The 57,671-nt window shown below is 32.1% G+C and carries 47 protein-coding genes and 1 tRNA gene (2 of these 48 cut by a window edge); 35 read left to right on the top strand and 13 right to left on the bottom strand.

The features are described from left to right. The 14 genes from OLM51_RS11380 to OLM51_RS11445 all read left to right on the top strand — a co-directional run. Positions 1 to 383: the final stretch of an alpha/beta hydrolase gene (locus tag OLM51_RS11380; protein WP_264550739.1), read on the top strand. Its footprint begins 553 nt before the window's first position; the window shows 383 of its 936 coding nt (coding positions 554-936); the start codon falls outside the window, past its left edge; its stop codon occupies positions 381 to 383. 11 nt (positions 384 to 394) lie between these two features. Beyond that, complete coding sequence (locus OLM51_RS11385) at positions 395 to 1,360, top strand: DUF4861 domain-containing protein (RefSeq protein ID WP_264550740.1); 966 nt, start codon at positions 395 to 397, stop codon at positions 1,358 to 1,360. Between the two features lie 4 nt (positions 1,361 to 1,364). Further along, on the top strand, positions 1,365 to 2,588 hold the full coding sequence (locus OLM51_RS11390) for a glycoside hydrolase family 105 protein (RefSeq protein ID WP_264550741.1): 1,224 nt from the start codon (positions 1,365 to 1,367) through the stop codon (positions 2,586 to 2,588). 33 nt (positions 2,589 to 2,621) lie between these two features. Beyond that, positions 2,622 to 3,842: a glycoside hydrolase family 105 protein gene (locus OLM51_RS11395; RefSeq protein ID WP_264550742.1), complete on the top strand. Its 1,221-nt coding sequence runs from the start codon at positions 2,622 to 2,624 to the stop codon at positions 3,840 to 3,842. A gap of 156 nt (positions 3,843 to 3,998) precedes the next feature. Next, complete coding sequence (locus tag OLM51_RS11400) at positions 3,999 to 5,597, top strand: glycoside hydrolase 43 family protein (protein ID WP_264550743.1); 1,599 nt, start codon at positions 3,999 to 4,001, stop codon at positions 5,595 to 5,597. Between the two features lie 219 nt (positions 5,598 to 5,816). Further along, positions 5,817 to 7,817 (top strand): pectate lyase, encoded by a 2,001-nt coding sequence (pelA, locus tag OLM51_RS11405; protein ID WP_264550744.1) that lies wholly within the window; start codon positions 5,817 to 5,819, stop codon positions 7,815 to 7,817. A gap of 11 nt (positions 7,818 to 7,828) precedes the next feature. Next, entirely contained in the window at positions 7,829 to 9,184 is a 1,356-nt protein-coding gene (locus tag OLM51_RS11410; protein ID WP_264550745.1) for a glycoside hydrolase family 28 protein, read from the top strand. 360 nt (positions 9,185 to 9,544) lie between these two features. Beyond that, positions 9,545 to 10,288, top strand: coding sequence for a rhamnogalacturonan acetylesterase (locus tag OLM51_RS11415; RefSeq protein WP_264550746.1), 744 nt, complete (start codon positions 9,545 to 9,547; stop codon positions 10,286 to 10,288). Between the two features lie 667 nt (positions 10,289 to 10,955). Beyond that, the gene (locus OLM51_RS11420) at positions 10,956 to 13,355 is read left to right on the top strand and encodes a hypothetical protein (RefSeq protein ID WP_264550747.1); all 2,400 of its coding nucleotides are present in this window, start codon (positions 10,956 to 10,958) and stop codon (positions 13,353 to 13,355) included. Positions 13,356 to 13,737: 382 nt separating this feature from the next. After that, a complete protein-coding gene (locus OLM51_RS11425; protein ID WP_264550748.1) occupies positions 13,738 to 17,652 on the top strand; it encodes a beta strand repeat-containing protein in 3,915 nt (1,304 codons plus the stop codon). A 69-nt stretch (positions 17,653 to 17,721) separates the two neighbouring features. Further along, entirely contained in the window at positions 17,722 to 20,124 is a 2,403-nt protein-coding gene (locus OLM51_RS11430; RefSeq protein WP_264550749.1) for a hypothetical protein, read from the top strand. A 143-nt stretch (positions 20,125 to 20,267) separates the two neighbouring features. Continuing rightward, complete coding sequence (locus OLM51_RS11435) at positions 20,268 to 21,488, top strand: gliding motility-associated C-terminal domain-containing protein (protein ID WP_264550750.1); 1,221 nt, start codon at positions 20,268 to 20,270, stop codon at positions 21,486 to 21,488. A gap of 15 nt (positions 21,489 to 21,503) precedes the next feature. After that, on the top strand, positions 21,504 to 22,421 hold the full coding sequence (locus tag OLM51_RS11440; protein WP_264550751.1) for a type IX secretion system membrane protein PorP/SprF: 918 nt from the start codon (positions 21,504 to 21,506) through the stop codon (positions 22,419 to 22,421). A gap of 25 nt (positions 22,422 to 22,446) precedes the next feature. Further along, complete coding sequence (locus tag OLM51_RS11445) at positions 22,447 to 24,420, top strand: OmpA family protein (RefSeq protein ID WP_264550752.1); 1,974 nt, start codon at positions 22,447 to 22,449, stop codon at positions 24,418 to 24,420. A gap of 301 nt (positions 24,421 to 24,721) precedes the next feature. On the opposite strand, the gene OLM51_RS11450 is transcribed toward OLM51_RS11445, so the two are convergent. The 4 genes from OLM51_RS11450 to OLM51_RS11465 all read right to left on the bottom strand — a co-directional run bounded on the left by OLM51_RS11450 (position 24,722) and on the right by OLM51_RS11465 (position 29,583). Beyond that, complete coding sequence (locus tag OLM51_RS11450; protein ID WP_264550753.1) at positions 24,722 to 25,714, bottom strand: helix-turn-helix domain-containing protein; 993 nt, start codon at positions 25,712 to 25,714, stop codon at positions 24,722 to 24,724. Between the two features lie 39 nt (positions 25,715 to 25,753). Next, complete coding sequence (locus OLM51_RS11455) at positions 25,754 to 26,734, bottom strand: helix-turn-helix domain-containing protein (RefSeq protein ID WP_264550754.1); 981 nt, start codon at positions 26,732 to 26,734, stop codon at positions 25,754 to 25,756. 432 nt (positions 26,735 to 27,166) lie between these two features. Next, a complete protein-coding gene (locus tag OLM51_RS11460) occupies positions 27,167 to 28,483 on the bottom strand; it encodes a sigma-54-dependent transcriptional regulator (RefSeq protein WP_264550755.1) in 1,317 nt (438 codons plus the stop codon). A gap of 8 nt (positions 28,484 to 28,491) precedes the next feature. Further along, positions 28,492 to 29,583, bottom strand: coding sequence for a sensor histidine kinase (locus OLM51_RS11465; protein WP_264550756.1), 1,092 nt, complete (start codon positions 29,581 to 29,583; stop codon positions 28,492 to 28,494). Positions 29,584 to 29,980: 397 nt separating this feature from the next. Here OLM51_RS11465 and OLM51_RS11470 point away from each other — a divergent pair, with 397 nt between their 5' ends. The 4 genes from OLM51_RS11470 (at position 29,981) to OLM51_RS11485 (ending at position 32,626) form a co-directional block, all read left to right on the top strand. After that, positions 29,981 to 30,514: a YcxB family protein gene (locus OLM51_RS11470; protein ID WP_264550757.1), complete on the top strand. Its 534-nt coding sequence runs from the start codon at positions 29,981 to 29,983 to the stop codon at positions 30,512 to 30,514. 188 nt (positions 30,515 to 30,702) lie between these two features. Beyond that, positions 30,703 to 31,119 carry a hypothetical protein gene (locus OLM51_RS11475; protein WP_264550758.1) on the top strand — a complete coding sequence of 139 codons (417 nt, stop codon included), beginning with the start codon at positions 30,703 to 30,705 and terminating at the stop codon, positions 31,117 to 31,119. A gap of 542 nt (positions 31,120 to 31,661) precedes the next feature. Next, positions 31,662 to 31,838 carry a histone H1 gene (locus tag OLM51_RS11480; protein ID WP_213257703.1) on the top strand — a complete coding sequence of 59 codons (177 nt, stop codon included), beginning with the start codon at positions 31,662 to 31,664 and terminating at the stop codon, positions 31,836 to 31,838. 236 nt (positions 31,839 to 32,074) lie between these two features. Beyond that, positions 32,075 to 32,626 (top strand): DUF4494 domain-containing protein, encoded by a 552-nt coding sequence (locus tag OLM51_RS11485; protein ID WP_264550759.1) that lies wholly within the window; start codon positions 32,075 to 32,077, stop codon positions 32,624 to 32,626. Positions 32,627 to 32,709: 83 nt separating this feature from the next. Here OLM51_RS11485 and OLM51_RS11490 read toward each other — a convergent pair whose 3' ends face one another. Next, positions 32,710 to 33,129 (bottom strand): hypothetical protein, encoded by a 420-nt coding sequence (locus OLM51_RS11490; protein ID WP_264550760.1) that lies wholly within the window; start codon positions 33,127 to 33,129, stop codon positions 32,710 to 32,712. 232 nt (positions 33,130 to 33,361) lie between these two features. On the opposite strand from OLM51_RS11490, the gene OLM51_RS11495 reads away from it, so the two are divergent. From OLM51_RS11495 to OLM51_RS11520, 6 genes are all read left to right on the top strand, one after another. Beyond that, positions 33,362 to 34,888, top strand: coding sequence for an ArnT family glycosyltransferase (locus OLM51_RS11495; RefSeq protein ID WP_264550761.1), 1,527 nt, complete (start codon positions 33,362 to 33,364; stop codon positions 34,886 to 34,888). Position 34,889: 1 nt separating this feature from the next. Continuing rightward, entirely contained in the window at positions 34,890 to 35,414 is a 525-nt protein-coding gene (locus OLM51_RS11500; RefSeq protein WP_264550762.1) for a DUF4269 domain-containing protein, read from the top strand. A gap of 128 nt (positions 35,415 to 35,542) precedes the next feature. Further along, a tRNA-Met gene (locus OLM51_RS11505) sits at positions 35,543 to 35,615 on the top strand. A gap of 58 nt (positions 35,616 to 35,673) precedes the next feature. Further along, positions 35,674 to 35,928: a GIY-YIG nuclease family protein gene (locus OLM51_RS11510; protein ID WP_264550763.1), complete on the top strand. Its 255-nt coding sequence runs from the start codon at positions 35,674 to 35,676 to the stop codon at positions 35,926 to 35,928. A gap of 117 nt (positions 35,929 to 36,045) precedes the next feature. Beyond that, entirely contained in the window at positions 36,046 to 36,300 is a 255-nt protein-coding gene (locus OLM51_RS11515; protein WP_264550763.1) for a GIY-YIG nuclease family protein, read from the top strand. 117 nt (positions 36,301 to 36,417) lie between these two features. Then, positions 36,418 to 36,672 carry a GIY-YIG nuclease family protein gene (locus OLM51_RS11520; RefSeq protein WP_264550764.1) on the top strand — a complete coding sequence of 85 codons (255 nt, stop codon included), beginning with the start codon at positions 36,418 to 36,420 and terminating at the stop codon, positions 36,670 to 36,672. Between the two features lie 217 nt (positions 36,673 to 36,889). Here OLM51_RS11520 and OLM51_RS11525 read toward each other — a convergent pair whose 3' ends face one another. The 3 genes from OLM51_RS11525 to OLM51_RS11535 form a co-directional block, all read right to left on the bottom strand. Continuing rightward, entirely contained in the window at positions 36,890 to 37,645 is a 756-nt protein-coding gene (locus OLM51_RS11525) for an alpha/beta hydrolase family protein (protein ID WP_264550765.1), read from the bottom strand. Between the two features lie 174 nt (positions 37,646 to 37,819). Next, entirely contained in the window at positions 37,820 to 38,719 is a 900-nt protein-coding gene (locus tag OLM51_RS11530; RefSeq protein ID WP_264550766.1) for a DUF6985 domain-containing protein, read from the bottom strand. Positions 38,720 to 38,922: 203 nt separating this feature from the next. Continuing rightward, positions 38,923 to 39,474, bottom strand: a complete 552-nt coding sequence (locus OLM51_RS11535) for a hypothetical protein (RefSeq protein ID WP_264550767.1) — start codon at positions 39,472 to 39,474, stop codon at positions 38,923 to 38,925. A gap of 366 nt (positions 39,475 to 39,840) precedes the next feature. Between OLM51_RS11535 and OLM51_RS11540 the strand changes: the two genes are divergently transcribed. Then, a protein-coding gene (locus OLM51_RS11540) for an IS3 family transposase (RefSeq protein ID WP_413614521.1) occupies positions 39,841 to 41,066 on the top strand; the annotation gives its coding sequence in 2 pieces (ribosomal slippage) (positions 39,841 to 40,180 and positions 40,180 to 41,066; 1,227 coding nt in all). Between the two features lie 104 nt (positions 41,067 to 41,170). Here the strand turns inward: OLM51_RS11540 and OLM51_RS11545 are convergent. Then, positions 41,171 to 41,725, bottom strand: a complete 555-nt coding sequence (locus tag OLM51_RS11545; protein ID WP_264550769.1) for a cysteine hydrolase family protein — start codon at positions 41,723 to 41,725, stop codon at positions 41,171 to 41,173. Positions 41,726 to 41,957: 232 nt separating this feature from the next. On the opposite strand from OLM51_RS11545, the gene OLM51_RS11550 reads away from it, so the two are divergent. Then, positions 41,958 to 42,536 (top strand): Crp/Fnr family transcriptional regulator, encoded by a 579-nt coding sequence (locus tag OLM51_RS11550; RefSeq protein ID WP_264550770.1) that lies wholly within the window; start codon positions 41,958 to 41,960, stop codon positions 42,534 to 42,536. Positions 42,537 to 42,880: 344 nt separating this feature from the next. Here OLM51_RS11550 and OLM51_RS11555 read toward each other — a convergent pair whose 3' ends face one another. From OLM51_RS11555 to OLM51_RS11565, 3 genes are read right to left on the bottom strand one after another with little or no spacing between them, the layout of a single operon-like run. Continuing rightward, a complete protein-coding gene (locus tag OLM51_RS11555; RefSeq protein WP_264550771.1) occupies positions 42,881 to 43,582 on the bottom strand; it encodes a hypothetical protein in 702 nt (233 codons plus the stop codon). A gap of 50 nt (positions 43,583 to 43,632) precedes the next feature. Next, positions 43,633 to 45,345, bottom strand: a complete 1,713-nt coding sequence (locus OLM51_RS11560; RefSeq protein WP_264550772.1) for a UvrD-helicase domain-containing protein — start codon at positions 45,343 to 45,345, stop codon at positions 43,633 to 43,635. After that, positions 45,333 to 47,405 carry an ATP-dependent nuclease gene (locus OLM51_RS11565; RefSeq protein ID WP_264550773.1) on the bottom strand — a complete coding sequence of 691 codons (2,073 nt, stop codon included), beginning with the start codon at positions 47,403 to 47,405 and terminating at the stop codon, positions 45,333 to 45,335. Before OLM51_RS11565 ends, OLM51_RS11560 begins: the two co-directional genes overlap by 13 nt. A gap of 476 nt (positions 47,406 to 47,881) precedes the next feature. Between OLM51_RS11565 and OLM51_RS11570 the strand changes: the two genes are divergently transcribed. After that, positions 47,882 to 48,523, top strand: a complete 642-nt coding sequence (locus OLM51_RS11570; protein WP_264550774.1) for a hypothetical protein — start codon at positions 47,882 to 47,884, stop codon at positions 48,521 to 48,523. Further along, entirely contained in the window at positions 48,492 to 49,547 is a 1,056-nt protein-coding gene (locus OLM51_RS11575; RefSeq protein WP_264550775.1) for a hypothetical protein, read from the top strand. Before OLM51_RS11570 ends, OLM51_RS11575 begins: the two co-directional genes overlap by 32 nt. A gap of 56 nt (positions 49,548 to 49,603) precedes the next feature. Here OLM51_RS11575 and OLM51_RS11580 read toward each other — a convergent pair whose 3' ends face one another. Then, positions 49,604 to 49,909, bottom strand: a complete 306-nt coding sequence (locus tag OLM51_RS11580) for a helix-turn-helix domain-containing protein (protein ID WP_264550776.1) — start codon at positions 49,907 to 49,909, stop codon at positions 49,604 to 49,606. 793 nt (positions 49,910 to 50,702) lie between these two features. Here OLM51_RS11580 and OLM51_RS11585 point away from each other — a divergent pair. The 7 genes from OLM51_RS11585 to OLM51_RS11615 all read left to right on the top strand — a co-directional run. Continuing rightward, entirely contained in the window at positions 50,703 to 52,601 is a 1,899-nt protein-coding gene (locus tag OLM51_RS11585; protein WP_264550777.1) for a KAP family NTPase, read from the top strand. 2 nt (positions 52,602 to 52,603) lie between these two features. Further along, complete coding sequence (locus tag OLM51_RS11590) at positions 52,604 to 53,344, top strand: hypothetical protein (protein WP_264550778.1); 741 nt, start codon at positions 52,604 to 52,606, stop codon at positions 53,342 to 53,344. A gap of 2 nt (positions 53,345 to 53,346) precedes the next feature. Then, positions 53,347 to 54,705 carry a Qat anti-phage system QueC-like protein QatC gene (gene qatC / locus OLM51_RS11595; protein ID WP_264550779.1) on the top strand — a complete coding sequence of 453 codons (1,359 nt, stop codon included), beginning with the start codon at positions 53,347 to 53,349 and terminating at the stop codon, positions 54,703 to 54,705. After that, positions 54,702 to 55,433, top strand: a complete 732-nt coding sequence (qatD, locus tag OLM51_RS11600) for a Qat anti-phage system TatD family nuclease QatD (RefSeq protein ID WP_264550780.1) — start codon at positions 54,702 to 54,704, stop codon at positions 55,431 to 55,433. Before qatC ends, qatD begins: the two co-directional genes overlap by 4 nt. A 60-nt stretch (positions 55,434 to 55,493) precedes the next feature. Continuing rightward, positions 55,494 to 55,709 (top strand): hypothetical protein, encoded by a 216-nt coding sequence (locus OLM51_RS11605; protein WP_264550781.1) that lies wholly within the window; start codon positions 55,494 to 55,496, stop codon positions 55,707 to 55,709. 217 nt (positions 55,710 to 55,926) lie between these two features. Further along, the gene (locus OLM51_RS11610) at positions 55,927 to 57,159 is read left to right on the top strand and encodes a hypothetical protein (protein WP_264550782.1); all 1,233 of its coding nucleotides are present in this window, start codon (positions 55,927 to 55,929) and stop codon (positions 57,157 to 57,159) included. A gap of 46 nt (positions 57,160 to 57,205) precedes the next feature. Then, positions 57,206 to 57,671: the beginning of a DUF1837 domain-containing protein gene (locus OLM51_RS11615; protein WP_264550783.1), read on the top strand. Its footprint extends 473 nt past the window's final position; 466 of the gene's 939 nt are visible here — the first part of the coding sequence; its start codon is at positions 57,206 to 57,208; the stop codon falls past the right edge of the window.

Genomic DNA, 57,671 nt, shown 5'->3' on the forward strand with positions numbered 1-57,671 from the left:
TTTTTAAAAGTAAATCTTCTTCAAAAGTACATGCAATTATTGATGTAGATGGAATTCTGGCTTTTAAACATCCTGAATCGAAAGAAGGAGAAATGGCCTCTTTTTGGTTGAAAGGCTCTTACGAAGAAAATCCTGAAAATTGGAAAAATGCATCGGCCTTAAGTCATACCGATAAAAATACACCTCCAATATTGTTTATCAACAGTAGTTTTGAGAGGTTTCACGCCGGGAGAGATAATATGATTGCAATTTTGAATCAGAATAAAATATACAATGAAGTACAAACCATCCAGAATTCACCGCATTCATTTTGGTTTTTTCAGCCCTGGTTTGATGAAATGAATAAATACATAATACATTTTTTGGATAAAATATTTAAATAATAATAAAACGAATGAAAGCAAAAATCACCGCAGCAGTCTTATTTTTAGCTGGGATTACAGCAGTAAATGCCCAAAAATACGACATCAAAAAGAATAAAACATATGCTGAAATATCAGCAAAAACAGATGGAAAATGGGAAGCGCGAAAATATATTGGTGGTACAGTTTTTAAAAATGTTGACAGACTAAAACTGGCACCGGAACATACAGATCATTCTTTTGATATTCGTTATGAAGGTCCAGGTTGGGAAAACAACCGTATTGGATACCGTTTATATTTAGACTGGAGAAATGCGATTGATATTTTTGGAAAGAAAACCTCAGAGAATATTCTGCCAAAGGTAGGACAGGATAATTTTGATTCTTATCATGAAATGAGCGATTGGGGAGCTGATATTCTAAAAGCTGGAAAAGGAATCGGAATTGGATCAATTGATCGTTATTTAAACAATGAAAAACTGCACTTTAGAGAAGTAGATTCTACGATTGCAACTGTATTTAACAAAGAGAAAGAATCTATAGTAAAAGTAAATTATTATGGATGGAAAACAGCTTCAGATAAAATCGATTTTACTTCGGTTTTAACGATTAAGCCAGACGATCTTTATACCAAACATACCATTCAGGCTTCAAAAGAAATTAAAGGAATTTGTACCGGAATCGTAAAACAAAAGAATACAGAATTGCTTAAAAAAGAAAGTAAGAACAAAAAATGGGCCTACCTGGCGACTTATGGCGAACAATCTTTGGTTCCGGATAAATTAGGAATGGCTATTTTTTATGAAGTAAATACAATCGAAAGTACTCAGAATACAGATCTGGATTATCTGTTAGTATTTAAACCTACGACCAAATCAACTTCGTTTTATCTATTAGGAGCCTGGGAACAAGAGGTAAACGGAATTAAATCTAAGGCAGATTTTGTAAAGTATTTAGATGAAAAATTAGAAATTTTGAATAAAAAAGGTAAAATGTAATTTTATGTACAAATCAGTTTCTGCTAAGATCACTTTTATAAATTATGCGATTGTTTTACTGCTCTTTTTAAGTAGTAAAACAATAGCCCAAAATCAAAACGTTTCAGATACAGCTACTATTTCTTACCAGCTAAAATGGTCAGAAAGAACAGCGCTTTCCATCTTAAGCAAATACCCAAATGCCTGGCAGCTTGATGGAAATGAGAAACCAAAATGGGATTATAAAATGGGTTTTGTATTGTCTGGTTTTGAGAAATTGTATCAAAAAACAAACGACAAAAAATACCTGAATTATATCAAAGATTATGTTGATATAATGATCGACAGCACGGGACATATTAAAAAATACGAACAAAAAGAATACAACATCGATTGCTTAAATCCTGGAAAACTGTTGTTTAATTTATATGATGTAACAAAAGATTCACGCTATTATAAACTTATCGGGGAATTAAGAAATCAGTTGGAAACCCAGCCAAGAACACCAAGTGGAGGATTTTGGCACAAACAAATTTATCCCAACCAAATGTGGATTGATGGTTTGTATATGGCTGAGCCTTTCTACACTCAATTTACAATTAAATATGAAAAAGGCAGAAGTTTAGATGATATTGCCAAACAGTTTGAACTGGCACAAAATCATCTAACAGATCCAAAAACAGGTTTAGTTTATCAATGTTGGGATGAAAGCAAAGAGATCGCCTGGGCAAACAAACAAACCGGAACTTCGCCAACGATTTGGGGCAGAGGTATTGGTTGGTATATGATGGCTTTGGTTGAGACTTTAGATTATTTTCCAAAATCGCATCCAAAATATAAAATTCTGGTTAGCTATCTGAATCAGATTTCAAAGAATGTAAATCAATACAAAAGCGAGTCAGGATTATGGTATCAGGTTGCAGATAAACCGGAATTGTACGCAAATTATGTCGAGCCATCTGCATCTGCAATGATTATTTATGCTTTTGCAAAAGGAGCAGACAAAGGATATTTAGCATCAAGTTACAAATCGACCGCAAAAAAATCATTTGACAGTTTTATCAAAGAATTTGTAAAAATTGATAAAAAAGGTGAAGTAAATATTCTAAATGTTTCGCCAAATGTAGGTTTGGGAGGAAAACCTTTTCGTGATGGTACAAATGATTATTACCTGAACGGAAGAACAAAAGAAAATGGTGCAATTGCTTATGGAGCATTTTTGCTAAGTGCAATTGAATTGAATAAATAAGGATTAACAAAGAAAAATTTTAAAATAGCAAAAATGAAAAATAATAGAAGACACAATTATTTTACAGCTGCAGCTTTAGTTTGTGTAATGGCGTTTACCAGTTGTAAAGTAATTTCTCAGGAAACTGTAAATAAAGATATTATTATTTCTAAGGACTTAAAATGGTCAGATAAAATGGCTTTAACGTTAATGAAACGTCATCCTGAAGCCTATATGATTGACGACTCAAAAACACCAAAATGGGATTATGTTCATGGTTTGGTATTACATGGTTTTGAAGAATTGTATAAAAAGAATCCCGATTCAAGATATCCGGTTTATATAAAAGGATATGTAGATGCTCTTGTACAGAATGACGGTACAATTAAAACGTATGAGCTCGACAAGTATAATATTGATATGGTGGTATCCGGTCGTTTGCTTTTTAATATTTATGAAACGAGTAAAGAAGAAAAGTACTTAAAAGCAATGCAATTATTGCGCAAACAAATAGCAGAACAGCCAAGAACACAAAGTGGCGGTTTCTGGCATAAAAATATTTACCCAAACCAAATGTGGTTAGACGGGTTATACATGGGAGAACCGTTTTATGCACAATATACCGTTACGTTTGAAAATGGACAAAATCTGGATGACGTAGCAAAACAATTTGAGCAAATTCAGTTGCATGCTACAGATCCAAAAACGGGATTATTATATCATGGCTGGGACGAAAGTAAAAAAATGCCATGGGCAAATAAAGAAACCGGAAACTCACCTAATTTTTGGTCAAGAGCTTTAGGCTGGTATGTTATGGCTTTGGTTGATGTTTTAGATTATATGCCAAAAGATCATCCAAAACAGAAAGAATTAGTTCAGTATTTAAACAGCGCTTGTGCAGCTGTAGCTAAATACCAGGATAAATCAGGATTGTGGTATCAGGTAACAGATAAGGGCGGTAAAGAAGGAAATTATCTTGAAGCTTCTGGTTCTTCGATGTTTGCATATGCTTTTGCAAAAGGAGCAAATAAAGGATACTTGCCTGCAAAATATAAAAAACTGGCTAACAAAGCATTTGACGGTTTAACTACAAAATTAATTAAAGTTGATGCTGATGGCGGAATTACTTTAACTCAGGCGTGTCAGGTTGCTGGTTTGGGCGGAACTCCATACAGAGACGGTTCATATGAATACTATGTGAAGGAAAAAAAGAAAGATAATGATCCAAAAGCAACAGGACCCTTTATTTTGGCTGCTGTAGAATTGAATAGGTAATTTTTTAATTTGTCTTTAGTAAATAGTCATTAGTAAATAGTTGGAATGTTGGCAATGTTTGTCATTTCTCATAATGACAAAAAAAGACGGTAGAGTGTGAACCTGACAGGTTTTCAAAACCTGTCAGGTTTAATAAAACAAGAAATTGTGGTTTAAATGAAAAGCATAAAAATTATCATATTGTTCTTCTGTATTTTTTCTTTTCAAAAGAATACAGCACAAGTATGGATACCCGATAACGGAGACGGAACTTACACCAATCCAATTATTCATGCCGATTATTCAGATCCCGATGTTGTCAGGGCCGGAGATGATTTTTATATGACTGCTTCGTCCTTTAATTGCATTCCGGGTTTACCGATTTTGCATTCAAAAGATTTGGTGAACTGGAAGATTATTGGTCATGCCTTAACAAAACAAACACCGGTAGAAATATTTGATAAAGTGCAGCATGGAAACGGAGTCTGGGCACCAAGTATCAACTTCCATAACAATGAATTTTATATCTATTATCCTGATCCGGATTTTGGAATTTACATGATTAAAGCCCAAAAGGCAGAAGGTCCGTGGTCAGAGCCTGTTTTGGTTAAAGCCGGAAGCGGACTTATAGATCCTAGTCCGTTGTGGGATACAGATGGAAAAGTTTATTTGGTTCATGCGTTTGCGGGGAGCCGTGCCAAAATCAAGAGCTTATTGGTGGTTTGTAGTATGAATCCGGAAGGGACAGCAACAAACAATGATGAAGTCATGGTGATTGATGGTCACGATGGGGAAGGAACAATCGAAGGACCAAAATTTTATAAAAGAAACAACTATTATTACATTTTTGCTCCGGCGGGAGGAGTCTCAACAGGCTGGCAAACGGTTTTAAGATCCAAAAATGTATTTGGCCCTTACGAAAAGAAAAAAGTTTTGGAGCAGGGAAAAACAAACATCAATGGTCCGCATCAGGGTGCGTGGGTACAAACACAAACGGGTGAAGACTGGTTTATACATTTTCAGGATAAAGGCGCTTACGGACGAATTATGCATTTACAGCCAATGAAATGGGTAAATGACTGGCCAGTTATGGGAGAGGATTTTGACAAAAACGGGATCGGCGAGCCGGTAACAACTTTTAGAAAACCAAATGTTGGAAAGAAATATCCAATTGAAACTCCGGCAGAATCAGATGAGTTTACTATACCAAAATTAGGATTGCAATGGCAGTGGCAGGCAAATACCCAAAACAATTGGGGATTTCCAACGAGTTTAGGATATCTAAATTTATATTGTTTGCCAACTATCAAAGACAATAAGAGAATTTTTGAAGCACCTAATTTACTTCTTCAAAAATTTCCTGCTGAAGAATTTACCGTAACTACAAAATTGACGTTTAATGCAAGATTAAATGGAGAAAGTACCGGTTTAATTATTATGGGATTAGATTACAGTTATTTATCGCTCAAAAATGATAATGGCAAATTATATCTGAATCAGAAAACAGGAAGTTTTGATAAAAAAAATGAAGAGACAGAAACAAGTCCGATTTTGATATCTAACAACACAATTTATTTAAGAGTTAAAATTCAAAAAGGAGGAATTTGTAGTTTCTATTATAGTTTAGAGGATAAAAAATATCAATCAATTGGAAATAATTTTATTTCAAAAGAGGGAAAATGGATTGGCGCCAAAGTTGGCCTTTTTGCTTTGAGCGAAAAAATTACTAACGATTCCGGAAGTGTAGCAGTCGATTGGTTTAGAGTGACAAAATAAAGCAGTAAAAAGGTTTTTTCGGGATTCTGAAAAAAAACGAGGGATATAAAATGCTTTTGCGAGACGATTTTTAAAAATCAATGCTATTGTATATTTTGTAAGAAAAAGATTTCTTAAAAAAGATTTAAATCGGTTTTTATTTTAAAAAGAGCATTTGATTATTATAAAGTCAATATTTAAACAGCATAAAAATAAATTTAAGAGCGAGAAAGAATTATGATGATTCAATTAAAAAAAATAGCAGTACTTTTTATAGCATTGTTTAATGTTGGTCTGCATGCTCAGAATACCTACAAAAAATGGCCGGACGTTATTCGTAAAAATGAATCGTCCTGGTTTGGATCTGAAGAAGCTAAGAAAATAGCCGAAAATGCGTTGCTTTACCAAAGGGATATTGGAGGCTGGCCTAAAAATATTCAAATGCAGAATGAGCTGACTCCTAAACAAAAAAAGGATTTAATTGCACTTAAAAAAATGGATGTGGAAACCACAACTGATAATGGTGCAACTTGTCAGGAAATGCTTTTTATGTCAAGGATGTATGCTCAGGTAAAAGACGAGCGTTATAAAAAATCGTTTTTAAAAGGACTGGATTATTTGTTAGAGGCACAATATGCTAATGGTGGCTGGCCACAGTTTTATCCGTTAAAAAAAGGATATTATACGCATATTACCTACAATGACGATTCGATGGTAAATATTCTGAATGTTTTGAAACAAATAAGTGAGGAAACAGATTTTTACAGCATTAAACCCTCTAAAGAAGTGGTCGAAAAAACGAAAAAAGCTTTTGATAAAGGAATTGACTGCATTTTAAAAACGCAATACAAACAAAACGGTGTTTTAACAGCCTGGTGCGCTCAGCATGATGAAGTTACTTTGGCACCTGCAAATGCAAGAGCTTTTGAGCTAGCCTCATTAAGTGGATATGAATCTGTAAAAATTGTATTGTTGTTAATGTCACTTGAAAAGCCGACACCGGAAATTGTTACGGCAGTAAAAAGTGCAGTCGCATGGTTGGAGAAGACAAAAATCACCAATTTGGAAGAAAAAAGAATTCTCAATGAAGAAGGAAAAATTATAGAGAAAAAGATGATTCCGACAACAAATGCTGCACCAATCTGGGCTCGTTTTATGGACTTAGAAACTAATGAACCTTTCTTTTGTGATCGCGACGGAATCAGAAAAAAAGCATTAGATCAAATTGGTTCAGAGAGACGAAATGGGTATTCGTGGTATTCAGACGCGGCTAAAGAAGTATTAAAATTATATCCTTCCTGGGCAATTAAGAACGGGACAAAAGTTTCAGCTTCAGATAAAAAGAATATATCCCTAATTACTGTTGCTCAGGATGGTTCGGGAGATTTTACCAAAATTCAGGATGCTATTTATGCTTGCCCTGCATTCCCTTACGAAAAAATTACCATTAGTATAAAAAATGGAATTTATAATGAAAAAGTCAGAATTCCGGAATGGAATACTAATGTTGTTTTGCAAGGCGAAAGCAAAGAAAAAACAATCATTACTTTTGATGATAATTTTTCGAAAATCAATCTGGGAAGAAACAGTACTTTTTATACTTACACCGTTTTAGTAGAAGGAGATGATTTTTCTGCTTCAAATTTAACTATTAAAAATGCATCTAGCGATAATGGTCAGGGTATAGCATTATCTATAGTTGCCAATCGTGCCAGAATTTCGAATTGTATTATTTCAGGAAATCAGGACACCTTGTATCTGTCTGGAAAAACGTCAAAACAATATTTTGTAAACTGTTATATAGAAGGTACAACTGATTTTATTTTTGGAAGTGCAACAGCTTTGTTTGAGAATTGCGAAATTCACAGTATAAAAAGCTCTTATATAACGGCTGCTTCAACGCCGGAAGGAATTCCTTTTGGATTTGTTTTTAAGAATTGTAAGCTTACAGCAGCACTGGCCGCCGATGCAGTTTATTTAGGAAGACCATGGCGCATTTATGCTAAAACAGTTTTTATAAATTGCGAAATGGGAAAACAAATAAAACCGGAAGGCTGGGAAAACTGGTCTAAACCCGAGGCAGAGAAAAAAGCTTTTTATGCCGAATATAATTGCAGTGGCGAAGGATTTCAACCTTCAAAAAGAGTACAATGGTCTTATCAGCTTAAAAAGACAGAGGCTGAAAAATACACAACAGAAAACATTTTGAATGATGCAATATCCAATTGGTATTCAAAATAAATCAGATTACAATGAACTTTAAAATTTTCCTTTTTTTATTGATTTCCTGTACTGCTTTTGCGCAGAAAATGGAATTTCCATCGACTAAAGTTGATTCTGTTATTAGCAGAATTCAGCTTCCGGTCTTCCCTTCATTCGAAATAAATATTGCAAAACTTGGTGCAAAAGGAGATTCTATAACCAATACTAAAAAGGCTTTTGATAAAGCGATGGCTCTATGTAAAAAAAATAATGGAGGAACTATAATTGTTCCAAAAGGAATTTATAAAATCAATGGTCCAATTCATTTTGTAAGCAATGTAAATCTGAGAATAGAAAAAGGAGCCAAAATTAAATTCAGTGACAATCCGCAGGACTATTTGCCAATGGTTTTAACAAGTTGGGAAGGAACAATGCTCTACAATTACAGTCCGCTTATATATGCTAATAATTGTACTAATATTGCTATTTCCGGAGAAGGAACAATTGATGGAGAAGGAGGTAAGATCTGGAAAACTTTTAAAGCAAAAGAAGGTGCAGGAAAAGAACGAAGCCGTGAAATGAATCACAATAAGGTGCCTGTAAAGGATAGAAAATTTGGAGAAGGCTATTTTTTAAGACCGCAGATGATTCAGTTTTTTAAATGCAAAAACATATTGGTAGAGAATATCAGAATAGAAAATTCTCCGTTTTGGTGTCTCCATCTTTTAAAATCAGAAAGTATAACCGTTCGCGGAGTAAGTTATAAATCACTAAATCATAACAACGACGGAATAGATCCTGAATATGCTAAAGATGTTTTAATAGAAAATGTAACGTTTAATAATGGTGATGACAATGTTGCCATTAAAGCAGGAAGAGATCATGAAGGAAGAGCCAATGAGGCAACGCCAAGTGAAAATATAGTAATTAGAAATTGCAATTTTAAAGGATTGCACGGAGTTGTTATTGGAAGCGAAATGTCAGCAGGAGTACAGAATATTTTTGTTGAAAATTGCAAAACGATTGGATATTTAAAAAGAGGAATCTATTTAAAGACAAATGCAGATCGCGGAGGATATATCAAAAATATATTTGTAAATAATATTCACTTAGACGAGGTAGAAGACTGTATTTATATTACAGCAAACTATCATGGAGAGGGAAAAGGTTTTCAATCTGACATATCAAATGTACATTTCTCTAATATTAACTGCAATAAAGCATCAGAATCCGGAATCGTAATTCAGGGATTTCCCGATAAAAAAATCAGAGGTATATCTTTCAGTAATATCGAAATCAAATCAGCAAAAAATGCATTATCAAACGAAAATGCAGAAAATGTTTTAATGACAGATGTTTTTATAGGGCAGAGAGCGAGTGTGCCATCGGCGGTTTCAAAACCGTAGAGACGCACTGCAGTGCATCTTTTAGGTTTGGAGAGGCAAAGGCTCAAAGGTTTTCCGTAGAGATGTATCGCTTTGTCCTTGTGAGCAAAGTCGAAGGACATTTTGCAACGTAAAGGTCTTCGACTACGCTCAGACAGACAAATGTAGAAATAGAAGATAATGATTTGTCCTCCTGAACGAAGCCGAAGGATATTTCGTAACATAAAGATCTTTGACTACACTCAGACTAACAAACGTAGGAGTAGAAAATAATGATTTGTCCTCCTGAGCGAAGTCGAAGGACATTTGTGACAAGAGATCTGTTGACTATAAGAAAGACATAAACCGAAAACTACCAACCAAAAAAACAAGAACTAAAACATGAGAAAATATATTCTAATAACATTTCTGATTACCACATTTTCTTTCGCTCAAAAAACAACTTTGTACTGTATTGGTGATTCTACAATGGCCAATAAAAAAAATCCTGATAAAAATCCCGAACATGGATGGGCGCAGGTGTTACAGCCTTTTTTTAGCGATAATATTGTAGTGGTAAATAAAGCCGTAAATGGTAGAAGCACAAAAAGTTTTATAAACGAGAAGCGCTGGGATTCGATTTATAATACACTAAAGAAAGAAGATTATGTTTTTATAGAATTTGGTCATAATGACGAAAAAATAGAAGACTCTGCTCGTTATACAAATCCTCATACTTCATATCGATATAATTTAATTCGTTTTGTGACAGAAAGCAGAGCGAAAGGGGCAATTCCGGTTTTACTAACTTCTATTGCCCGACGTAATTTTAATGAGAAGGGTGTCTTAGTACCTACACATGGAAATTATCCTCTTGAAACGAGATTGATTGCACAGGAATATAAAGTTCCTTTTATTGATCTCGAATATTATACTGAATTACTAGAGCAATCATATGGACCGGAAAGATCAAAAGAATTGCATTTGCACTTTAAGACAGGCGAAAATGCTTACTATGACAAAGATAAAGCCGATGACACGCACCTCTCTTTAAAAGGAGCTACCGAAATCGCTCAGATTGTAGTGAATCAGATTAAGCTCATGGACAATTCTTTATTGACTAAATTAAAAAAAGGTATTAAGTAAAAACAGTATTGAATAAAAAAGATGTCTTAAAATGTAATTCAAAAACCTTTTACTGGTAATCGCATGGTGTTGTAAACGAGATCTTTGCACTATAAATATTAGTTGTATTATTTAATTGATTTTGAAGTAATAACATTAATATTCTTTTAAACTTATAATTTGAATAAAAAGAGGGAATGAAAGTTCTCTCTTTTTTTTGCATTTAACTGCAAGCATTTTATGTTAGTAATAAGTTGATTTTTTTTCAGAGATGTTTTTACATTTTAGGGATAAAAACAATCTTACTTCATCATTGTTTTAAAATCTAAAAAAAAACGAATAAGTATTGTCAAAGATTAGGTTTATACAGTCTTTGTCCTATTAAGATTTGTAGTTGTACTACATTCCATTAGAATGAGAAAGCTATTATCGCTTTCTCATTTTTTTATACTCCTAATACAGGACTACTATTTAGGATTGTCTTAAAATACCAGTTTAAAAACTTTTCGTGGTTAAGTTGAAAAAACAATACCTAGACCTTTGTTGCCTCAAACTACTCTTGTTGGAATCAGTTTGATTTGTGGTATTAATAAAACAATAAAATTAAAAAAGTTGTCTTAATTGCCTTGTTTCATTGTCCACGATTTATCTAAAATAATTTAATAAGAACATTAAAAAATTTGTACACATGAAAAATAAATTACTTCCTTTAATTTTTGTCTTAGGATGTTATTCTGCTTATTCGCAGGTGGGTATTGGGAAGTTAGATCCTAATGCTTCTGCACAATTAGAGGTTTTTGCAAGTGATAAAGGGGTGTTAATTCCAAGAGTAAAACTAACAGGAACTACAGATGCTTCAACTATAGTAAAGGGAAATGTTGAGAGTTTACTAGTGTTTAATACGGAAACTATTTCTGATGTTATTCCGGGGTACTACTATTGGTTTAATGGGAAATGGAATAAATTTATTATTTCTGGCGAATCAACTGGTATAGCTGGAGGTCAAGGGCTGCCAGGTAATAAAGGAGAAGCTGGATATCCGGGTGATAGTGTTGCAATGTATATTGACAATGAAACTGGAAAAGTTTATATACGTGATCCTAAAAATCCGGACAAATGGATTCAATTAACAAGTAAAAATGGTATTGACGGTATTGCTGGAGCAACGGGAGCACCTGGAACAGCAGGTTCAATCATTACTTTGGATGCTATTGTAAAAGATCCGGCTGGAAACATTTATGTATATGTTGGAAGCGACAATACAGTTGCAGGACGTGATGCAGAATGGACATCTAAATCTCCTAACTGGGTTAAGATTAATGGTCTTGACGGTAAAGATGGTAAAGATGGTGTAATTGGAGGTCAGGGTGTACCGGGTAATAAAGGAGAAGCAGGTTATCCAGGTGATAACATTGCAATGTACATTGACAATCAGACAGGAACTGTTTACATACGTGATCCTAAAAATCCTGATAAATGGATTCCGTTAACAGGTAAAAATGGTATTGACGGTATAGCAGGAGTTGATGGAGCACCTGGAACAGCAGGTTCAATCACTACTCTTGATGCTATTGTAAAAGATCCGGCAGGAAACATTTATGCTTATGTTGGAACTGACAATACAGTTGCAGGACGTGATGCAGAGTGGGCATCTAAATCTGCAAACTGGGTTAAAATCAATGGTCTTGACGGTACAAATGGTATTACTGGAGCAACAGGAGCACCTGGAACAGCAGGTTCAATCACTACTTTAGATGCTATTGTAAAAGATCCGGCAGGAAACATTTACGCCTATATTGGAACCGATAAAACAGTTGCAGGACGTGATGCAGAATGGGCATCTAAATCTCCAAACTGGGTTAAGATCAATGGTCTTAACGGTGCAAATGGTATTACTGGAGCAACAGGAGAACCTGGAACGGCTGGTTCAATTACTACTCTTGATGCTATTGTAAAAGATCCGGCAGGAAACATTTACGCATATGTTGGAACCGATAATACAGTTGCAGGACGTGATGCGGAATGGGCATCTAAATCACCTAACTGGGTTAATATTAATGGAAAAGATGGAATAACGTCATTTGTATCAACTGTAACAACAGGACATGACATTGCCACTTATACAGATGCAGCGGGAAAACCGGCAGCACTTAAAGAAACTATAACTTCATTAAAAGATGTAGTGACACAGGAAACTGATATATATGATCAACAGGTTGATGTACATACTTTAACTTACACTGATGAAACAGGTACAGCTACCCCAATCGATTTGTCGCTTTTAGTAAAAGGTACAGAAACTTTAACTTCTTTGACTTATGATGGTACTACACAAGCATTGGTTTATAAAGATGAAAAAGGAAATGAAAGCGAGTTTAAATTAGTTGACTTAGTAGGGCCGTCTCAAACGTTAACATCGTTAGTAGTAAATAGTGACAAAGGTACATTAGATTATACTGATGAAGATAAGGTGACACATCCTTTGGATCTTACAGATGCGATTAAAGAGCCGTGGTTTAGTTCGGCATCAAAAAAAGGAGCTACTTTAAATACAGACGATGTTTATACACAAGGCTGGGTAGGAATTGGTTTTGATGCTCCATCTGCAGCTCCAAATGAAAAATTGAGAGTGAATGGTGCTATTACAACGGTAAACAGTTATTATGCAGATTATGTATTTGAAGATTATTTTAAAGGTTTCTCTGATATCAAAGCAGATTATAAGTTTAAGAAATTAGAAGAAGTTGATGCTTACATTCAAAAGAATAAACACTTACCTGGTATCACGCCAATAAATGAATTAATAAAAACTAAAGAAGGTTATTCATTCAATGTTTCAGAATTATCAATTCAGTTGCTTGAAAAAACAGAAGAGCTGTATTTACATATTATTGAGCAGGATAAAGAATTGAATGCAAAGAATAATGAAATTCTGGCATTGCAGAAAAAAGCAGAAGAAGTTATGAATCATAATTTCGAACAGGATGAGCAGTTGAAAATTAAGAATGAAGAAATTCAATTGCTTAAATCGGCTTCTGAAGCAATGGAATTGCGCTTGAAAAATCTGGAGAAGTTAATGGGGAAATAAAAATAATTGAATGTTTAAATGTAAGAACGGCAGTAGGAAATTCCTATTGTCGTTTTTTTTATATGACATAAATAAGAGTATAAAAAAATGTGATTAAAAAATATCAGATTCATAAGAAGTTTCTTGCTTTAGTGTATTGTGTCAGATAAAAAAGAATGAATTGTGTAGTGTATTGATTATTAGTGATTTGTGTAGGTTTTGGCTTTACAAAAGTTCGTCTTATTCTCTTATTATTTAAACGTATAGAGGCTTTTTAAACTTTATAATTGGAGGAATTTTGCAGGGTAATTAATGTGGTATTTATTTAATTGATAATGCCGGTTTAATTCTGTTACAAGTGGTTTCAAACAGCACTTAATTTATTAATAAAAAATTAATATTCATGAAAAACAAATTATTACCATTACTCTTTGTTTTGGGAGGCGGTTTTGCGGGTTACTCGCAAGTTGGTATTGGTACCACCATGCCAAATTCTTCAGCCCAGTTAGAGGTTGTCGCCACTGATAAAGGGGTTTTGATTCCTAGAGTTCAATTAACAGGCTCAACGGATGTTCGTACAATTAAAAATGGAAATGTAAGTAGTTTATTAGTATTTAATACAGCTACTGCTTCTGATATTACACCTGGTTACTATTATTGGTATGATAACAGATGGAATAGAGTTGTTACTTCAAATGAAATAACTGCCACTACCGGAGCTGTTATTTATAACCCAACTAATCAACAATTCAATTATGTGGATAAGAATGGGAATCAACAAGTGATAGATTTTACCCAAATAATTAAAGCAAATGAAACAATAACTACTCTTGTTAATAATGGAGCAGCTTCTTACACTTATACAAGTGAGAATAACTCAAAAACTACCATTGATGTTGTTGGTGATGTTGTTACAAATGCGTCATCAATTTTCAATAATCCTGCGGTAACTAATATTATCCAGCAGATTTCTGAAAAAGCAGTTGGTAATGTAACATTCGACTCAGTAACAAACAAGTTTAGTTATGTAGATGCAAAAGGAGTCAGTCATGTAATCAATATCAATGATATTGTAAAATTAAATGAAACAATAACTACACTTACTAATAATGGTGCAGGTTCTTATACTTATAAAAATGAGTCAGGAGCAGACAGCGACATTAATGTAGTGAAGGATGTTATTGATAACTCGTCAACGATTTTTAATAATACTGAAGTTAAAAAAGACATTACGACCTTAATTGAAAGCAAGCAGACTATAACAACTCTTATTAATAATAATAATGGTACTTATGATTATACAAATGAGGATAATTTAAAAACTACTATAAATGTTGTTGGAGATGTTGTTGCAAATGCATCATCAATTTTCAATAATCCTGCGGTAACCAATATTATTCAGCAGATTTCTGAAAAAGCAGAAGGAAATGTGACATTCAACTCAACAACAAATGAGTTTAGTTATGTTGATGCAGCCGGAAATACGCAGCTTGTAAACATTAAGGATATTGTAAAATTAAATGAAACCCTTACTTCTTTAGTAAAAGGAACAGATGGTAAGTATGTTTATACTGATGAGAAAGCTGGAACAGCTACAATTGATGTTGTTCAGGACGTTATAGATAATTCATCAACGATTTTCAATAACAGTGCAGTTAAAACTGAGGTTACAAACTTAGTTGAGAGTGAGCAGACTATAACGACGCTGGTAAATAATAATAATGGAACGTATTTATATACAAGTGAAGACAAAACGCCAACGACTATTGACGTAATTGGAGATGTTATCACAAATGCCTCTACCATTTTCAACAATCCTGCAGTAACCAATATTATTCAGCAGATTTCTGAAAAAGCAGAAGGAAATGTAACATTCAACTCTACAACAAATGAGTTTAGCTATGTTGATGCAGCTGGAAATACACAGTTGGTAGATATTTCTAAAATTGTAAAAGACAACGAAACCTTAACTTCTTTAGTAAAAGGAACAGATGGTAAGTATGTTTATACAGATGAGAAAGCAGGAACAGCTACTATTGATGTTGTTCAGGATGTTATAGATAATTCATCAACAATTTTTAACAACAGTGCAGTTAAAACTGAGGTTACAAACTTAATTGAGAGTGAACAAACTGTAACGACGCTGGTAAATAATAATGACGGAACATATTTATATACAAGTGAGGACAAAACGCCAACGACTATTAATGTAGTTGGGGATGTTATTACAAATGCCTCTACTATTTTCAACAATCCTGCTGTAACCAATATTATCCAGCAGATTTCTGAAAAAGCAGAAGGAAATGTAACATTCAACTCTACAACAAATGAGTTTAGCTATGTTGATGCAGCTGGAAATACACAGTTGGTAGATATTTCTAAAATTGTAAAAGACAACGAAACCTTAACTTCTTTAGTAAAAGGAACAGATGGTAAGTATGTTTATACAGATGAGAAAGCAGGAATAGCTACTATTGATGTTGTTCAGGATGTTATAGATAATTCATCAACAATTTTTAACAACAGTGCAGTTAAAACTGAGGTTACAAACTTAATTGAGAGTGAGCAGACTATAACGACGCTGGTAAATAATAATGACGGAACGTATTTATATACAAGTGAGGACAAAACGCCAACGACTATTAATGTAGTTGGGGATGTTATTACAAATGCCTCTACTATTTTCAACAATCCTGCTGTAACCAATATTATCCAGCAGATTTCTGAAAAAGCAGAAGGAAATGTAACATTCAACTCTACAACAAATGAGTTTAGCTATGTTGATGCAGCCGGAAATACACAGTTGGTAGATATTTCTAAAATTGTAAAAGACAACGAAACCTTAACTTCTTTAGTAAAAGGAACAGATGGTAAGTATGTTTATACAGATGAGAAAGCAGGAACAGCTACTATTGATGTTGTTCAGGATGTTATAGATAATTCATCAACAATTTTTAACAACAGTGCAGTTAAAACTGAGGTTACAAACTTAATTGAGAGTGAACAAACTGTAACGACGCTGGTAAATAATAATGACGGAACATATTTATATACAAGTGAGGACAAAACGCCAACGACTATCGATGTAGTTGGAGATGTTATCACAAATGCCTCTACCATCTTTAACAATCCTGCGGTAACCAATATTATTCAGGAAATTGCTGGAAAAGCAGCAGGCGACGTAACATTCAACTCTACAACAAATGAGTTTAGCTATGTTGATGCAGCCGGAAATACACAATTGGTAGATATTTCTAAAATTGTAAAAGACAACGAAACCTTAACTTCTTTAGTAAAAGGAACAGATGGTAAGTATGTTTATACAGATGAGAAAGCAGGAACAGCTACTATTGATGTTGTTCAGGACGTTATAGATAATTCGTCAACGATTTTTAATGATCCAAAAGTAATCAACGAATTAACAACTATTGTTAAGGATAAAGAAACTGTAACTTCATTAAAAGATGTAGTAACACAGGAAACAGATATATACGATCAACAGGTTGATGTACATACTTTAACTTACACTGATGAAACAGGTACAGCTACCCCAATCGATTTGTCGCTTTTAGTAAAAGGTACAGAAACATTAACTTCTTTGACTTATGATGGTACTACACAAGCATTGGTTTATAAAGATGAAAAAGGAAATGAAAGCGATTTTAACTTAGTTGACTTAGTAGGACCGTCTCAAACGTTAACATCGTTAGTAGTAAATAGTGATAAAGGTACATTAGATTATACTGATGAAGATAAGGCGACACATCCTTTGGATCTTACAGATGCAATTAAAGAACCGTGGTTTAGTGTGGCATCAAAAAAAGGAGCTACTTTAAATACAGACGATGTTTATACACAAGGCTGGGTAGGAATTGGTTTTGATACTCCATCTGCAGCTCCAAATGAAAAATTGAGAGTGAATGGTGCTATCACAACGGTAAACAGTTATTATGCAGATTATGTATTTGAAGATTATTTTAAAGGATTCTCTGATATTAAGTCAGATTATAAATTTAAACAGTTGGCTGAAGTAGATGCTTATATTAAGAAAAATAAACATCTTCCGGGTATTACTCCAATCAGTGAATTGGTAAAAACGAAAGAAGGATATTCATTTAATATGTCAGAACTATCAATTCAACTATTAGAAAAAACGGAAGAGTTGTATTTACACGTTATTGAGCAGGAGAAAGAACTGGAAGTTAAAAACAATGAAATCCAACAATTGAAAGCTGAATCAGCAGCAATAAAAGCAGCATCAGCAGCAATGAACGTGCGTTTAGAAAAATTGGAAAAATTAGTATCAGATAAACAATAGTAATCAATTAATAATTATTCAGGTCAAAGTACTGCTACAGTACTTTGATACTGACTGAAATTTAAGAATATGAAGAATTATACAAATCAATTACAAAAGATAGCTTTAGTAGTTATCTTGAGTTTATTAAGTTTTGGTTCCGTTTTTGCTCAGGCCGAAACAGCAAAAATTAAAGACGGAACGATCAGTAATGGCGCTGCAAAGGCTAAAGATGGTGCTATTTTTGAGTTAGAAAGTAACAATAAGGGGATGTTAATTTCCCGTATGTCGACGGCACAGCGTAACGCTATTCCTACCGCTAATTTATCAAACGGATTATTGGTTTTTAATACCAATACCAATTGTTTTGATTATTGGGATTCTTTGAGGATACAATGGTTGAGTATGTGTGGTACACCACCACCAGCAGTATTTGATGTAAGTGCAGCACAATGTTCAGCCGTGGTTGCTAATGGTACTTATAAACAAGGTGTTACTCTTTCAGGAGATAATACACTTACTGTTCCGGTTACCGTTACACAATCAGGTACCTATACAATGACAGCTACAACTGCTAATGGGTATTACTTTGAAGCAAGTGGAAATTTTCCGACTGCTGGTGTTTATGATATAACATTAAGAGGAACAGGAAGACCAAGTACAGGATATGCTACCGGTGATCCAGGAGATACAGTAAGTTTAATTTTGAATGGTGTGGTATGTGATTGTACACCACATATTTATGTAGAAAAAGCGAATGTTGATTTTGCTATTTCTTGTGGAAGTCTTAATGTATTAGGATCGTACAATATTGGTTTAGATTTAACAAGTAGTAACAAATTAACTATTGAGGTAAATGTTACCAATTTAGGGTATTGGAGTATGAAAACAAATACCGTAAATGGGTATTCATTTACTGGACAAGGTACCTTTACTGTAACAGGACCACAAACGGTTGAATTATTAGGAACAGGAAAACCAACTGCTTCCGGTACAGACATATTTAATCTTTCTTCTAATGCAAGTACGGTTGCAGGTGGGTCTTGTAGTGGTATTTCTGTAACAGTTGCTCCTGTGGCTTATACTATGGATTGTTCAAAAGCAACTCAGGCCGGAGCATACATGCAAAATGTTGCACTTAATCCATCAACGAATACAATCTCATTGCCAGTAAACGTTACGGCTACAGGTTCAACTACAATTACAACTAATACAATTAATGGAATATCTTTCTCTTCAGGTCCAATTGTATTGACAAAATTGGGTGCAGATACTGTAGTACTTAAAGGATCTGGAACGCCATTGTCAGGAACAACAACAGCTTTAACATTTACGGGAACTCCAGGAGCAACGGCAACTTGTTCTTATAACTTGATTATTGCACAGCAGCCAGTTGCTTATACCATGACATGTGGTAGTATTACAACTGCAGGAAATTATGTTCCTGGTGTTGTAATGGATCCTGCCGCAAATACAATGACAGTTTCTGTAAACGTTACATATGTGGGGGATTATGATATTAGTACAGACGTAGTAAACGGAATCTCTTTTTCAAAAAAGGGAACTTTTGCAACGACAGGAACACAATCAGTTGTTTTAGAGGCATCAGGAACTCCAACTTCAGGCGGTACTTTTACTTATAAAGTTAGTACTAATAGTACTTCAAGTACTTCAACTTGTACTAAATCAATATTGTTTACATACCGTACAATGAATGTATTAGGAATGGGAGAGGGAATTTACCAGCCTGCAAGTGCAAGTGCAAGTTATTCTGCGAGATCTATATTATCTCCATCTAATTTTGGACCTACAGGTACAGTTCAAATGAAAGAGTCATTTAAGTTTGTAAATGGAGGGTACTCTGTAGGGGCAGCGCTTAAAAAGCTTATTAATGACAATAAAATTGATATCATTTATGTTGGTTACAATTGGTATTATTATACTGATGCAGCTACAATAAAAGTATTAAGCGATTTTGTTAAAATTAAAAAAGGAGTGTTAATTTTTGCTAACGAAAGATATCAGGCGAAAGATGTAATCGATGCTATTTGTGATGCTAATGTAACTATCTCTGCAACTAACAATGGTTATGTTTATAATGTCTCTAATGCATCTGATCCAAGTTTAAATGGTCCTTTTGGTGACCTTAGAGGTAAACTTTTAGGAGGAGATGGCGCTAATTCTGTTTTCGTTAGTAGTGGTGCTCCTGCAAATACAACAGTATTAGCAACACAAGGTTCAAATATCTATTCACTTAAACACAATACTTTAGGTTTTGTATTCTTAGGAGATGGAGGTTTTAATTGTGGTTATTCAGGCTATGGTGATAATGTTACTACTACTTATCCTGCATTTGCTTCGACAACTGGTACACCTCTGTCAAAGGCTTATAATGGTGGTACAATATACAACAGTATTATGTATGCTAATCTTATGGCATGGGCGATAGACTATTCTCAGACAAACACAGATACAAGTTATATAATTAATTAAAAAAAACGATAAAGCACTTCTTTTTTTAGTTTAATCAAAGAGGTGCTTTTTAAAGTTTAAATCAGCGTTCGAAACACAGTTTTGATACTTCTTTTACCAAGGTATAATAAGTTGATGTGAGAAATAATATTTGAAATATGATTATGGACAAAATATACATTAGTGCGTTTTTTTTATCGATATGTACCATCGGCAAAGCAACAGCACAGACAGTAAACAATGGCGAATTGGTTGTTAGATCTGGTACAGTAATGGCTACGGTCTCAAGCTTTAATAATAATACCTCAGGAGACTTTATTAATGACGGGACATTTATATTGTATGCAAATTACAATAATGATGGTTTAGTTAGCTTTACTCCCAAAACGAGTACAGGACTAACCTACTTTAAAGGACTTTCTGGAGCCCAGACTATTTCGGGGACTATTTTGAGCGAACTAAACAATGTACACTTTGAGAATAAAAATGTACAACCAGCTTTTTTATTGTCTGGAGATATTAGTATTGCCGGAGTTTCTGAATTTGATAAGGGAATTGTAGACAATGTGAATTACAATGGAAACATCATTTTTGAAAGTGATGCATCTCACAAATCTACTAGTAACAATAGTTATGTTTCAGGTTATGTAGAGAGAGCCAAAAATAAGGCTTTTCAGTTCCCTATTGGTGACGGAGGTTTTTTCAGACCCTCTTCAATTGGACAGATAAATTCACAGGATGATTTTTTTAGAAGCAAATATTTGCTTAAGGATTCGGATCCTCAATATCCGCATAATCAAAGACAAAAGAGAATTCAGTTGATTGATAATGTTGAGTACTGGGAACTTGAAAGTAGTCAGAAAAACATAGATCTTGCTTTGACATTATCATGGAACGAAGAAACGACTCCAAATACTATTATAAACGGAGAAAGAGATAGTGAACTGGCTATTGTAAGATGGGATGCAACTGATAATGAATGGAAGTTTTATACCACAGCAGTAGATGTAAGTAATAAGCTGGCTACTGCCGCAGTAAAAGATCAGGGGATATATACATTAGCGAGAATTCTGTCTGAAATGCCGGATAATATTGTGGTGTACAATGCAGTATCAGCCAACGGAGATGGTTTAAATGAATATTTTCGTATCGATGGGTTAGAAGATTTTCCGGATAATACTCTGCAAATTTTTAACCGTTGGGGCGTAAAGGTTTATGAAACTTCTGGCTATGGTGTAAATAATAACGTGTTCAAAGGGTATTCTGAAGGAAGAGTTACAGTTAACAAGGGAGAAAAACTTCCTACAGGAACTTATTTTTATGTCCTGACTTATAAAGGACTTAAATCAGGAAAAGAGAAAACCGGATACCTGTATGTTAATTAAATTAATTAGAAAGTAATGAAGAATTTTTTAAAAATAATAACACTAGTGTTTTTAGGAACATTGGGAGCTTCAGCTCAACAGGAATCGCAGTATACACAATATATGTATAATACGATGACAATAAATCCGGCATATACTGGTACCAGGGCTATTCCGAGTGTTTTTGGTTTGTATCGTACGCAATGGGTTGGTCTTGACGGAGCACCAAAAACAGCTAATTTTTCTTTGGAAATGCCGATTAATGCTCAGGGGCAAGGAATTGGATTGTCTGTTATAAATGACCAGATTGGCCCCTCTGCAACAACTAATGTAACAGGAAGCTATTCATATCCAATTCATCTTTCTGCTGAGGTGATTATGTCATTAGGAATTAGTGCTTCTATTAATTCTATGGAAGTTGATTACAATAAAGTAAATCCATATGATAAGAATGATCCGTTTATGACGGGAGTTATTTCAAAGGTATCTCCAAATGTTGGGGCAGGGGTTTATTTCCATTCCAGTAAATGGTATGCGGGATTATCTGTTCCACAAATCTTAGAAACTAAGTTCTATGAAGATGTTCAGATTTCACAGGCTGCTCAAAAAATGCACTTTTATGCAATGGGAGGTTATGTATTTGATTTAAATGATAATTTAAAGTTTAAACCGGCGGTTATGGTAAAAGCGGTAAATGGATCACCGTTAGCAGTTGATTTATCTGCAAACTTTTTATTCAATGATAAGTTTACATTAGGTGCGGCTTACAGATGGGATGCAGCAGTAAGTGCTATGGCCGGTTTTCAGATTACGGATGGTTTGAATATTGGTTATGCTTATGATTATGATACTCAGAAAATTGGAAATTATAATTCAGGATCACATGAGATTTTCCTGCGTTTTGATTTGTTTAGCACAACAAAATATAGATTGGTAACCCCAAGGTTCTTCTAATAACGATTTAAAATTAAACAGGATGATGTATAAAAAAATAAAAATCGTTTTTGTTTTTCTGATGTTATGTATGCTGCATAATGCAAGTATACATGCGCAGGACAAAAAACTGGAAAAAGCTAATGAAGTATACAAAAAATATGCTTTCGTTGAAGCAGCAAAATTGTATACAAAATTGGTTGATAAAGGTAATAACTCTGTAGAGGTTTATACTAAACTGGGAGATTGTTATTATTATAATGGAAATTATTCTGAGGCATCTGCCTGGTATTCTAAAATTATTGACAATGGTAGCAATGTTGATCCGGAATATTATTTCAGATATGCTCAGGCTTTAAACAGCAGTCAAAACTACGATGAGGCGGCAAAGGTGATGAAAATGTATTACGCCAAAACTGGAAAGAAAGATTTGAGTGAAAACTGGAAAGAATCAAAATTATTGTCAGATATTCAAAAACAGTCTGGACGTTATGAGTTTAAGCCTGTTGAGCTGAATACTACATCTTCAGATTTTGGAAGTTCATTTTTAGGAAAAGATAAAGTTATTTACGCTTCAGCTAAAGATACAGGAGTGGTCATAAAACGTAAACACAGTTGGAATAATAAATCGTTTTTAAAATTGTATACTGCTGATATTACTGCTGATGGAGGTTTACAAAATCCGATGCTTATTAAGGGCGAGGTTAATACAAAATATCATCAAAGTTCTCCTGCCATAACAAAGGATGGCAGCCTGATGTATTTTACCAGAAGTAATTTTATTGGAGGCAAATTAGGTTCAGATAAAGAAGGGATTTCAACTTTAAAAATTTATGTAGCGCAAAATGTTAAGGGAGAGTGGAAGAATATTAAAGAACTTGCTTACCCGGTAAATGCCGATGGATTTTCATCTGCACATCCAGCTTTAAGTGCTGATGAGAGCGAACTTTATTTTGTTTCAGACCGCAATAACAAGTTTGGAAACACTGATATTTATGTTGTAAGTCTTAAAAAAGGTGGTTTTGTTGGTAATGATGTTAGAAAACTTGGCGATGAGATCAATACTTTAGGAAAAGAGACATATCCTTTTGTTGATTCAACAGGAATTTTATATTTCTCTTCAGATGGACATCCGGGCTTAGGAGGATTAGATGTTTTTGCTGCCATTAAAGATGAAAATGGAATTTACCATGTTGTAAATGCTGGTGATGGCGTTAATACTAATGCTGATGATTTTGCTTATGGAATTCAAAGTGATTCTAAAAAAGGATATTTTTCTTCTAATAGAAGCGGAAATGATGATATCTATGGTTTTACTGAAACAAGACCGGTAAGTTTTAATTTAGACATTAGACCAATTGTCTACGGTATTCTTAAAGACAGTGATGGAAAACCAATTGAAGGAGTAGCTGTTGAAGCTTATAATCCGGCAGGTGAAAAAACCGGAACCTATTTGAGCGATAAAGAAGGTAAATATGTAGCTTATATCGAACCTTTCCAGGAGTATAAATTAGTATACAAAAAGCCAGGTTTGATTGAGAAATCAGAAGAGATTAAACCAATGAAACCACTTGAAAAACGTGAGTTATCACCAGATCTGATTAATGAGCGACAAATTGTGATAGATGGAGAAACAAAAACGATAGAGGGCGATTTGACAAAATTACTAAAATTACAGCCTATTTATTTTGATTATGGAGGTTATAATATCAGAGAATCATCAAAAGTTGAACTTAACAAAGTAGTTGAGTTGATGAAAGTTCGTCCAAATCTATTGATAAAAGTGAACTCTCATACTGACAGCCGTGGTAAAGATGATTACAATATGAAGTTATCTCAAAACAGAGCTAAAGCAACAGTAGCTTATATTGTGAAAGCCGGAATCCCTGCTGATCGTTTAAGTGGTGAAGGTTTTGGAGAAACTCAATTGATCAATCATTGTTCTAATGGAGTGAAATGTACTGAAAAGGAACACGAATTAAATAGACGCTCAGAGTTTATTGTTTCCTGGAAAGAATAATCAGGAAGTAGTTTCTAATTTTAGTAATAAGTAATATTAAAAATCCCAATTGTGGTCTAAGCCTGCAATTGGGATTTTTTTATTATAAAAATCAATTAATTGATTTTAAAGTTTAACAAATTATTATAGATAAATATGTTGAGGTAGTTTTATTAATTTTCAACTTTGTGTATAAATAATGAGTAAGGTTTAATGGATTAAACTTTTCAGCATTATTTAGTGAAGCTATTGCTGAAAATGCAGATTCAAATTTAAAAAATAGGGGATGTGAATTACTATCTTTAAAAAAAACACAACTCGTTTAGTGATTCTTTTTTATGAAATCATTAATTGGTTTACAATTAAAAAGCTCAAAATATTTTGATGAAAAATAACTTAATTTGCTGTAATTAAGTTCATACATGACTTCTGTTAAAGTATGAAATTCACCACTTCTTAGAAGTTGTCTTCCTAAAGTCATCTTTTCTTTGATAAAGAAATTGTTTGGAGTTGTTGAGAGACTTTTTTTGAAAGCCATTTTGTACTTTGATTCAGACATCCCTGCCATAGCTGCTAAAAATATTACAGTAGGAAATGGACCATATAAATTTGCCAGTAAATAATCTCGTGTTTTATTAATAGCATCATTTTCGACTTGTGTTAAAGAACTATTTTTATTCTCGGCATCATAAAATTTTCTGAAGAAATTACCCAGTAATTTCAGAGAGATACCTTTTAAAAAGGAATCAAAAGATAAATCGTTTATATTTTTTGTTTTTACTGATTTTAATAATAAAGCGCTACTGCTGTCTATATTGCCATAATGATAAAAGGCTTCAGGAGATCTTTTTTTGAGATCGTCTTTATATTCTTTTTTAGGATACTTTTTAATAAAATCAGCTAATAAGGTTTTGTCAACAAGTATACGTACAGCAAATGTTCTTTGATTTAATGATGGTTTATAAGCACTTGTTATTTCATTATCAATGATTGCCAGATCTAGCTTGTCAAATGAACCAATATGGAAATCTTCATTGTTTATTTTGATCAGATTCATATGTTCACTTAATTCATAATGAAAAATAAATAGTTCATTAGAAGAGCTTTCTCGCGTTATTTTTAAAGGTGTTTGGAGTGATAAGTCAATAAAAAAAACAGAGATACCAGGAGTAATTCGTGTAAAATAGGCATGTCCCGGGCCTATTTTCTCAGGGAAAAAGATTATTTTATCGTCTATAACTTTAGTTCCGAGTTGTTTCGCTAAAATATGCATCCACTCTGATGATAAACTAAGATGATGATGTATTTTTTTCATAAATAAGAGGTTTCATTCATATTTAGTTTAAAAACTGTTTTATAATTCCTGGATATAATTTTTTGGAGACAAACCGAAGTGCTCTTTAAATTTTGAAGCAAAATAAGAGTTGTTCGTAAAATGAAGCTGGTCCGAGACTTGTGATATTGATAATTGTTTCGTTTCGAGAAGTTCTTTTGCAAGAAGTAATTTATTCTCCATAAAAAAAACATTTGGGGTGTCTCCGGTAATTTTATGAAACAAATTTTTAAACTTTGATTCAGACATGTTGGCGTTTTCTGCCAGAGATTTGATACTCGGAAAATGATTTTCTATATTTTTAATCAAATTCATTTGAGTAGTAATAATTTGAGCTAAATCCTGTTGATTAACAGTTTGCATAATAATACGCTTCGTAGAAATTTTTTTGAGATAATTTGATATTAGCAAATGTACAGTCCCAGTGAGGTAAAGATCAAAAATTGCCCCACCAACCTTTAATTTTCTTAGATCGTCAAGTAAATGGTAACTTTCACTACTCATTCTGTCAAATCGAATCATGGTGTTTTTGGCCGGATCAATTAATTGAGAGATATTAGGTAAGTTTATATCGTGTTGTTTAGTATAACTTTCAATAATATCTTTTCTTATAAATATGATTAAAGCATATGTTTTGCTTCCTTTTTTTACATTATAGTCTGAATCTAAAGAAGAATCAATAATGGACAAATTATATTGCCAGCGACTAACATTGTACATGAAATTATGGGTGTTTACTGTTGCTTCACCATCTGTGAGATTGTAATAATAGCCAACAAAATTTTGGTTGGTGTTTTTTTGTATCAGATGTAAATTACGATTGTATTCGACATCGATATAATAAGCAACTACACCAGGCTCTATTTCGAGGAAATAGCGCGTACCTGTATGAATATCTTCAGGAACAATAATAAAGTTTCCTTCAACTTTTCCGCCAAATTGGCGGGCCAAATTTTCTGGCCAGGATAAATCTGCACCATAAGAATGTTCAATTGTTTTCACAGGCATTTGTTTTTAGCAGTATTAAAGTTAATAAAATTTTGTTAATAATATTATAGTTTGTTGATTTTGAGGCGTTAATGGTTAGAGTTGGGTATAAGAGCTAATAAAATTGGTACTATTAGATAATAAAGAGTTCATTGCTGGCTATTTTATTTAAAAGTGTATAATAAATTTGTAGTCTTATTCTGTTGTTTTTTAAACTTTAATTAGCAATACAAATGCCACTTTATTTATAAGTTTGTTATGTTGCTTATAATTAAGGATATATTTAATTTTAACAGCTATAAAGCTATTTTTTGTGTAGGGAAATTTGTCATAGCTGTGGAATTTATACTCGTTTTTAACGACAGTTTTCGGGTGTTTTTGTGTGAAATAAACAAAGAGACTTAATAGCCTCCTTAATTAATATTGTTAAGACCTTCTACAATAGATTTAATCGGTGATTTTTTGATTTAAAGTTTTGCGGTCTATTTTTAGAATTTTTGCCGCTTTAGTTTTGTTGTTTCCAACTGCATTAAGCACCTTTACAATTTGCTCTTTTTCATATTCTTTTAAGGACTTTAAAAAATCGGGTTGTTGCGGAATGTGATATTTTAAGTGTTCCGGTACGTTTTGAAGTGTGATAACTTCATCGCTCATGATAATCATTCGTTGGATTAAATTTTCAAGCTCTCTAACATTGCCTGGCCATTTATAGCGCATTAATATATTGGAAACTTTTTCGTCAATTATTATTTTAGGCTTATTAAATTCAACAGCATATTTTTCGATGAAATTTTTTGCGAGTAATAAAATGTCTTCTCCTCTTTCGCGCAGTGGAGTTGTTTTTATATTTACAACATTAATTCGATAGTATAAATCTTCTCTGAAAGTACCTTTTAAAACCATTTCATTAAGATCGCTATTAGTTGCAGAAATGATTCTGACATTTATTTTTTCGGGAGCAGTTGCCCCAATTCGAGTAATTTCTTTTTCCTGTATTACACGTAAAAGCCTTGTTTGAATTGCCATTGGCGCATTTCCAATTTCGTCCAAAAAAATGGTGCCTCCTGATGCTGCCTGAAACAGTCCTATTTTAGATTCTGATGCACCTGTGAATGCTCCTTTAACATGACCAAAAAGCTCAGACTCCATTAAACTTTCGGGTATACCTCCACAATTAATAGAGATAAAAGGCATTTTTGACAGATTTCCTTGATAGTGAATTGCTTTTGCAATAAGTTCTTTTCCTGTACCACTTTCTCCTTCTATTAATATATTTACATTATTATTTTGGACTCTTTTAATAACATCAATTAAACTCTTGAAATGTGAGGATTGACCAATAATTTCTGCATAAGAGTTTTGTTCAGTTACTATAGCGGTATCTGAAATTATGGATTTTGAAAGCGAGTCTTTAATTGCCGTAGAAAGTTCATTGTTTGTAAAAGGTTTTGTAATATAATCTACAGCGCCCAATTTTAAGGAGTTTATTGCGGTGTCAATAGTTGGCATACCGGTTACAACCAGTTTAGATAAAAGAGGAAAGTGCTCTTTAGTGTATTTTAATAATTCGATTCCATTGATTTCTGGCATATTGAGATCTGTTATGAGCAGATCTATAGCATTACTTTTTAAAACTTCAATAGCTTCATTTACAGATGAAGCCTTGTAGGTATGATAATTTAAAGCTTTTATGCTGCGTTGCAAAACATTTAGCATTTCATAATTATCATCTACTATAAGTATGTTTTCTTTGTTTAATTTCATTTTAAATTTTAGGTTATCGGTAAGCGTATTTGAAAAATCGTGCCTGTGGGATAATTGTTTGTAATGGTTATTTCTCCATTATGATTCATTACTATTTCATGAACAAGGCTTAAGCCTAAACCAGAACCTGTATTGTTGTTTTTTGTGGTAAAAAAAGGTTCAAATATTTTTTGTCTGATTTCTTCTGGTATTCCATGTCCTTGATCTTCAATTCTTATGAATAAGTTTTCAGAGTCATTCTCTATAATTGTTTTAATGGTGCTTCCTGGCTCTGATGCTTGTATTGCATTTATCAATAAGTTAAAAAGAACCTGCTTTATTTGAACCGAATCAATTTTTATTTTTGAAATCGTATTATTAAAAATTACTTCGCTTTTTATTTCTTTCTTCTGAAAATTTTGTTTTAAAAAAGAGAATGCAAAAGTTATGACAGGCTTTATTTCTTGAATTTTTGACTGATATGCCATTTCACAGGAAAAAAACATTAGTTTTTTTACAATTTCACGACAGTAAATTGCAGAGTCAGTAATTGAAGTAATATCTGAGTCGATTTCAGGATTATTATTGGTTAATTTAATCAGTTCTGCATAACCCAGGATATTTCCTAGCGGGTTATTAAGTTCGTGAGCAATTGCAGCAGCGGTTCTATGAAGAATAGATAGCCGGTCAATATGTTCAAGAGTTCTCTCGAGTGATGCTTTTTTATTTAAAATTTGAAATTTTTCGATATAGTTGTTTATTTCAGTAGCAACCATATTCAGAAGTTTTTGTTCATCTGCGAGAAAATGGGTCACATTAAATTGATCAGCAGGATAATGAACCTTAATATAACCAGTGTCGATATTGGACGTGTTTATCGAACTAATTTGAAATACAGTATGATCTGGAAGAACGGATGTTGTTATATGGTATTTAGAGATTTGAATTTCGACGATTGCTTCATCATTAAATTTCCAGGCTCTTCTTACGCTTTCTGATATTTTTTTTAAGGTTGCTTCTTCAAAGAAATTTGATTTTGATATTGTTTCTGAAATTTCATAAAGACATGTTAATTCCTTAATTCTTTCTTTGAGTTTTCCCGGGCTTTGTTTTTGTTTCATTTTATAGGAAATTATCTATACTTACTATTGACTTTGGCGCAAAAGTAACCAAATATTTTACTAAAAAATATTAAAGATATGTTATAGTTAACTTGTTGTAAATAAATAATATAGTGTTTATTTTTTATACCTTATTGTGATATATTTATGCCTTATTTAGGTGTTTTTAAAAATAATTTTTATTGATAAAAAATAGAGGTTTTGTAGTCAAGTCAAAGAAGGCATTTTTTACTTCCTTTAACATCATTCCAGATCAAAAGTCTTATTTTGATATAATAATATCGTTTATGGATTGATTGATTGCAAAAGTCAGAATTAACTTTGTATGGTATATAATTAAAAGTAACCATGCATTGGTTTTTAAAATTATTACTGAACAACAAAACTGCAAATCAATATGATCAATTCTAAATTTTCTTTGGAGTTTAAATTAAGTCCTGTTGAAATACGTAAATTGAATAAAATGTATTTTAAAAATTTATATGAAGATAAAGTCAGGATATTTTCGTTTGTGCTGTTGTTAGTATCATTTATTATAAGTTTAAATTATAATACTGATTTCGTTACCTGGATAATAAGAAATCTAATTTTTGTTGTTTTGTTTTTAGTATTCCAGTATTCATTTGTCAATGCAATCTGCAGGCTTATTTTTAAATTAATTAAAAAACTTGCAAAATTTGATAAGTATATAAATAAATACAAACTCAACTTTACGAATTCATTTATATATGTTCATTCGCCTTTGGGGGATGTAAAACATAAGTGGAACCAAATTGAAAATGCAATTTTGACCAAAGATTTTTTCTTTTTGTATATAAAGGAGAAGAATAACTATATAATCTCTATATCTAATGAGCAAAATAGTGGCAGAAATATAGACAAACTGATTGCTTTTGTGGAAGGTAATGTAACACCGGTAATTAAAGTTTGATAAATTATTGCTTTTGGATTATTACAAAATAAAAAGCTTATAATGATTGTTTTATGTCTTATCGTGTAATTTGGGTTGGTTTTTCTCCTTTACCTTTGTTTAATGTTTAAGTGTTTGATTAGTAATCTTGTAAAGGAAGATTTAATACTTTTAATTGATTATAGAAAGAACAGAATTGTAGATGGATAATGGAAAAGCAAAAAATTTTAGTACGAGACAATAAAAGCGTTTTTTTAAGAATGTTTAAAAGAAAATTTAAAGATGAATTTGATTTTTCTAAACAATCATTTTTGCTGAAAAATGAGAATGAATCTAATAATTATGATCGTTCGATTTTTGTTGTTTATGATAAAAATGAATTCATGCAATTTTCTAAAATAGAAAATAAAGGAAAAAATGTTTTAGTATGTTTGTTTGACTGGCATTTATATAGTAGCTTATCTTTTATGGGGGAGATAAATAATTTAATTGTACTGGATAGCGCTAAAACAAAACCAGAGATGATAAATGAATTAAAAATGTATCTTAAGAGTAATTTCTCTTTTTGCAATAAAAATAACGAAGTTAGTTTTTTTAATACCCCAGTTTTTCAGACTCAATTTTAAAATCTTTATAAGGCATTTTTTCTCTTATGATCGTTAAGACATATGAGAATTTGATTTTACAAAAAGTTCTTTATTAATTCATTTTTTATAAGTAGGATATAGGTTGCTCAATATCCTACTTTTTTTATTCCAAATAATGCAAGTTTTATTCTTTTTTAAAAGGCTAATTCTAAGTGTTGCAAATTCGAAGTTCGTTTGCTTTCAAAATTTGGAAATTCCTTAGATAAAAAGCAATCAAATTTTGTAAAGCAAATTGATGAATTACTTAAGACTGTACTCTGTAGACGTAGGTATTTCTTCTAAAATACCGCTAAAATAGGCGTTACAGCAGGTGTATGAAGTACTAAGAGGGTTAAAACTTGAAAAATATTTAAAAAAAGTCAATTTATTGGTTTTTGTAATCCATTGATTTATAGCTTTAAAGAATGTAGGTTAAGTTTTTATTAACTCAATTGGCTAAAACAGTTATAATTTTAACACTAAACGTGCGTTATAGTTCAAGCAAACTTTTAATTTTGCGCCTTAATTTAACAAGTATAAGCATGAAAGATCTATTAGTAAAAATCAACGCCGAGATTGACGCATTCAGAACTGAAGCAGAATCATTAACAGAAAAAGGAGTTAAAGCTGCTGGACCAAGAGCTAGAAAAGCTACTTTAGAAATTGAAAAACTTTTGAAAGAATTCAGAAAAGTTTCTATCGAAGAATCTAAAAAATAATACGTAACCGTATTCAAAATCAAAAACCTCGCTCACGTAATGTAAGCGAGGTTTTTTTTATGTGAGGAAGTTAAAATGAATAATATCAATAAGGACAGAACGATCTTAATGTAATACAAATATCTCAATATTAAAAGATTACTTTCTAAGGCTGTAAATTGTGAATATCTATTTTATATTTTAAGCCATTTTTTCTCGGTATAATCTATCTTTGGCATCCTTAAAAATTAAAAAAGATGAGTGCAACTTGGTACGAATGCAAAGTAAAATATAGAAAGACGGATGAGACCGGAGGGCAAAAAGTTTTAACAGAACCGTATTTGATAGATGCGATATCTTATACAGAAGCTGAAAAAAGAATTAATGAAGAAATGGCTGCTTATATAAGTGAAGAATTTAAAATCACTAATATTAAAGTAGCTAATTATGCTGAAATACACCCGTTTGAAAACGCAGATCGCTGGTTTAAATCAAAAGTTTCTTTGATTGCCTATGACGAAGAAAGCGGAAAAGAAAGAAAAACCAATATGTATATGCTGGTTCAGGCAAATGATGTGAGAGAAGCTTTTGATAATACGATTCACGTTATGAAAAATACAATGGGTGAATACTCAATTCCGGCGATTTCTGAATCACCAATTATGGATGTTTTTCCATATTTCAGTGGGGAAGAAGAAGAAACTGCGATGCTGGAAAGATTTAATGCTCTAAAAGCTTCTAAACCTGTAAGTGCAGAAGTTCAGGACACAATGGAATTTGATCCGGCATATTTGGAAGAGAGCCTTTAAAATTTCAGTCGTTTTCCAATAGAACTCAATATATAAAAAAAGCAAAATAGATTCTATTTTGCTTTTTTTATATATTATACTTTTTAATAAAGCATTTTTGCCAATGGCGTTACAGCCGAAGCTGATTTAGGAAGTAAGGATGTGAGAGTTTCAAATTGCGCCGGACTTATGTTTTTTTTCATTTTGGCTATAAAAGACTCTCTGTTAGAAGTCATTTTAGAAGTATAACCTGCTTTATCAGTTGCCATTGTCGGTAAAATATTCTTCTTTTTATTTAGAATATCATTAACCAATGAATTTACCGCAGGTTTTTGAGCCTCGGTCAATTTCAATTTTGGAGATAATACTCCCATAACCTGATTCGATATACTCGCAACGTCAAAAGCGGGAATTGCTGTTGTTGAAGCCTTACTGGCTGCTTTTGTAATATCTCCAACACTTTGCGCATTTGCAAACGAAATGGTTCCTAAAAGGATTACTGCAATCAATAATTTTTTTTTCATGGTATTTTCTTTTAAAGTTATTGTTGGATATTAAAGGTAACAAAAATGTTGATTCATTGTACATGTTGTAAAACATAATTACTTGTATGTGTGTGTTTTATGTGGTTTTGTGAAAAATATTCTAAGTGTTCAGAAATTAAAATAAATCCTATCTTAGCTATAGAATTATGTCTTGATATAAAAGCACTTGTATCCTAAAAAAACAAACCAAACATCAGAAACCAAAATCTTCATGAATAAAAAAACACTTATTTTAATTGGATTTATAATTTTAAAATTTGTTCTGCAGTATATTTTATTGAGTCCTGAATACGATTTGCAACGTGATGAATATTTGCATCTCGATCAGGCACATCATCTGGCCTGGGGCTATTTATCTGTTCCGCCTGTAACTTCGTGGTTTTCGTATTTGATCTTTTTACTTGGAAATTCGGTTTTCTGGGTTAAATTTTTCCCTGCGCTTTTTGGTGCATTAACATTGGTAGTGGTTTGGAAAACAATCGCAGCTCTGAAAGGAAATTTGTACGCTTTAGTTTTAGGGGCAACTTGTATTTTATTATCATCACTTTTAAGAATCAATATGTTGTATCAGCCTAATTCATTGGATGTTTTGTGCTGGACACTATTTTATTATGTTGTAATTGAGTATATAATAACCGAAAAAATGAAATGGTTTTATATTGGGGCAGTAGTATTTGCAATTGGTTTTTTAAACAAATACAACATTCTTTTTCTGTTAATCGGTTTACTACCTGCTATTTTGTTAGTTGATCAAAGAAAAATATTTGCAGAGAAAAATCTTTATTTTGCATTGATTTTAGGGTTGATTTTAATTTTGCCCAATCTTTTATGGCAGTACAATAATCATTTTCCAATTGTACATCATATGAAAGAGTTGGCAGAAACGCAATTGGTAAATGTAGATCGTGCGGGATTTTTAAAAGAGCAATTGTTATTTTTTATTGGCGCAGTTCCGGTAATTGTTTTCTCTTTTTACGCGTTACTTTTTTATAAGCCTTTTGCAAGGTATAAGCTGTTTTTCTTTTCGATAATTTTCACGCTTTTAGTTTTTATTTATTTCAAAGCCAAAGCGTATTATGCCATCGGATTGTATCCTGTTTATATTGCTTTTGGTGCAGCATATTTAGGCGAAATTTTAAAAACAGGCTGGAAACGTTTTCTGCAACCAGTATTTATTGCGATTCCGCTGTTGTTTTTTATTCCAATATATGATCTTGCTTTTCCAAATAAAAGTCCGGAGTACATATTTAAACATCCCGAAAAATATAAGAAACTTGGAATGTTGCGTTGGGAAGACGGAAAAGATCATGAATTGCCGCAGGATTTTGCCGATATGCTGGGATGGAAAGAACTTGCACGCAAAACAGATTCCGTTTATGCTTTGTTTCCTAAATCAGAAAACACACTGGTACTTTGCGACAATTACGGCCAGGCAGGAGCAATAAATTATTACACCCAAAAAGGAATTAAAGCTGTTTCTTTTAATGCTGATTATGTGAATTGGTTTAATTTGAATATTGATTACAAAAACCTGATAAGAGTAAAGGAATTTGAAGAAAACAGTACTGAATTTGCGGAGACAAGTCCGTTTTTTCAATCCGGTTATATAGGTGGTGAAATAACAAATAAATATGCAAGAGAATACAAAACCACCATTTTCGTCTTTACAAATGCCAAAATCGATATTAATAAGCGGTTAAAGCAGGAAATTAAAGAAAAAACAAATTACGATAAATAATATGATTGATTTTAGTTCTATTACTTATTTAAAATCCGGTAATCCTAAACAGATTTTGGCTTATAAGATTTTAACGGAAAATAAGATTTTAGAGTTACTTTCTAATTTTGATCCCATATTGGTTGGCACAATTCCAATTAGTATTGATATTGAAAACAGTGATCTTGATATTATTTGCTTTTGGAAAAGTAAAGTCGAGTTTGTTTCTAAGATTTGTTTGCTGTTTGAAGATAAAACCGAATTTAAAATTAAGGAGACCTTTATTGACAATCAGGAATCTGTAATTGCGAATTTTTTAATTGATGGATTGGAAATTGAAATCTTTGGTCAAAATATTCCAACCAAAGAGCAAAATGGATACAAACACATGATTATTGAACATCAGATTTTGGAAGTAAGAGGCGAAATCTTTCGACAGGAAATTATAAAACTAAAGCAAATGGGCTACAAAACCGAACCTGCATTTGGTGAATTGTTAGGTTTAAAAGGCAATCCGTATCTGGAATTGCTGGATTATAAAATATAATTAAAAAATATTGAGATGCAGTTAGCTTTAGATTAGAGTATTAGCTGTTGAAAAAGTACTTTTAGTAAAATAAATCATTATTTTCTTTGTAAAACTGTATTTACTACGTATCTTTGCACCCGAAACATCGCGGGATAGAGCAGTAGGCAGCTCGTCGGGCTCATAACCCGAAGGTCACAGGTTCGAGTCCTGTTCCCGCTACTAAATAAAACACCACTTGAAAAAGCTGGTGTTTTTTTTATTTATACCATTTTGTAATATGGATGAATTTGTTGTCTACATTCTTTATTCTAAAAGATTCAAAAAAACTTATACAGGTTTTACTTCTAATTTAATTGAAAGATTTAAATCGCATAATTTTCTTGAAACAAAAGGTTATACACCAAAATTCAGACCATGGATAGTAATTCATGTAGAATTTTTTAATTCTAAAACTGAAGCAATGAAAAGAGAGAAATACCTAAAAACAGGTATAGGAAGAGAGTTTATTAAAAATTTTGTTTTTAAAGTTTAGCTCGAAAGGCTCATATCCGCCACGGCGGACACAGGTTCGAGTCTTCGCCGCGGCGAACTACTAAATAAAACACCACTTGAAAAAGCTGGTGTTTTTTTATTTATACCATTTTGTAATATGGATGAATTTGTTGTCTACATTCTTTATTCTAAAAGATTCAAAAAAACTTATACAGGTTTTACTTCTAATTTAATTGAAAGATTCAAATCGCATAATTTTCTTGAAACAAAAGGTTATACACCAAAATTCAGACCATGGATAGTAATTCATGTAGAATTTTTTAATTCTAAAACTGAAGCAATGAAAAGAGAGAAATACCTAAAAACAGGTATAGGAAGAGAGTTTATTAAAAATTTTGTTTTTAAAGTTTAGCTCGAAAGGCTCATATCCGCCACGGCGGACACAGGTTCGAGTCTTCGCCGCGGCGAACTACTAAATAAAACACCACTTGAAAAAGCTGGTGTTTTTTTATTTATACCATTTTGTAATATGGATGAATTTGTTGTCTACATTCTTTATTCTAAAAGATTCAAAAAAACTTATACAGGTTTTACTTCTAATTTAATTGAAAGATTTAAATCGCATAATTTTCTTGAAACAAAAGGTTATACACCAAAATTCAGACCATGGATAGTAATTCATGTAGAATTTTTTAATTCTAAAACTGAAGCAATGAAAAGAGAGAAATACCTAAAAACTGGGATTGGAAGAGAGTTTATTAAAAATCTTGTTTTTAAAGTTTAGCTCGAAAGGCTCATATCCGCCACGGTGGACACAGGTTCGAGTCTTCGCCGCGGCGAACTACTAAGACAAAGCTTCAGAGAAATCTGGAGCTTTTTTGTTTATACTAAAACTTGATTTAGATTGTCAGTGCGAAGTCAGGAGAGATTCGCATAGCTTGGAACTCTTCGGGGAGCGAGGTTTAAGCATTGCTTAAATTATCAGTTTTTATTCTTATTTTTCAGTCCTTCAGAAACGTCAATACATAATCTCTTATTTCTTCACGTTGCTTATCAGTTGCATTATCGCACATGTCGCTGTGAATAGTGTTAGGCAGCTTTATAATCGTTATTCCATATTTTTTCTGTTCTGCTTCTGTAGGTAAAACACCTGGGTCGGCAGGTTGGTCGCTTGAACGCAATGAATATACTTTCGGGTTAGTTGTTCTCGGTAAAGCCATACGCCTATTATCAAACGTAATAATTTTGCAAACAATGTCTGGATATTTTTGAGGGAATAATGCGGTCATATCTCCACCAATTGAGTGTCCTAAGAGTGTGATATGTTTAAAGTCTATTTCAGGATTTGATTTTTTTAATTCGTTTATTACGAACATAATATTGTCTGCCCCTCGCTCCCAAAATGGTCGTCTTACAATTTGCGGAATTCCTTTTTCAGGAATTAAACTATCTGTAGGACGTTCGTGCTGAATACTTACGACAAAGTACCCTTTTGACGCCATAAAGTTGGCAAGATCTGAATAGGCTAAATAGGGTTTGCCTTCGTTTTGACTATAACCATGACTAATGAGTACAACTCTAGGATGCTTAGTTTGTGGCTTATAAATCGCAATTGGGATTTCTCTGTTTCTTGATTGGTCTAATAAAGTCAACGTGTCCAAAGCAACGCTGTATACCGATTTATTTCCAACTGATTTTGTTAGTGTTGAGCAACTTATCAGAAGTGCTAATGCCAAAACGTAAATTATTCTACTCATTTTATTGTCTTTTGGGGTATGTCTTTTAGTATGACCGATAACGCTCTGGCGCTACACGCAGACTGGGGTTAAGAAAGCCTTAAACTTTCGGTAAAAGACTAATTTTACAAATACAAAACCATCTTCAAATTTTGCCAAATGCCCAGCTTGTTTGTAGCGTGTTTTGCGTGCTGGTTATTCAAATTCTATCCTACTTTCATTATAGTAATATACTGCCTGACCGTGTTCTTCATCCCAAGTTCTAAATGAAATAATTATTGGGCCTTCTTCGTCAATGGGTACTATAAAACCATAAACTCGAACAAAATATTTAAGTTGGTCTATGTCTGTAAGTTCTGGTAAGCCATAGTCACCTCTCATTTGATTATAACTTTCCCAAAAATATTCACTTAATGTTTCATTGATTTTATATTTATTACCCTCAATTAAATGAATTCGTTTAATCTGTTCGGCAGAAATATTATTATCAACCACTTCAAATTCAACCTTTGCAGTCGTAAAATTTAAACACATTATTCCCGAATTAATTCTAGCTTCAAATGTTTCAAATGCTGGATTATAAAAAAACTCAAATGGGAACTCATAGTTTCTCCAAATTTCTCCGACTGGTATAGATGGCGGAAGATAGAAAGGCGAGACTTGACAACTATATTTACTAAACAGTTCTATTAGTTTTTCGCTATTTTCATTGGTCAGTAAAACTTCTTTATTATTGATTGTACTTGCAATCCTGTCGCGAATGTCAATGTTTAATCCACCGCTTAAAATACCTTTATTCTTAAATAAAATTGCAATGTTATAAATAGCATTTTTTCTTTTCGGAAATACCGCATTCTTACTTAAAGGGAAACACTGCAATAATTCATCTTTTGATGTTGAACTAGCAATAAGCGTAAATGTTAGATTTAAATTTTGATCATTGTCAACTATTGAGTTTAGAACTTTATCATTACGTATTTCGGCTTGTTCGTAATCTACGAAATCATAAAGTTTGGCTTCAAAAGGTTTAAATTCTCTATAATATAGTTTAAAGGTATCAAACTCAATAGTCGATATATATTCTGAAATTCTCATTTGCGGTTGTTTCTTTTAACTTGTACACAAAGTCCTGTTACTACAGTGGATTTGGGACTAAATTAAGCCCTATTTTCGGATTTGCTAAATCATCCCAAATACAAAACAATCTTTCCATTCAGCCTAATACCCAAATCCGTTGTGGTAGCTGTTATGGGCAGGTTATTTCAGTATGGCAAATAATGTTTTTCTCTAGCATAACATTAACTAATTATTTCTTCTAAAAGTATAAAATCTGAATATAAGGTTTTCTCAATTATTATATTTTTAGCTCTCAAAAGTTCAGGTTTTTCATTTTTTTTAAATAAGTGTTTATATAGTTTTTCTCCTTTTTTTTCTAAGTGTAATGATGAGTCAAAACCATCCAAGCTATCTGCTAATTTTTTACTAAAATGTTCAATTTTAACAACAGTATATTCTTTTCGTGTCTTTAATTTAGCTATTAAATCTTTTTTTTGGTGATAAACGTTAGCATAATAATAGAAAAAAATAATTAATGCGACTACAATAGAAATAGTTATTAATACTGGAAGGTTTTGGTACATCTGTTCAGAATAACTTTGCGTACCTTGATTATATCTTTTTTTTACAAAACTTTTAATAAAGTTCCAAAACTCTGCCGGGACAAACAAAATAAAAACCCAAATTGATAAAGCAATAATTACAGATTTTCGGAATTTCTTTTTTCCTTCATTATAAAGATTTTCGATTATAATAGTTTCGTTCGATGTTAAGGGTAAAATAGTTTTATTCATTTTATAGATATATCAGTTAAATTAATTTTTTGTTTATTTATAAGGATTCTGTTATCGTCTTTTTAACTAGTTGACAGTCTTCATGTGTCTGACTATATGGGGCTTATATGTCCTAAATAAGGTGTTATATCTGACAAATGTCAGTATTTGTTTGTTTTCAAAAATAGTTTTTTTATTTCATAAACCACCAGACGGATTTTTATTTATTGAATATTTTTTGTACTCACATGAGTGTAAATTTCGGTGGTCTTAATGTTTTGATATTTGAATACTTCCCGCTACCAAGAAAAAGCTCCAGAGAAATCCGGAGCTTTTTTTGTAATAACTGTCTCGTCCTAAAATAAGTTGACACTAAATCGACTTATAATGAAAGACAAAGAAAACAAAGGGGGCAGGCGTTCCCAGCGGGATTATAACATGGCTTTTAAATTAGCTGTAATTTCCCAAGTTGAAAAAGGAGAAATGACCTATAGACAAGCTCAAAAAAACTATGGAATACAAGGAAGAAGTACAGTTTTGGTGTGGCTCAGAAAATTTGGTAACTTAGACTGGAGCAAACCAAACTTGTTATTTATGTCTAAATCTAAAGAAACTCCGGCACAAACCATTAAAAGGCTTGAAAAAGAATTAGCAGATGAACAGCTAAAGAATAAGATACTTAATACCATGATTGATATCTCTGATAGTCAGTACGGTACTCAGATTCGAAAAAAGTTTTCTCCCAAACCATCTTCCGCCTCAGGCAAGAAGCAGGAATAAGTTTATGTAAAAGTTGCCGATTGTTTGGGATCAGCAGGCAAGCTTTCTATCAAGGGCAGAACAGAATTACCTTAAGAGAATCTGAACTACTCAAAGTTAGAGATTTGGTTATCGGCATAAGAATGGAAATGCCTCGTATTGGCACTCGTAAATTATATCATATTCTTTGTGATCAATTTTTACAAAAGGGAATTAAGATAGGTCGAGATGCATTTTTTGATTATTTAAGAAGAGAAAAATTACTTGTAAAACCAATAAAGAGTTATACAAAAACTACTTTTTCAAAACATTGGCTGCACAAATATGATAATCTTTTGAAAGAATGTAAAATTGAACGTCCTGAACAAGTATACGTAAGTGATATCACTTATATAAAATCACAGCAAAAAACTCATTATCTCTCCTTGGTCACTGATGCTTACAGTAGAAAAATAGTTGGTTATAAACTTAGTGATGATATGAACGCAGAAAGTGTAGTTCAGGCTTTAAAAATGGCAGTGAAGAGTAGAAAATCGATACTGCCGCTAATACATCATTCTGATAGGGGTTTGCAATATTGTTCAAAGGTTTATCAAAATGTATTAGCTAAACACAATATTAAACCATCAATGACAGATGGATATGACTGCTATCAAAATGCATTAGCGGAAAGAATTAATGGAATCTTAAAAAACGAGTTTTTAATTTATAAATGCAAGGATGGAGCCACATTGGAAAAGCTTGTAAAGGAGTCAATAATTATATATAATACAAAAAGACCACATCTAAGTTTGATGATGAAAACTCCTAACTTTATACATGAAAAAACCAGCCAAGAAAACCTGACTGGTTAATATAAATTTTTATTGTAAACTGTCAACCTATTTTAGGACGACTCACATAATAAAAGCCGATAAACTATCTGCTTTGGGTCTGGGGATTTTCCACAGATTGTTGCTTATAAATTTAAAAATTGATTCGTGTTGATTACATCTGCATAGTAAAATTGTAATGCACTGATGAATGAGGATTGAACCTGTTCTGCCTTGGTAATTCTGCCTTGAAATTCCAAATCCAATGTTGCACAGGCATCGGCTAATAAAGTAATAGTAAAACCATAATCTTTAGCAGCTCTAACGGCAGAGTCAACACAAATTTGTGTCATCATACCACAAACAACTAAATCAGTAATTTTGTTTTCTTGGAGATATGACAATAAATCTGTTCCCTGAAAACTGTTAGGGACATGCTTGATGATGATTTTTTCTCCTTCTATTGGAAGTACATCTTCATGTATTTTCGCTCCTTTAGTATTAGGTAAAAAGAATCCTTCTTGAGCAATATGCTGTACGTGAACAATTGTTTTATGCTCCAGCCTGAATTTTTCAAGTACGACTTTAGCATTTTTTGATGCTTTTTCCGGATTAACTAATGTGTATGCTCCACCTTCAAAGTAATCATTTTGAATGTCGATGATAAGTAAAGCTTCCTTCTTTTTTGTTTTATTTTCCATGTGTTATATTTTTTTTCAAAGGTATCCTGATAGAAAAGAAACATATGTTGAACTAGTTCACCAAATACTTAAAAAGCAATTTTTTGGCGTATAAATGAAAAAAGAATAGTAGATGTAATTATACTACGAGGATTTTTTTAAATTAGTTTTACTATATGAAATAACCACTAATGAAGCTTTTATACCATGTATAATAACAGATATAAGCAGCTAAACGAATCTGATGAAATAAATGATGGAGCAAAATCTATTTTACGAAAATATAAGAAAGTATGTCGATTTAACAGAAGCCGAGTTTGAAAAATTGAGCTCGTTTTATCATATTGAAAAGATAGAGCGAAATCAAATAATACTTTCTGAAGGTGAAATTTGCAATTTTGAAGGATATATATTAGAAGGCTGCTTTAAAATTTTCTATAAAGAAGATAACATAAAAGATCATGTTCTCTATTTTGCAATAGAAGACTGGTGGGTGTTAGATATTGGAAGTTTTGTGTCAGGAATGCCTTCGAAATTAAATATTCAGGCTTTAGAGGATTCTGTGATTATGACAATTAACAATGAGCAGAAGGAAAAACTATATGCTGAAATGCCTAAAACAGAAAGACTTTTTCGTTTGATGAATCAAAAAGCCTTAGAATCAATTCAATTGCGAATGATTAGCATGTTAAATAAAACAGCAGATAAACGTTATTTAGATTTTAAAAACAAGTATCCAACACTAGAGCAAAGAATTCCGCAGCATCAGATTGCTGCTTATTTAGGTATTTCACATGAGTTTTTGAGTAAAATTAGAAGGAAGTTGTTATGAATTAAAAGAACAAAGGAGCCAATTTTATTACAAATTAGCTCCTTTTATATTGTTTAAAGGTTTACTTCCCGATACAGAAATTAGAGTCCAGTGTTTACAGGTGTTTCCAGATTATATGGTACAAAAATGGTACAAATCTGGCCGAAATATCACAAAATAAAACAAAGATATCCTTATTGAGATAACATAACTCATGGGAGTTGTTTCATGCAAAAATAGTAGAAATTTTGAATGTTGATTATATAGCAGATATAAAAATTTAAGTAAGTATGATTAGCATACCTAGAGACTTTGGCTTATAATTTTAAAGTGATTTTTGGAAACCACTTAACTTTGAAGAGATGTTAAAGATTTATGTCGTTATATAATTCGGTGATAGTAGTGAATCTATTTTGTAATAGCTGTCTATTTTTATATGCTTTTACTATTTCACTTATTCCCGAGCCCCAAGCACTAAAATCGTATCGGGTGCCGCATTCTTCTCGTATATTTGCGGGACACAAGCAACTCCATAAAAAATTATTGATTTCTTGCCAGCCAACAAATTTATCAGTTTTTGATATATTGGATATGCTTTCAGGACTAAATAGAATAGGTCTAACTGAAATCTGACCAAATTCTGTTTTTATTATAAGTGAACTAAAGGATGTTTTGTTTGAGTTTTCAACAGGCTTTATTAATAGAAGTAGGTTTTGAGCAATTTCATGAATCTGCTCTTCTTTGAAGAGCCCAATCCACTTAATAACTTTACTCAATGGAATCAAGTTCTCATTTCTTAATGACTTATTGAATTTTAATGAAATACCATGACTTTTTACCTCACCAATGATTACATCAATTGAGTTAGGAATTTCCAGAAATGTAGAAGAATTATGTTCAGTGTCATTTTGGTTATGATATGGAAATCGAATTGCAATAATATCAATTTCTCCTGAAATCGTCTTTTCAGGAGAATGTATAATCAAACCAGTAGAAATATATCCATTAAGCCTAAGATATAATTTTACAATGTTTTCTTGAATAGTTGATCTTTCCTTACTGGTCATTAAATTTGTTTATTCGAATTAATTAAAATTACACATTAATTTTTATTGTTCTAAATTGATTCTAAAAGAGTTTTAATTTCAAAATGCGATTTTAATGTGGCCATGTTTGTGGCACTTAAAGTAGGAACAGAAATAAAAAGTTTATTTTTGGCCCTGCTTACTGCAACATAATTTACCCTATGTTCTTCATTATTCTGCGTGTCCGGTGTGAGTAAAAAAGACAGATCCTTTTCTTCTGGGAGAATTAATAAAACATTATCAAATTCATCACCTTTTGCTTTATGTATTGTTTTGTCACGACTTAAATCTTCTGGTATTTTTACACATAATGTCATCTGTTGATAAGTATGATTGTCATAAAAACTTTTCGCGCTGCCTTTTCTTAAATCTGAAATTTCAGGTTTTATGTTTTGTTTTACAAACGTGAAAAAATCATATAAGGAGCCGTCCTTATAGGTGTCATAATTAGAGAGCAGTAATACAATAATATCCAGACTCTTCCTTTTACCAATCATAGGATCAGTTTTTGTTTTAAATTCCTTCTGCATTTCCTTTATTGCATCTTTGAATTTACCTTCTCTAGCATATTCGATTGCTTTGATGCAAATTGCCACAATTGCACTTCGATATTTATTACCGCTTCCTGGTTTATCGTTATCGTTCAGTTCTTCGAAAAGTTTTGAATCATTAAAACCACTTATTTGCTTTTTCATCAGATTTGCAGTGATGTTGTCTCTTGATAAAGAGTATAGAGGTTCATCGGCATATGCGTGTTTTATTTTTTGTGAAGCATTCGCAAAATCACCTATGATAATTAGTGGTTTTGAATCAGATTCGTTCCTGTATTTTTCCTGAGTTATATCTTTTCTAACAATATTAAGAACTTCAATTATTTCATTTGTACTTCTTCTGTTTTCTTTCATTACGTAATCAATAATACCAGGAAGACTGAAAAGCATGAACTGAGTTGGATCAGCGCCTTGAAATTTATATATGGACTGTGCCTGATCACCAATAATTCCAATTTTACTTTCTTTAAGTCCAATATTTCTAAAAATTTCTACCTGTATAGGACTGCTGTCTTGAAATTCATCTATAAAAATATAAGGAAATTTTGACCTGAGGACCTCTAGTACAAAGGGAAATTTCTTAATTATTTGAAAACTGAAAAAAAGTACATCATCGTGGTGCAAGACACCTTTCTCCCATGCCATTTTCTTATACTCAAGATAGGAAGATTTTTTGATTGAATAGCTCCCGACTTTATGAGGATAATCTGTCCCAGCGACTAAAGCTCCACTGCTATCAAACTTCCATTTGATTGCATGGAAAGCTTTTGCAATTAAATTATCTTCCCTAATTCGTTGCTGAGCTGTTCTGGTTTTCCAGTCATTGATAAATCCAAAGTTGGAAAGAATAGTATCATCGTGTCCATCTATTTCTGAAATGTTTAATCCATACTCTGCAGCAATAAAAGGAGCATAAGGTTTTATAATGTGCTGATATAAAAAGCTATGAATTGTTGATATTTCTGCCCGTTCTGCTGATGTTCCAATTCTTGAAAGGATAGTTTCTACAGCTGTATTTGTATATGTTATACAGGCTATTTTTCTGGTTTTTTCTAAGCGAACGGAACGATGTAAAACATTTTTTATATGCTCGCAAAGCCAATGTGTTTTTCCAGCCCCTGGTCCTGCGGAAACCCTAAAATGTTGTTCAATATCAGTCAGCTTGGTTTCTGATGTTATCTCTATTTTTGACATATCCACGCAATTGTTTCTTTAATATAACTTGGTACGATAAAATCCTTATATTGAGGTGTGCCTTGCAAATCCAGATTTTCCAATAATGCATAAGATAATTCTAATGCATTTTCTCCTTTTCCGACAGAGTTTAAATAGCGTGATGCAATAATTGCTCTCATTTTTATGTCGTCATCCCATGTGGAGGTATCAGCAATATTGATACTTGATATAATTCTGTCATTTTCTTCACTAGAACGTAAAACAGCTAGTAAATCAGCAGGTGTTTTTCCTCCAGCATATAGTTGCATTAGATTTAAGATTTCATCTTGATTGCTAATTGAAGGAGTTAATAATAATTCTGATGTTGGATTGGTGAATAGCAGGTCATATTCCAGAGTTTTTCCCTTCGTTTCATCCTGTGTAAAGAAGCGAATGTTGGGATGTGTTCCCGCAGGATATTTTAATGCAGATGAATTGAACTTATATTCATATGTCGCTAAATCCAGATTGTATTCAAATGGATAACATTTTTTAAACTTGCCATTAAGTATAATTTTGCTTTCGGGATCTCTATCTGTGATGCAGGCAATTTTTTTATGGATTGTATTTGGTTTTGTACTGTCAAACAGGTGCAGAAAGTGATCAAAAAAGCGTCCGCCTACATTAATGACCACCGTATGATTATCTTCTAAAGATTCTTTTTCATATTGTGCAAATACTGACATTAATAATTGTTCCGCGAGACCTTCAACTAATATCACATTTTTTGCAAATAGCATATCGGATTTTGTAGCATCTAAAAAGCGCTGTACATATTTTTTACTTTTATCGTCCGGGAAAACCTTGCCAGGATATCCCACCGAAGTGCTTCCATTTTCAGAATGTAGGCATATTATTTCATCCAGTGAAACGGCAGAGGTAATATTGGTCGAGTGAGAAGTAACAAATATCTGCCTTACTTTCCTTTCTTTTCTGTTTTGTTTTAGAAATTTTAAAAACTTATATTGCATTGCCGGATGCAAATGTGCTTCAGGTTCTTCAATTGCCAAAGTTGCGTAAACCTTAGCATTACTTCCCATATAGGAACCATTCGAATTAACTTGCATTTTTGCAAGTAAGAGGGACATATAAATCAAATTATTGTATCCTAAACCATTATGTGTGGCTGGAATCTTGATTCCGCTATTATATTCTACAATAAGTTTTAGGACTGAAAACATCTCAACGTCACTTATACTTCCTTCAAAGTTCGGTTTAGCATCATTAAAAGATGCCCCTGTTACATTAGCATAGGATAAGATTTGTTCTTTACCTTGTTCCATACGTTTTTGTAACATATCGATTAACTCATCTGCTTTATCAGAAAAAGCAATTTTACGTGCTTTTATTTCTGCAATTTTTGCACTTTGACTTTTAATGGCTTCTGGCTCATTTTTTATTTCGTAGTCCATAAAAAAATCAAATACATCACGCAGAAGTGTATTCCTGCCTGTAAGCATATCTCTTTCAACATCCCTAATTGCATCTAAAAATTGAAAATCAAATTTTTGTAGAGAATCACTGTCTGCTGTTGTCTGATTTGAAATTTCACCGCCCCAGATTTTGTGGGTAAAAAGACGTATAAAATCATGTTTAATAATTTTCCACGCTTTTTCCGCCGCTTTTATTTCATCAGTTTCTGTTATAGCTTTTATAGAGTTAAGATAATTGGGGACTTCTTTTTCAGGAAGGAAAAATTCGTATGTAAGAAGGGCTTCATAGGAGGAATCAAGTTTGGTTAACCAATTACCGATAGTAACAAGGTCATCAGGTTCAATATGGAGTCCTTTATTGATCTTGATTGTAATACTAATCTTTGGAGGAGCTTTTTTAAGATCATCTATTGAGATTGATTTATTAAAATCGTCAGTTTCTAGTCTTTTAGAAGCTTTGTGATCAATTACTAAAGAAAGTGCTTTAAGTAGGTTAGTTTTTCCGGCATTGTTGTGACCAATAATCACATTTACTCCCTCATTAAATTGAATTTCACATTCTTTGAAGTTTCTAAAGTTTTTTATTTCGATTTGTGATATATACATTATTAATAATTCTGGGTTAGTCAATTTTTGAGCTCATTTGAGCTTGTGGTATAAACAAATATAGTTGTTTTGCCAGGCTGTTTTTTACGGAAATCCGTATTTTTAAATAATATTTTTGAATCCACAAATGAGAAAAATATTACATAGATGAATATTAAGCATTCATTTAAACAGTTACCCTCTTTCTGTTTTATGAAAATGATTAAGGATATAATCCTATTCTTTTCCTAATTTCTTTTACGCCTACAAGATTTAAAAATGACAATTATATTTTTTTTAAGTACAAGAATGTCATTAATTTAATGTACTTTCGGACAACTTAAATTTCAATAAACATTAAAACTTGAGGTTTTTTAAAAGTTTTAAAATTTTAATGCTTTGTAAATCAATGTTTTATATTTTTAATGTTTGATTTGTTCAAAAAAATAAGCCCTGATCTGAATTTAAAAATAAAATTTATAAGGGCAGTGTGACAGATGGAAAATAGAAAACTTACAGCACAAGACAATTATAACACATTCCTTAGTGTTCTTCTTCGCGAACACTTATTTCTTTCAGCGAAAGATGTTCACGAGAAATTAATAGCTAAGTTTTCAGTCACGTCCGATAATGCTAGAAAAATTGTTGGCAGGGCCGTAACCAAAAGCATTATTACATCTTCTAAACCATCTACGTTTGGTAACGGTCAATTTATTTATTATTGTAATACATATTTATTAGATATTGAAGCTGTTAAAAAAATAGTGGAAAAGTCTAGACCGCCTATATACAGATTAATTGTATTACTCCAATTAAATGATGGTATTGTTTCATATTACGAAGCTTTAAAAATAACTGCGGCACCTAACGAAGATAATTCGACAAAAATTAGTTCATTGGATGATATTATAAAGGTGTTGAGCAGATTAGATTTTGTTTATGAAAAAAGAGATAAAAATAATAATCGGTTTATAATACAAAAAGAATTTAGCCAGGTACTTGGAAAACTTGAAGAAAATTTAAAAATAAGCATACATAATCAAAAAATGATTACTGATTGCAGCTTAATGCCTGATATTTTGAATTGGCTTGTAAATTCAAATATAATTGATAGTACGTCTTTATATTTATCGAAATAAGTCTAACCCAGGATTAGGAATAATACATAATAATTTGTTTTGGGATGCTTATGCTTATACTAAAAGTACTGGGATAAATGAAATATTAGGAGCAAAAGCAAATTCTAAGGAAAAACAAACTTTAGTGGTTTTAGATGTTGTACTGGCAACAGAATATTCTCATATTCATCTTAATGCATTTTTAGCCAGGATTCAAATAAACATTAATTCTGTAAAAAGCGAGAAAAGAAAAACTTTACCTATAATTATTTACCGTGAATGTAGCAAAGAAGTGTTCTTTACCATGAGGAAAAACGGAATCATATCTTTTAACATAAGTGCAATCTTCGGATCAAGAATATATGAAATAATAAGAAAATCTAGTCAGCTGCCTTTTCTTTTAAAAAATGATCAAAATTTAGATCAATCAGTAGAATCCATTTTAGAAACGATAAAAAGTTCGGGGCAGGAGGGGGCTTTAAAAGATCTTAGAGGTACATTATTTGAGTATTTAATGTTTGGCTACCTAAGTTCTTTATACCCTCGTGCGGGATTTGAGCAGAATGTAATTTTGAAAATAGGGGAGCGTAAACATGAATTTGATTATATAATAACTTCTACCCATCCACCGGAATTAGTTTTCGTTGAGTTAAAAGGATTACGCGATGGAACATTTGTTTCATTAGGTGACAATAAGACTAAAGCTACTTTAAAATGGTTTTTTAATAAATCTATGGGGCTTGCAAAAGAATATTATAAAGATAAAAATTCAAAGAATCTTAAGATGAAGGCCATTTTTATGACATCGGCGGGGTTTTGGGAAAATACTAAAGAGTTTATAGAAGAGATGGAAAAGAGTACATTTAGATCTGCCAAATCAAAAACTATAATAGGCCGTAAGGAATTACTAGAAAATTTAGAAAAAGATGGTTTCAGTAACGAAGTAAAAATGATCGAAAAATATTATTCGAAACTGGAAGATGGGACAGAAAGCGAATCTGATTTTTATGATGAAGCTATAGGAGAGCCGGATTTGCCCTTTTGATTTACTAAAGATGAAAAGTTCAAAAATCTAGTGTTATTTTAGATTTCTGAACTTTTTTAAATACCATTTTGGACTTCTAAATAAGTTTTTACTCGACCGGACTTAACCCATTGCATTAGCTCGTGTTTATAAAAATAAATGCGTTTACCTTGCTTATTAAATGGAATTTCCCTTTTGCATACTTTACTATAGATTGTTGATACCGATAGATTTAAAAGTTTTGATGTTTCTTGAATGTTTAATAATTCATCTTGATTTTCTCCAGTAGGAGATATTGTTCCAATAAGTTTTTCTAAATGCTCTAATTTATCATAAAGCTTTTTCATCATTATTGGTATCTGGTCAAAAGTAAATGGTTTCATAATAATTTGTTGTTTAAATCTTATATAAAAATATGTATTACCATGGCAAGGGTATAAATAAATCAGGTATAAATACATATTGTTTTATAAATGAAATAATTGTTCATTTCAGAAATACTAACCTTTAAAATCATGGAAATAACAATAGGGAATATCTTATGATATCTTTAAAGTATGCTAAAAAGTGGAAAATACGGGTGAAACTAAAATTTATATTTTATAGAATACTATTTTATGACATTCGTCAAAATATCAGATAAAGGATAATTATTTGGAAATAATAAGTAATTTACTTGAGCTAACTATAGCGGTAAAACAACCGCTATTGGAGCTTTGATAATATTCCTCAAAACAAAATGTTGTTGATTTGTTAAAGGAAATTGTTAGGACAATGAAGTAGCAAAAACGAGATTCTATCAAATGAGAATTAGAGATTGAAAAATCTTTCTAGTCAAAATTTTCGTTTACTTTTTCAAATATCCAATTATAGAAAACTCAAAATATTGATTTTATATTCCTAATATATTTTGTATAAGAGATTAAAAGCAGTATAAATACCTATTGTTGTTTAATTTGTTTTGTCATAAATTTCCATCAAATTCAATAAAATAATTTACAAAATTGTTTTTGCATATGTAACAGTTAGACTGATTAAATAATTGTTTGGAATATTTAATTATTATAGTTGGAAAAGTTAGATTACGTAAAACCGTAATCTCTTTTAACTGAAATATGATAGCTTTATGAAAAAAATTATATATAAAATCAGGTTTTGTAATAAAAGTTTATAAATATGTGGGCAGATAATGAAACCTCAGAAGATCTATTAGGATTTAAAGTACACGCTGATTTATTAATCAATATAATTAATGACGATTCTGTTTTGCCAATTACAATAGGAGTTTTTGGCGATTGGGGAAGTGGAAAATCCAGCATCTTGCAAATAGTAAAAGAAGAGTTTGATAAGGAGGATGATAAGGATTCTCTTTGCATATATTTTAATGGATGGACTTTTGAGGGATATGATGATGCTAAAGCAGCGTTGTTAAATTCAATTCTTAAAGAATTGGAAGACAATAAAAAGATTTCAGCAGAAATAAAGGATACTATAAAAGAGAAAACAAAGAAGCTTTGGAGGTCTGTTGATTGGATACGTGGTGCAGGTATGGTTATGAAAAATGTTGCTCTACCTGCTGTTTCAGCATACTTTACAGGAGGTTTTAGTTTACTTCCTTTTGCAGTTCAAAGGCTAACTGAATGGGGAGAGAGCCCTGAGAAAATAATAGAAAAACTTAAATCGGAAGAAGGTCAAGAAACATTTAAAGCCTTTGTAAGAGAAAGTAAAGAGGGGGATAAAAATTCAGTAAATGCGGTGGCAGAATTTAGAAAAGATTTTGCAGAACTTTTAGAAGCTACAAGCTTTAAAAGATTAGTTGTAATTATTGATGATTTAGACAGATGCAGTCCTGAAAGAATTATTGAGAACCTTGAAGCTATTAAACTTTTTCTAAATGTGCCTAAAACTGCATTCATAATTGGGGCTGACCCTCGAATTGTGAAATACGCGATTGAGCATAAATACAAAAACAATAAAGAAATCGAAGAAGATAATAACCGAATTGTTATTGATTATTTAGAAAAATTAATTCAGCTTCCTTATTCTTTACCTAGACTTTCCGAATCTGAAGTTGAAACTTACATTTCAATGCTAATCTGTAAAAAAGAGGTTGGTGATATAAAGTTTAAAAATGTTCTTGATGAATTTAAAAAATATAGAACAACTAACAAATATTCTGCATTTGGATTATCAAACTTTGAAAAGATTTTAGAAGCTCAAGAATTCGGAAAAGTTAAAGACAATGTAATCACAATTCCCGCATTAGTACCATTAATTACAAATAGTTTGTATGGAAATCCCCGACAGATTAAACGATTTCTAAATACCTATACTATCAGAAAGAGGCTTGCAGAAATTGCATCGTTGCAAAGTTTTAATGATGCTGTTCTTGCAAAAATGATGATACTTGAATATTCTGAACCCAAGTTATTCAAAAAAATATTTGAATGGCAAATTGTTCAGGATGGTGTACCAAAAGAGATAACAGAAATAGAGGAATTGTGTAAAGAAAAAGGAATTGATGATGTTATATTAGAAATAAAAGATACAGATTTCAAAGAATGGAGTAAACCCAAAATTATAAAATGGTTTCAGATTGAGCCTTTATTATCGGGAGTTGATTTACGAGATTATTATTGGATTGCTCGTGATAAATTAGAAAACTCTATTACTGCAACAAGTATGATTCCGCCAGTAGTAAGAGCATTGTTTAATGAGTTATTACCTGATAATATGACGGCAACAGTTACAAAATTGCTACTAACTGAAAAATTCCAATCCCTTAGTGATATTGAAAAAGATGCGTTTTTTAATCTTCTATCGTCAAACTTGAAAAGGAATCCTCAGCAAAAACGGTTATATGATATTTTCAATGTAATGACAGAGGAAAAAATTGAAAATACAGTTTATCACTATATAGAAACTCTTAAAATAATCAGTGTATCGGATATTGAACCTGCCATTGGTACAAGATTAGCAGATTTTAAAGGGGAACCAGAAATAGGACCTTTTTTAAATGATTATTTTAAAGATGGAAAATCAAAAGCAAGCAAGGCATTTAATTTAAAAAAATAAAAATGGGAACATCTAAATCATTTTCTGATGTAAAACACACAATGGTTCCGAATTGGGGGGCACTTAGTTCTTCGCTTACTTCAAATTGTGATTCTTCTGTTCTTCCTGCACCAAAACTACAGAATATAATGGGAAATTTTGTTTCAGCATTGAGTGGAGCATCGACAGGAGGACGTGGCGGCTCAAAAGCTGGAGGAAGAAGTAGTATCAGAACTGCAAAGAAAATCGGAGGAGTTTTTTCAAAATTTATCAGTTCAGGTAATAATATTAGAGAAACCCTTGAATCTACCGGTTTAACAAATATTGATAGTGAAACGGTTGGCGATGTAATTAATCATTTGATTGAATATTGTTCTGGGAGTGCGACATCAATTGATGACAATGCCGCTAAGGAGGCTACAAGACTATTATTAGAGGAATTAATAGGTCAAGCTGAATCCATTGATGAAGTACAAACTCTATTGGAAGAAACCTTCACAACTAGTACATTGGAAGATGTAATAATAAAATATTTTGGATATTACATCAATGAGCTTCTATCAAAGTGGTTTTATGAAAATTTAATAAAAAATAAGAGCGAAGGGGATTGTAATAATCTTTTCAACCAGATAAAAAATTTTATAGTTGAAAGAGTTGGAGATATGCACAAAAGAAATCCACTACAAAACATTGATTGGAGTTCTGATGAAGCCGATAGACTTGTAAAGAATATTCAACAAGATGTATTAACCGTATTTGAATAGTTATGAGAATAAACGTAGTTATTGAGGATGCAGATTATGGAAAGTTCTCAGATTTGCAGCTTTGTTACCTGGATAACGGAGTAAATAGAAAGGTTCCATTATCTTTCTTGGGTTATGAAAGGGTTTTTGATTTTACGACTGATTTTACTTCTGTAAAATTTGACTTTTTTCTTGTGTCTGCAATAGTTTATGGTGTAGATAATCTACTTAGTCGGGCTATTTATTCAAATGATGGTTGGACAAGAGATATAGAAGTAGAGTTTCCAGTGGAAAACTTAGCTGTATGGAGTGGTAAAGAAGAAAAAATTAAACAGATTTTAGACTTCTTAACGGGCGATAATTGGCAGATTTCTTTTCGAGAATTAGAAGATGTTAATTTGTTTCAACCACGTACAAATAGAAGAAAAATTCCAAGTTACGACAAAGATTCCATTAAATCTGTAAGTTTATTTTCAGGTGGCTTAGATTCTTTAATTGGAGTTGTCGATGAATTAGAGAAGCTAAGAAATAATGAAAGAATACTTCTGGTATCTCACTTTGATTCAAAATCTCCAGGTCCAAATGGAGACCAGAGAAAGCTGTTAAGGCATTTAATGACCCAATATCCAAATAAAATATATTGGGTACAATCAAAATTGGCATTATCACGAAAAGATAGTGATGGTAGCAGAGTAACTATCGAAAATAATTATCGTAGTCGTTCTCTTTTTTTTATTGGGTTGGGCTGTTATTTATCCCCTACTGATGATTTGATAATTCCTGAGAATGGTACAATCTCAATCAATTATCCTTTGACGCCATCAAGAGTAAGCTCTTTGAGTACTAGAACAACCCATCCGTATGTTTTAAAAAATACGCAAGAATTACTTGTCGATTTAGGATTATCTACAATAATACATAATCCTTATACATTTAAAACTAAAGGAGAAATGTTTATTGAATGTAAAAATCAAACATTTATACAAGGTGTTTTTCAAAATTCGGTTTCTTGTGGCAAAAGAGGTAGAAAGCAAAATTGGGAGGTAAAAATAGGTGTTCAGGAGTGTGGAATTTGTATGCCTTGTATTTATAGACGAGCTGCTTTGAATAAAGCAGGGCTAGATAATGAAAATCATTATGGTAATTTTATTACTAGGGCTAATTCACGAAACTACAGTAAAGATTTACCAGCATTAATTAATTATCTAAAAAGAGATATATCTTTGGAGAAAATGAAAAGAGATTTGTTAGTTAATGGAAATATTGAGATTGATAATCTTGAACAATATGCGAACATGGTATTAATGTCTAAAGAGGAAGTTTTACAATTATTTAGAGAAAAAGGAAATAGATTTGTAAAATCTGAGTTAGGGATAAGATGATTATTGATACGCACTGCCATATAGATTTATATCAGAATCCAAGAAAAATTTTGCAAGATTGTGTGAAAGCTGATATAACTGTATTAGCAATGACCAATTTGCCAAGCCATTTTGAAATGGGATATCCCCATTTTCAATCATTAAGGAAGATAAGACTGGCTTTAGGAATGCATCCCTTAATGGCAGATTCACACCAAAAAGAGTTTAATTTATTTCTTACTAATATTAATAAAACATCGTATATCGGAGAAGTTGGATTAGACTTTTCTAGAGAAGGTATAACTACAAAAAATATACAAATAGATACCTTCACTAAAATACTAAAGGTTATTTCTGGTAAAAAAAAGATACTAAGTATTCATTCCAGAAAGGCAGAAAAAGAAGTTTTAGAACTTTTACAAAAATATGGTATTACAGCAGCAATTTTTCATTGGTATTCAGGTGGGTTAGGTATAATTGATTCTATTGTAAACAGCGGATATTATTTTTCTATTAATCCAGCAATGATTAAATCTTCTGCCGGAAGGAAAATTATTTCTAAAATACCTAAAAATTTTATTTTGACTGAAACGGATGGGCCATTTATTATCGAAAAGGATTTACCATTGAAACCAGGAGAGACATCTTCTGTTGTTAATTATTTAGCAGAAGAATGGAAAATTACTAAAGAAGAAGTAGAAAAAATTATTACATCAAATTTTTTGCGAATAATTAGTTGTTTGAAGTAGCTTTTTTAAATTTAAAATGATTACAATAAGATATTTTCAAAAAAGATAATCTCTTTATTAATGAGAAATATATCAAATATTCTTATTATGTATAGAAGATATACTGGAAAGAACAAACAAATGTTTATAGATTTCTTTGGCAAGATTAGATTTATTGGTATTAATCCAGCATATTACCTCATTGACAAAGAAGAAAAGAAGGTTACCCGAAAAAATCTAGATCATTTTTTAACTGATGAAAGTGATATGTTTTCTTTTGATAAATTGGAATCATAATCTCATTGTTCAAGACTAACTTTATGCCATTTATTGTCAATAAATCTGAATATTCTTCTGTTAATTATTTAAATACTAACCTTTTTCATATATTTAAAGTGTTTTAAGCATGTCTTATTGGTATGAAAATTACTACCATTATAGAATTCCTTCCCCAGTCCACCAAATATTTAGTATTGAATAATTTGTAAGATTAACTTTTTAATATTTGTGGTTTATGACAATTTCTAAACTAAAAATTTATTTAGATGAAACGGTTAAAGATTCCCCTCTTTTTAAATCAAAAGAAGAATTAAGCATTTGTAAACCTGAAATCTTTAAGTATGGAGTCTTCGCCGAAGAAATCCCACAGAATGTCTATGAAGCTGATTTTGATTATCTTCAGTCTAAGATTCCAGCGTATGAGCTGCTTTATTCTGATTTCTTATCTGTATACGCAGACAGAATAGAAAATATTTCAAAAGATGACCGAAAGAAGAAATTAATATCTGAAGTCATTGGAGTTGCTTTTGGGATCAAATATACTGTTGAGCTATTGGGGACCAATCCTAGTAAGTTCAAGAAGATTGGTGCTTTGATTGAAGGAAAGTATATGGATTATTCAGTTGTAGTTGACAATAAAGAATATGAGCTGGAGACTAAAGGTACTGTAAGCAAATATTATAGTTCTTTTAAGAAAGATATACTTAGCAAAAAAAGAAATAAGCATAACAAGGATGTTTACTTGCGTTTTGGCACAATTGCTATGATCAACAACGAAGGCGAAGCAAATCTATCGAAATGTGTGATAGTTGATGATCCGCCAAATGAAGATAATATTGGCCAAAATAGCGATTCATACAAAATACAATTACTTAATTATGCGATGTTTCTTAGCTATATTTTAGATCCTAAATATTACAATAAATATTTTAAGCCTCTAAAAGCTAATAAATTAAATCGTATCAGGATTGACAATAATAAATTCTTTACAAAATACACATTTAAAGATAAGGTTTATTACGGGGAATGCTTTGATTACCGCTTAATAAGAGGAGATCTTGATACGCTTCAAAACAATAATTCAACGGATTTGTTCACTCTGAAAACTATGGAGTTTGGCAAAACTAAGTTTTTCATAGGTATCGATGAGAGGATTGTTGACAGCATTAATGCAAATGATGTATTTTTTCTTGATCATTTTGATGAGATAGCTCAGTGTATTATTGATGGAAATTCTTTCCAGTTTTTAGATAAAGATGGAATACTTATAGTTAAATCCAAAGATAGCTGGGATAGGCAACTAGATACACTATTTACGGAAGAAGAAGTCAAGAGGCGTTTAGGCTACTCCTTAAACTACTCTTTGGGAATTAGCCACAAGTGTGGGGCTCCCTGTACCAGTAAAGATAGGGAAGGAAAACCTTGTGAGATTAGGACATTTAGGAAAAATTGCCATTTTCACCGATAGAAAGATAAAGTAAATATAGAATTAAACAGAGCTTAAATTAGTATTTATGAGTACACAGTGGGATAAGTTAATACAGATTGACCGATCATGGGTTGATCAACAGCTGGATCATCATTTTAAGGAAGTAGATAAAAAGATTAATATAAAATTGTACACGGTTAAAGTATCTGGAACGCAAATTTTACCAGACGGTCTTGTTGAAAAGCTACACGAAATGCTTCCTGATTATATATATAGTACAAAAGAAATTGCCACAATTGGAGAAAGAAAAGCAGCCCTTAAAGCAAATCATTTTTTTGGACAAAAAGATCCAAAAGCTGATGGTAAATATGGAGAATTGCTACTTTTTGCATTGGTTGAAAGTATCCTTGGATGTAAAATGGTAGCACACAAGTTGAGATCTTTGAGCAACTTTAAAGATCAGGTTAAAGGTGGTGACGGTGTTTTTTTAGGAAATTATCAAATTTTTGACGGAAGAATAGAAGCGGCCTATCTTATCGGGGAATCAAAGA

The organism is Flavobacterium sp. N2038, assembly GCF_025947185.1.
Taxonomy (GTDB): Bacteria; Bacteroidota; Bacteroidia; order Flavobacteriales; family Flavobacteriaceae; genus Flavobacterium.

What these genes read in the sequence shown, in the direction of transcription:
- OLM51_RS11570 (WP_264550774.1), top strand. Translation starts at nt 47,882, where the DNA reads ATGGAAAATAGAAAACTTACAGCACAAGACAATTATAACACATTCCTT.
- OLM51_RS11470 (WP_264550757.1), top strand. Translation starts at nt 29,981, where the DNA reads ATGATCAATTCTAAATTTTCTTTGGAGTTTAAATTAAGTCCTGTTGAA.
- OLM51_RS11415 (WP_264550746.1), top strand. Translation starts at nt 9,545, where the DNA reads ATGAGAAAATATATTCTAATAACATTTCTGATTACCACATTTTCTTTC.
- OLM51_RS11475 (WP_264550758.1), top strand. Translation starts at nt 30,703, where the DNA reads ATGGAAAAGCAAAAAATTTTAGTACGAGACAATAAAAGCGTTTTTTTA.
- OLM51_RS11565 (WP_264550773.1), bottom strand. Translation starts at nt 47,405, where the DNA reads ATGTATATATCACAAATCGAAATAAAAAACTTTAGAAACTTCAAAGAA.
- OLM51_RS11425 (WP_264550748.1), top strand. Translation starts at nt 13,738, where the DNA reads ATGAAAAACAAATTATTACCATTACTCTTTGTTTTGGGAGGCGGTTTT.
- OLM51_RS11515 (WP_264550763.1), top strand. Translation starts at nt 36,046, where the DNA reads ATGGATGAATTTGTTGTCTACATTCTTTATTCTAAAAGATTCAAAAAA.
- OLM51_RS11450 (WP_264550753.1), bottom strand. Translation starts at nt 25,714, where the DNA reads ATGAAAAAAATACATCATCATCTTAGTTTATCATCAGAGTGGATGCAT.
- OLM51_RS11385 (WP_264550740.1), top strand. Translation starts at nt 395, where the DNA reads ATGAAAGCAAAAATCACCGCAGCAGTCTTATTTTTAGCTGGGATTACA.
- OLM51_RS11430 (WP_264550749.1), top strand. Translation starts at nt 17,722, where the DNA reads ATGAAGAATTATACAAATCAATTACAAAAGATAGCTTTAGTAGTTATC.
- pelA (WP_264550744.1), top strand. Translation starts at nt 5,817, where the DNA reads ATGATTCAATTAAAAAAAATAGCAGTACTTTTTATAGCATTGTTTAAT.
- OLM51_RS11390 (WP_264550741.1), top strand. Translation starts at nt 1,365, where the DNA reads ATGTACAAATCAGTTTCTGCTAAGATCACTTTTATAAATTATGCGATT.
- qatD (WP_264550780.1), top strand. Translation starts at nt 54,702, where the DNA reads ATGATTATTGATACGCACTGCCATATAGATTTATATCAGAATCCAAGA.
- OLM51_RS11560 (WP_264550772.1), bottom strand. Translation starts at nt 45,345, where the DNA reads ATGTCAAAAATAGAGATAACATCAGAAACCAAGCTGACTGATATTGAA.
- OLM51_RS11445 (WP_264550752.1), top strand. Translation starts at nt 22,447, where the DNA reads ATGTATAAAAAAATAAAAATCGTTTTTGTTTTTCTGATGTTATGTATG.
- OLM51_RS11530 (WP_264550766.1), bottom strand. Translation starts at nt 38,719, where the DNA reads ATGAGAATTTCAGAATATATATCGACTATTGAGTTTGATACCTTTAAA.
- OLM51_RS11465 (WP_264550756.1), bottom strand. Translation starts at nt 29,583, where the DNA reads ATGAAACAAAAACAAAGCCCGGGAAAACTCAAAGAAAGAATTAAGGAA.
- OLM51_RS11480 (WP_213257703.1), top strand. Translation starts at nt 31,662, where the DNA reads ATGAAAGATCTATTAGTAAAAATCAACGCCGAGATTGACGCATTCAGA.
- OLM51_RS11590 (WP_264550778.1), top strand. Translation starts at nt 52,604, where the DNA reads ATGGGAACATCTAAATCATTTTCTGATGTAAAACACACAATGGTTCCG.
- OLM51_RS11485 (WP_264550759.1), top strand. Translation starts at nt 32,075, where the DNA reads ATGAGTGCAACTTGGTACGAATGCAAAGTAAAATATAGAAAGACGGAT.
- OLM51_RS11520 (WP_264550764.1), top strand. Translation starts at nt 36,418, where the DNA reads ATGGATGAATTTGTTGTCTACATTCTTTATTCTAAAAGATTCAAAAAA.
- OLM51_RS11435 (WP_264550750.1), top strand. Translation starts at nt 20,268, where the DNA reads ATGGACAAAATATACATTAGTGCGTTTTTTTTATCGATATGTACCATC.
- OLM51_RS11580 (WP_264550776.1), bottom strand. Translation starts at nt 49,909, where the DNA reads ATGAAACCATTTACTTTTGACCAGATACCAATAATGATGAAAAAGCTT.
- OLM51_RS11585 (WP_264550777.1), top strand. Translation starts at nt 50,703, where the DNA reads ATGTGGGCAGATAATGAAACCTCAGAAGATCTATTAGGATTTAAAGTA.
- OLM51_RS11555 (WP_264550771.1), bottom strand. Translation starts at nt 43,582, where the DNA reads ATGACCAGTAAGGAAAGATCAACTATTCAAGAAAACATTGTAAAATTA.
- OLM51_RS11510 (WP_264550763.1), top strand. Translation starts at nt 35,674, where the DNA reads ATGGATGAATTTGTTGTCTACATTCTTTATTCTAAAAGATTCAAAAAA.
- OLM51_RS11460 (WP_264550755.1), bottom strand. Translation starts at nt 28,483, where the DNA reads ATGAAATTAAACAAAGAAAACATACTTATAGTAGATGATAATTATGAA.
- OLM51_RS11550 (WP_264550770.1), top strand. Translation starts at nt 41,958, where the DNA reads ATGATGGAGCAAAATCTATTTTACGAAAATATAAGAAAGTATGTCGAT.
- OLM51_RS11500 (WP_264550762.1), top strand. Translation starts at nt 34,890, where the DNA reads ATGATTGATTTTAGTTCTATTACTTATTTAAAATCCGGTAATCCTAAA.
- OLM51_RS11410 (WP_264550745.1), top strand. Translation starts at nt 7,829, where the DNA reads ATGAACTTTAAAATTTTCCTTTTTTTATTGATTTCCTGTACTGCTTTT.
- OLM51_RS11420 (WP_264550747.1), top strand. Translation starts at nt 10,956, where the DNA reads ATGAAAAATAAATTACTTCCTTTAATTTTTGTCTTAGGATGTTATTCT.
- OLM51_RS11545 (WP_264550769.1), bottom strand. Translation starts at nt 41,725, where the DNA reads ATGGAAAATAAAACAAAAAAGAAGGAAGCTTTACTTATCATCGACATT.
- OLM51_RS11440 (WP_264550751.1), top strand. Translation starts at nt 21,504, where the DNA reads ATGAAGAATTTTTTAAAAATAATAACACTAGTGTTTTTAGGAACATTG.
- OLM51_RS11535 (WP_264550767.1), bottom strand. Translation starts at nt 39,474, where the DNA reads ATGAATAAAACTATTTTACCCTTAACATCGAACGAAACTATTATAATC.
- OLM51_RS11495 (WP_264550761.1), top strand. Translation starts at nt 33,362, where the DNA reads ATGAATAAAAAAACACTTATTTTAATTGGATTTATAATTTTAAAATTT.
- OLM51_RS11490 (WP_264550760.1), bottom strand. Translation starts at nt 33,129, where the DNA reads ATGAAAAAAAAATTATTGATTGCAGTAATCCTTTTAGGAACCATTTCG.
- qatC (WP_264550779.1), top strand. Translation starts at nt 53,347, where the DNA reads ATGAGAATAAACGTAGTTATTGAGGATGCAGATTATGGAAAGTTCTCA.
- OLM51_RS11400 (WP_264550743.1), top strand. Translation starts at nt 3,999, where the DNA reads ATGAAAAGCATAAAAATTATCATATTGTTCTTCTGTATTTTTTCTTTT.
- OLM51_RS11610 (WP_264550782.1), top strand. Translation starts at nt 55,927, where the DNA reads ATGACAATTTCTAAACTAAAAATTTATTTAGATGAAACGGTTAAAGAT.
- OLM51_RS11395 (WP_264550742.1), top strand. Translation starts at nt 2,622, where the DNA reads ATGAAAAATAATAGAAGACACAATTATTTTACAGCTGCAGCTTTAGTT.
- OLM51_RS11605 (WP_264550781.1), top strand. Translation starts at nt 55,494, where the DNA reads ATGAGAAATATATCAAATATTCTTATTATGTATAGAAGATATACTGGA.
- OLM51_RS11525 (WP_264550765.1), bottom strand. Translation starts at nt 37,645, where the DNA reads ATGAGTAGAATAATTTACGTTTTGGCATTAGCACTTCTGATAAGTTGC.